At 73.3% G+C, this 57671-nt stretch carries 47 protein-coding genes; 23 read left to right on the top strand and 24 right to left on the bottom strand.

From position 1 onward, the window contains the following. Nucleotides 1–187: 187 nt before the first annotated feature. The gene (locus tag ACIGG8_RS17490) at nt 188–2143 is read right to left on the bottom strand and encodes a sigma-70 family RNA polymerase sigma factor (protein WP_396548936.1); all 1956 of its coding nucleotides are present in this window, start codon (nt 2141–2143) and stop codon (nt 188–190) included. Between the two features lie 150 nt (nt 2144–2293). Here ACIGG8_RS17490 and radA point away from each other — a divergent pair, with 150 nt between their 5' ends. Both radA and disA read left to right on the top strand, forming a co-directional pair. Beyond that, entirely contained in the window at nt 2294–3829 is a 1536-nt protein-coding gene (radA, locus tag ACIGG8_RS17495; RefSeq protein ID WP_350521653.1) for a DNA repair protein RadA, read from the top strand. A gap of 201 nt (nt 3830–4030) precedes the next feature. Beyond that, the gene (gene disA / locus ACIGG8_RS17500; RefSeq protein ID WP_350521739.1) at nt 4031–5089 is read left to right on the top strand and encodes a DNA integrity scanning diadenylate cyclase DisA; all 1059 of its coding nucleotides are present in this window, start codon (nt 4031–4033) and stop codon (nt 5087–5089) included. A 235-nt stretch (nt 5090–5324) separates the two neighbouring features. Here disA and ACIGG8_RS17505 read toward each other — a convergent pair whose 3' ends face one another. Further along, the gene (locus ACIGG8_RS17505) at nt 5325–6221 is read right to left on the bottom strand and encodes a hypothetical protein (protein ID WP_396548937.1); all 897 of its coding nucleotides are present in this window, start codon (nt 6219–6221) and stop codon (nt 5325–5327) included. A gap of 332 nt (nt 6222–6553) precedes the next feature. Between ACIGG8_RS17505 and ACIGG8_RS17510 the strand changes: the two genes are divergently transcribed. Continuing rightward, nucleotides 6554–7483: an A/G-specific adenine glycosylase gene (locus tag ACIGG8_RS17510; RefSeq protein ID WP_396548938.1), complete on the top strand. Its 930-nt coding sequence runs from the start codon at nt 6554–6556 to the stop codon at nt 7481–7483. Nucleotides 7484–7565: 82 nt separating this feature from the next. Here the strand turns inward: ACIGG8_RS17510 and ACIGG8_RS17515 are convergent, their stop codons facing one another. After that, nucleotides 7566–9158 (bottom strand): MDR family MFS transporter, encoded by a 1593-nt coding sequence (locus ACIGG8_RS17515; protein ID WP_350521651.1) that lies wholly within the window; start codon nt 9156–9158, stop codon nt 7566–7568. A 223-nt stretch (nt 9159–9381) separates the two neighbouring features. On the opposite strand from ACIGG8_RS17515, the gene ACIGG8_RS17520 reads away from it, so the two are divergent. Then, complete coding sequence (locus tag ACIGG8_RS17520) at nt 9382–10116, top strand: TetR/AcrR family transcriptional regulator (RefSeq protein ID WP_396548940.1); 735 nt, start codon at nt 9382–9384, stop codon at nt 10114–10116. Nucleotides 10117–10123: 7 nt separating this feature from the next. On the opposite strand, the gene ACIGG8_RS17525 is transcribed toward ACIGG8_RS17520, so the two are convergent. After that, nucleotides 10124–11176 (bottom strand): M23 family metallopeptidase, encoded by a 1053-nt coding sequence (locus ACIGG8_RS17525; RefSeq protein ID WP_396548941.1) that lies wholly within the window; start codon nt 11174–11176, stop codon nt 10124–10126. Nucleotides 11177–11551: 375 nt separating this feature from the next. On the opposite strand from ACIGG8_RS17525, the gene ACIGG8_RS17530 reads away from it, so the two are divergent. Next, nucleotides 11552–12739, top strand: a complete 1188-nt coding sequence (locus ACIGG8_RS17530) for a threonine aldolase family protein (protein ID WP_396548942.1) — start codon at nt 11552–11554, stop codon at nt 12737–12739. 137 nt (nt 12740–12876) lie between these two features. Here the strand turns inward: ACIGG8_RS17530 and ACIGG8_RS17535 are convergent, their stop codons facing one another. From ACIGG8_RS17535 to ACIGG8_RS17605, 15 genes are all read right to left on the bottom strand, one after another. Next, nucleotides 12877–15222 (bottom strand): immune inhibitor A domain-containing protein, encoded by a 2346-nt coding sequence (locus tag ACIGG8_RS17535; protein WP_396548943.1) that lies wholly within the window; start codon nt 15220–15222, stop codon nt 12877–12879. Between the two features lie 342 nt (nt 15223–15564). Continuing rightward, nucleotides 15565–18084: an ATP-dependent Clp protease ATP-binding subunit gene (locus tag ACIGG8_RS17540; RefSeq protein WP_350521646.1), complete on the bottom strand. Its 2520-nt coding sequence runs from the start codon at nt 18082–18084 to the stop codon at nt 15565–15567. 673 nt (nt 18085–18757) lie between these two features. Then, nucleotides 18758–19108 carry an Lsr2 family protein gene (locus ACIGG8_RS17545; protein WP_350521645.1) on the bottom strand — a complete coding sequence of 117 codons (351 nt, stop codon included), beginning with the start codon at nt 19106–19108 and terminating at the stop codon, nt 18758–18760. Nucleotides 19109–19199: 91 nt separating this feature from the next. Continuing rightward, complete coding sequence (locus ACIGG8_RS17550; protein ID WP_350627584.1) at nt 19200–19736, bottom strand: amino-acid N-acetyltransferase; 537 nt, start codon at nt 19734–19736, stop codon at nt 19200–19202. A 9-nt stretch (nt 19737–19745) separates the two neighbouring features. Beyond that, the gene (locus ACIGG8_RS17555) at nt 19746–20216 is read right to left on the bottom strand and encodes a BlaI/MecI/CopY family transcriptional regulator (protein ID WP_350521643.1); all 471 of its coding nucleotides are present in this window, start codon (nt 20214–20216) and stop codon (nt 19746–19748) included. A gap of 305 nt (nt 20217–20521) precedes the next feature. After that, nucleotides 20522–22078, bottom strand: coding sequence for a bifunctional lysylphosphatidylglycerol synthetase/lysine--tRNA ligase LysX (lysX, locus tag ACIGG8_RS17560; protein WP_396548944.1), 1557 nt, complete (start codon nt 22076–22078; stop codon nt 20522–20524). A gap of 95 nt (nt 22079–22173) precedes the next feature. Continuing rightward, nucleotides 22174–22923 carry a hypothetical protein gene (locus ACIGG8_RS17565; RefSeq protein WP_396548945.1) on the bottom strand — a complete coding sequence of 250 codons (750 nt, stop codon included), beginning with the start codon at nt 22921–22923 and terminating at the stop codon, nt 22174–22176. A gap of 155 nt (nt 22924–23078) precedes the next feature. Continuing rightward, the gene (locus ACIGG8_RS17570) at nt 23079–23864 is read right to left on the bottom strand and encodes a type III pantothenate kinase (protein ID WP_350521640.1); all 786 of its coding nucleotides are present in this window, start codon (nt 23862–23864) and stop codon (nt 23079–23081) included. 47 nt (nt 23865–23911) lie between these two features. Then, complete coding sequence (gene nadC, locus ACIGG8_RS17575; RefSeq protein ID WP_350521639.1) at nt 23912–24883, bottom strand: carboxylating nicotinate-nucleotide diphosphorylase; 972 nt, start codon at nt 24881–24883, stop codon at nt 23912–23914. Between the two features lie 4 nt (nt 24884–24887). Continuing rightward, nucleotides 24888–26561: an L-aspartate oxidase gene (locus ACIGG8_RS17580; protein WP_396548946.1), complete on the bottom strand. Its 1674-nt coding sequence runs from the start codon at nt 26559–26561 to the stop codon at nt 24888–24890. A 3-nt stretch (nt 26562–26564) separates the two neighbouring features. Next, nucleotides 26565–27026, bottom strand: coding sequence for an aspartate 1-decarboxylase (panD, locus tag ACIGG8_RS17585; protein ID WP_350521637.1), 462 nt, complete (start codon nt 27024–27026; stop codon nt 26565–26567). Nucleotides 27027–27079: 53 nt separating this feature from the next. Then, a complete protein-coding gene (panC, locus tag ACIGG8_RS17590) occupies nt 27080–27985 on the bottom strand; it encodes a pantoate--beta-alanine ligase (protein WP_396548948.1) in 906 nt (301 codons plus the stop codon). Next, a complete protein-coding gene (locus ACIGG8_RS17595) occupies nt 27985–28914 on the bottom strand; it encodes a Rossmann-like and DUF2520 domain-containing protein (protein ID WP_396549105.1) in 930 nt (309 codons plus the stop codon). Before ACIGG8_RS17595 ends, panC begins: the two co-directional genes overlap by 1 nt. Before the next feature lie 165 nt (nt 28915–29079). Next, a complete protein-coding gene (locus tag ACIGG8_RS17600; RefSeq protein ID WP_350521635.1) occupies nt 29080–29769 on the bottom strand; it encodes a response regulator transcription factor in 690 nt (229 codons plus the stop codon). Between the two features lie 28 nt (nt 29770–29797). After that, nucleotides 29798–31030: a sensor histidine kinase gene (locus tag ACIGG8_RS17605; protein ID WP_350521634.1), complete on the bottom strand. Its 1233-nt coding sequence runs from the start codon at nt 31028–31030 to the stop codon at nt 29798–29800. 129 nt (nt 31031–31159) lie between these two features. Here ACIGG8_RS17605 and ACIGG8_RS17610 point away from each other — a divergent pair, with 129 nt between their 5' ends. Then, nucleotides 31160–32152, top strand: coding sequence for an SAM-dependent methyltransferase (locus ACIGG8_RS17610; protein WP_396548950.1), 993 nt, complete (start codon nt 31160–31162; stop codon nt 32150–32152). Nucleotides 32153–32189: 37 nt separating this feature from the next. Further along, nucleotides 32190–33359: an NADH-quinone oxidoreductase subunit D gene (locus ACIGG8_RS17615; RefSeq protein WP_396548952.1), complete on the top strand. Its 1170-nt coding sequence runs from the start codon at nt 32190–32192 to the stop codon at nt 33357–33359. Nucleotides 33360–33366: 7 nt separating this feature from the next. Here ACIGG8_RS17615 and ACIGG8_RS17620 read toward each other — a convergent pair whose 3' ends face one another. Continuing rightward, entirely contained in the window at nt 33367–34347 is a 981-nt protein-coding gene (locus ACIGG8_RS17620) for a hypothetical protein (RefSeq protein WP_396548954.1), read from the bottom strand. Nucleotides 34348–34631: 284 nt separating this feature from the next. Between ACIGG8_RS17620 and ACIGG8_RS17625 the strand changes: the two genes are divergently transcribed. The 9 genes from ACIGG8_RS17625 (at nt 34632) to ACIGG8_RS17665 (ending at nt 46693) form a co-directional block, all read left to right on the top strand. Next, entirely contained in the window at nt 34632–35087 is a 456-nt protein-coding gene (locus tag ACIGG8_RS17625) for a hypothetical protein (protein ID WP_396548956.1), read from the top strand. 26 nt (nt 35088–35113) lie between these two features. Then, a complete protein-coding gene (locus ACIGG8_RS17630) occupies nt 35114–37993 on the top strand; it encodes a toxin glutamine deamidase domain-containing protein (protein ID WP_396548957.1) in 2880 nt (959 codons plus the stop codon). Nucleotides 37994–38098: 105 nt separating this feature from the next. After that, complete coding sequence (locus tag ACIGG8_RS17635; protein ID WP_396548959.1) at nt 38099–38569, top strand: DUF5959 family protein; 471 nt, start codon at nt 38099–38101, stop codon at nt 38567–38569. Between the two features lie 696 nt (nt 38570–39265). Then, nucleotides 39266–40552: an SUKH-4 family immunity protein gene (locus tag ACIGG8_RS17640; RefSeq protein ID WP_396548960.1), complete on the top strand. Its 1287-nt coding sequence runs from the start codon at nt 39266–39268 to the stop codon at nt 40550–40552. A gap of 165 nt (nt 40553–40717) precedes the next feature. Beyond that, nucleotides 40718–41680, top strand: a complete 963-nt coding sequence (locus tag ACIGG8_RS17645) for a Ppx/GppA family phosphatase (RefSeq protein ID WP_396548961.1) — start codon at nt 40718–40720, stop codon at nt 41678–41680. A gap of 667 nt (nt 41681–42347) precedes the next feature. Then, a complete protein-coding gene (locus ACIGG8_RS17650; RefSeq protein ID WP_350521735.1) occupies nt 42348–43151 on the top strand; it encodes a sugar phosphate isomerase/epimerase in 804 nt (267 codons plus the stop codon). A 49-nt stretch (nt 43152–43200) separates the two neighbouring features. Then, on the top strand, nt 43201–43971 hold the full coding sequence (locus tag ACIGG8_RS17655) for a class I SAM-dependent methyltransferase (protein ID WP_396548962.1): 771 nt from the start codon (nt 43201–43203) through the stop codon (nt 43969–43971). A 217-nt stretch (nt 43972–44188) separates the two neighbouring features. Beyond that, nucleotides 44189–46033: a dihydroxy-acid dehydratase gene (gene ilvD / locus ACIGG8_RS17660; protein ID WP_396548964.1), complete on the top strand. Its 1845-nt coding sequence runs from the start codon at nt 44189–44191 to the stop codon at nt 46031–46033. Between the two features lie 93 nt (nt 46034–46126). Further along, nucleotides 46127–46693 (top strand): hypothetical protein, encoded by a 567-nt coding sequence (locus ACIGG8_RS17665; protein ID WP_396548966.1) that lies wholly within the window; start codon nt 46127–46129, stop codon nt 46691–46693. Between the two features lie 28 nt (nt 46694–46721). Here ACIGG8_RS17665 and ACIGG8_RS17670 read toward each other — a convergent pair whose 3' ends face one another. Together ACIGG8_RS17670 and ACIGG8_RS17675 are read right to left on the bottom strand one after the other, a co-directional pair. Next, nucleotides 46722–48047 carry a hypothetical protein gene (locus ACIGG8_RS17670; protein ID WP_396548968.1) on the bottom strand — a complete coding sequence of 442 codons (1326 nt, stop codon included), beginning with the start codon at nt 48045–48047 and terminating at the stop codon, nt 46722–46724. Nucleotides 48048–48181: 134 nt separating this feature from the next. Next, nucleotides 48182–48631, bottom strand: coding sequence for a hypothetical protein (locus ACIGG8_RS17675; RefSeq protein WP_396548969.1), 450 nt, complete (start codon nt 48629–48631; stop codon nt 48182–48184). A 244-nt stretch (nt 48632–48875) separates the two neighbouring features. On the opposite strand from ACIGG8_RS17675, the gene proC reads away from it, so the two are divergent. Together proC and ACIGG8_RS17685 are read left to right on the top strand one after the other, a co-directional pair. Continuing rightward, nucleotides 48876–49703: a pyrroline-5-carboxylate reductase gene (gene proC / locus ACIGG8_RS17680; protein WP_396548970.1), complete on the top strand. Its 828-nt coding sequence runs from the start codon at nt 48876–48878 to the stop codon at nt 49701–49703. Nucleotides 49704–49818: 115 nt separating this feature from the next. After that, nucleotides 49819–51018 (top strand): MFS transporter, encoded by a 1200-nt coding sequence (locus ACIGG8_RS17685; RefSeq protein WP_396548971.1) that lies wholly within the window; start codon nt 49819–49821, stop codon nt 51016–51018. A gap of 58 nt (nt 51019–51076) precedes the next feature. Here ACIGG8_RS17685 and ACIGG8_RS17690 read toward each other — a convergent pair whose 3' ends face one another. Continuing rightward, nucleotides 51077–51607: a hypothetical protein gene (locus tag ACIGG8_RS17690; protein WP_396548972.1), complete on the bottom strand. Its 531-nt coding sequence runs from the start codon at nt 51605–51607 to the stop codon at nt 51077–51079. Between the two features lie 178 nt (nt 51608–51785). Here ACIGG8_RS17690 and ACIGG8_RS17695 point away from each other — a divergent pair, with 178 nt between their 5' ends. The 5 genes from ACIGG8_RS17695 to ACIGG8_RS17715 all read left to right on the top strand — a co-directional run bounded on the left by ACIGG8_RS17695 (nt 51786) and on the right by ACIGG8_RS17715 (nt 55993). Continuing rightward, nucleotides 51786–52982 (top strand): acetoin utilization protein AcuC, encoded by a 1197-nt coding sequence (locus tag ACIGG8_RS17695; protein ID WP_396548974.1) that lies wholly within the window; start codon nt 51786–51788, stop codon nt 52980–52982. A 236-nt stretch (nt 52983–53218) separates the two neighbouring features. Next, entirely contained in the window at nt 53219–53428 is a 210-nt protein-coding gene (locus ACIGG8_RS17700; protein WP_045699258.1) for a helix-turn-helix domain-containing protein, read from the top strand. Nucleotides 53429–53618: 190 nt separating this feature from the next. Beyond that, complete coding sequence (locus ACIGG8_RS17705) at nt 53619–53717, top strand: 30S ribosomal protein bS22 (RefSeq protein ID WP_003948845.1); 99 nt, start codon at nt 53619–53621, stop codon at nt 53715–53717. Between the two features lie 151 nt (nt 53718–53868). Next, nucleotides 53869–54978: an NAD-dependent epimerase/dehydratase family protein gene (locus tag ACIGG8_RS17710; protein WP_350521734.1), complete on the top strand. Its 1110-nt coding sequence runs from the start codon at nt 53869–53871 to the stop codon at nt 54976–54978. 7 nt (nt 54979–54985) lie between these two features. After that, nucleotides 54986–55993, top strand: a complete 1008-nt coding sequence (locus tag ACIGG8_RS17715) for a lysophospholipid acyltransferase family protein (RefSeq protein ID WP_396548976.1) — start codon at nt 54986–54988, stop codon at nt 55991–55993. A gap of 119 nt (nt 55994–56112) precedes the next feature. On the opposite strand, the gene ACIGG8_RS17720 is transcribed toward ACIGG8_RS17715, so the two are convergent. Further along, nucleotides 56113–57408 carry a DUF5667 domain-containing protein gene (locus tag ACIGG8_RS17720; RefSeq protein WP_396548978.1) on the bottom strand — a complete coding sequence of 432 codons (1296 nt, stop codon included), beginning with the start codon at nt 57406–57408 and terminating at the stop codon, nt 56113–56115. Nucleotides 57409–57671: the final 263 nt, after the last annotated feature.

The following is a 57671-nucleotide window of genomic DNA, read 5'->3' on the forward strand; positions in this document are numbered from 1 at the left end:
AGTCGGCCTGGTCGACTTTCTGTGCATTTTGACGGTTCGGCGCGGGCTGGTTTTTGCCGACCGGTCTACATATTTGCCCCGGGGCGGCATCGGGCCCGGGGCGGTGCGCGAGAAATCGGCCAGACCGACTTCTCGCGCATCCCTCACGCCTACCTCGGGTGGCACATCTGCCGGAACGACGCCGCCTCTAATGCGTCGCCGTCGATGCCGTCGGCGACGCCGTCGGTGTTCCCGCCCCGGTCGGGCGCGGCGAGGGGCTGTTCGTCGCGGGAGCCGTCGGGGTGCCGGAGGGGGACGGGGAGCCGGACGGCGTGCCGGCCGGCGGTGTCGTCGACGGCGAGCCCGACGGGGAGGGTGCGCCCGTGGCGGTCGGCGAGGGGGAGTCCGTCGGCGGGGCGGACGTCGTCGGGGATGGGGCGGGAGGGGAGGAGGCCGAGCCGCCGCGGTTCTGCGGGCCGCCCTCCAGGGTGACCACCGCCTGCGAGGGCGGCAGTGCGATCCGGGCGGTCCAGTGCGTGGTCGGTGCGAGGTCCTCGTCCACGGTGACGATCACGGTGATCCGCTGGCCGGGCGCGAGCGTGCCGGAGTCGCGGCTGAGCCGGAGCCAGCCGGCGTCCGTCACCGCGTGCCAGCGGATCTCCGTGGTGCCGGAGTTGGTGAGGGTGAGGACCGTACGGCTGCCGTACTCGCCGGCCTCGACGGTGAGCAGTCCGGCCGGGGCGGGGTCGGGCGCACCCGGTCCGGAGGTCCGTTCGAGGACGGGGGCCGGGGCGGCGACCAGGGTCGGGCTGCCGAGCGGGGTGGCGCCGTGGGCCGGGACGGGGACCACGGCGCCCTGGAAGGTCAGTCGAGGAAAACCGGGAAGCAACGTTTCTGCAGCGTTGCCCCCGCCCGTCCCGGCCAACTCCAGCCCCGGTCCGCCCTGCCCGACCTGGCCCCCGCCCCCCGGCCGCGGCTGTGGTGACCGCTGTCCGGCCGCCGGGCCTGCTTCGTTCACCTGTACCGCGGACACCGAGGCCGCCGCCCCCGACCCGCCGCCCCGGTGCCCGGCCCAGAGCGCGACCACCGGCGCAGCCAGCACGGCCGCGAGCACACCCGTGGTCACCACCCGCCGACGGACCGCCAGTCCGCGCCCCGCGTCCGGGGCCCGGTGCCGGGGAAAGCCGCTCTGGTCGAACCGCAGCCCGGGCTCGGCCACCACACGGCCGAAGCCACCCGCGGCACCCGCGACACCGGCGACGCCCGCCCCACCAACGACACCCACGCCGCCCACGCCGCCCACGCCACCCACTGCGCCCACTGCGCCCGCCGGAGCAGCCAGCAGCGGCAGCCCGGACAGCCCCGCCGCCCCCTCCGCCGCCTCGTCGGCCACCCGCTCCGCCGTCCCCCGGCAGGTCGGGCAGTCCACCACGTGCTGCACCAGCTCCCGCCGTAGCGCCGGGCCGAGCACCCAGTCCCGCCAGGACTCCGCCCCGGCGCCGCCGAGCCGGTCCAGCTCCGGGCAGCTGCCCACGCCGAGCACCAGCAGCGCCGCTCTGGTCCGGGCGACCTCGGCCTCCGCGCCGACCAGCAGCACACGGGTCCGCTCGAACGGCAGGCCCAGCACCGCGGCCACCTCCAGCGGCGTCAGCCGGTGCCGGACGGAAAGCTCCAGTGCCTCGCGCTGCTCGGGGTCGGTGCCGGCCGCCTCCGGCCAGGCGAGCGAGGCCAGCTCGCGCCGCCGCCGGGCCGTCTCGATCTCGCTCGGCTCGGCCCCCGGCGCCCGCCCGGCCGCCCGTCCGAACCCGGCCCCGTGCCCGGCCGCAGCCCCGCTCCAGGCCGCAGCCCCACCGCCGCCCGAGGCTCCGCCACCGCCCGAGCCCCCACCACCGTCCACAACCCCGGCCCCGGCCCCGTCGGCGAGTCGCCGCAGGCAGCAGTACCGGGCCAGTGAGAACAGCCAGGCCCGTACCAGCCCGGGCTCGGCCAGCCGGGCGCCGTGCCGCTGCGCCAGCTCACGGACGTCGCGCAGGGCGTCGGCGGCGGCGTCGTGCTCGCACAGCACCGAGAGGCAGTAGGTGAACAGGCCGTCCACCTGCCGGTCGTACGCCGCGAGCACGGCGGAGGCCTGCGGCCCGGCCGGCCCAACAGTTCGCGTTGTCACCTGTCCGACGGTAGGGAAGCCGGACGGCCCGGCCCCGCCATTCGCCGCGTATGTACTTCTTTCGGGTAACAACATCGCCCATCTGTGTGGACGCGCGGCGAGCCCGGTGGCGGACCGCCGCTGTCGTACCCAGGCGCTACCGTGGGCCGCATGCCTCCGCGTTCCAAGACCACCGCCAAGCCGCGCCCCGCGTACCGCTGCACCGAGTGCGGCAACCAGCTGCCCAAGTGGGTCGGCCGCTGCCCGGAGTGCAACGCCTGGGGGACGGTCGAGGAGTACGGCGCGGTGCCGATCCGGACGACGGCCGCCGGTCCGGTCAGCGCCCCGGCCCGCCCGATCGCCCAGGTGGACGGCCAGGTCGCGACGGCCCGCTCGACGGGTGTCCCGGAGCTGGACCGGGTGCTCGGCGGCGGGCTGGTGCCCGGCGCGGTGGTGCTGCTGGCCGGTGAGCCCGGCGTCGGCAAGTCCACCCTGCTGCTGGACGTCGCGGCCAAGGCGGCCACCGACCGGCACCGCACGCTCTACGTCACCGGCGAGGAGTCGGCCGGCCAGGTCCGGCTGCGCGCCGACCGGATCAACGCCCTCTCCGAGCACCTCTACCTCGCCGCCGAGCAGGACCTCGGCGCGGTGCTGGGGCACATCGAGGCGGTCAACCCCGGCCTGCTGATCCTGGACTCGGTGCAGACCATCGCCTCCGCCGAGCTGGACGGCGCCCCCGGCGGCCCGGCCCAGGTCCGCGAGGTGGCGGGCGCGCTGATCCGGGCGTCCAAGGAGCGCGGCATGGCCACCCTGCTGGTCGGCCACGTGACCAAGGACGGCCAGATCGCCGGCCCGCGCCTGCTGGAGCACCTGGTGGACGTCGTGCTCAGCTTCGAGGGCGACCGGCACGCCCGGCTCCGCCTCATCCGAGGGGTCAAGAACCGCTACGGCGCGACCGACGAGGTGGGCTGCTTCGAGCTGCACGACGAGGGCATCGTCGGCCTGGCCGACCCGTCCGGCCTCTTCCTGACCAGGCGTGACAAGCCCGTCCCGGGCACCTGCCTCACCGTCACCCTGGAGGGCAAGCGCCCGCTGGTCGCGGAGGTGCAGGCGCTGATGGTGGATTCGCAGATCCCCTCGCCGCGCCGAACCACCTCGGGCCTGGAGTCGCCCCGGATCGCGATGATCCTGGCCGTCGTCGAGCGGCACGGCGGGGTGAAGCTCGGCAAGCAGGACATCTACACCGCGACGGTGGGCGGGGTGAAGCTGAGCGAGCCGTCCGCCGACCTCGCGGTGGCGCTCGCGGTGGCCAGCTCCTCCACCGACACCCCGCTGCCCAGCAACCTGGTGGCGATCGGCGAGGTCGGCCTGGCGGGCGAGGTGCGGCGGGTGACGGGCGTGCAGCGCCGGCTCGCCGAGGCGCACCGGCTGGGCTTCACCCACGCCCTGGTCCCGCCGGACCCGGGCAAGGTGCCGCCGGGCATGAAGGTGGTCGAGGTGTCCGACATCGGCGAGGCGCTGCGGGCCATCCCGGGCCGCCGACGGGCCGCCGCCAAGCCGCGCGGCGAGGGGCGTACCGAGGGGCGTGCCGAGGGCCGTGCTGAGGCACCGTCGGCGCCGCCGGCCCCGCGCTCGGCCCGGGTCGCGGCCTACCCGGAGGAGCTGATGGACGGCTGGGAGCCGCTCGACTCCGACGAACTGCGCTGACCCAAGCCCTGCCGCAGCCACACGCAGTTAGACTTTCCCCAGTCTCATTGGCCAGAAGGCAGTACCGAGCGGTACTGAGCGACAGAGCAACAGACCGCGGACCGGCGCACGGCGCGAGGCGCGCGGCACGGGGTCGACCGGAGGAGTCACGTGGCAGCCAGCGACCGGGGGGCGGACAAGGCCTCCCGTGAGGAGGCCCTGCTGCGGGCCTCCCTCACCGCCATCGCGCCCGGCACGGCGTTGCGTGACGGCCTGGAGCGGGTCCTGCGGGCCAACACCGGCGGCCTGATCGTGCTGGGCATCGACAAGACCGTCGAGTCCCTGTGCACCGGTGGCTTCGTCCTGGACGTCGAGTTCACCGCCACCCGGCTGCGCGAGCTGTGCAAGCTGGACGGCGCGGTGGTGCTCGACAAGGACATCACCAAGATCGTCCGCGCCGGTGTGCACCTGATGCCGGACTCGACCATCCCCACCGACGAGACCGGCACCCGCCACCGCACCGCCGAGCGGGTCAACCGGCAGACCGGCTACCCGGTGGTCGCGGTGTCGCACTCGATGCGGCTGATCGCGATGTACGTCAACGGCACCCGCCGGGTGCTGGAGGACTCCACCACCGTGCTGTCCCGCGCCAACCAGGCGCTGGCCACCCTGGAGCGCTACAAGCTGCGCCTGGACGAGGTGGCCGGCACGCTCTCCGCGCTGGAGATCGAGGACCTGGTGACGGTCCGGGACGTCACGGCCGTCGCCCAGCGCCTGGAGATGGTGCGGCTGATCGCCACCGAGATCGCCGGCTACGTGCTGGAACTCGGCATCGACGGCCGTCTGCTCTCGCTGCAGTTGGACGAGCTGATCGCGGGCGTGGAGCCGGAGCGCGAACTGGTCGCCCGGGACTACTTCCCGGAGCGGGCCGCCAAGAAGGGCCGGACGGTCAACGAGGTGCTGGCCGACCTGGAGGCGCTCACCCACGCCGAGCTGCTGGACCTGCAGACCGTCGCCAAGGCGCTCGGCTACTCTGGCACGCCGGAGTCCCTGGACTCCGCCGTCTCGCCGCGCGGCTACCGCCTGCTGGCGAAGATCCCGCGCCTGCCCAACACGGTGATAGAGCGCCTGGTCGAGCACTTCGGCGGCCTGCAGAAGCTGCTCGCCGCGAGCATCGACGACCTCCAGACGGTCGAGGGCGTCGGCGAGACCCGGGCCCGCTCGGTCCGCGAGGGCCTGTCCCGCCTTGCCGAATCGTCCATCCTGGAACGCTACGTCTGATCCGACGACGTGCGGACGGCCCCCGGGGAACGCTTCCCCGGGGGCCGTCCCGCGTCCGGGCCCCGGGTCACCGTTCCGGGAGCTCCGTAACCCCGCAACCCGTAACCCGTAACCCCGCAACCCGTAACCCGTAACCCGCAACCCGTAACCCCGTAGCTCCGGAACCCCGTTGCCCCGGAACGCCGGAGCCCCCGGCCGCGGCGACCGGGGGCTCCCGAACGGAGTCGACCGACCCTCAGTTGTCCAGCCGGATCGAGGTCCGCGCCGAGACCTTGTCCCCGGAGAGTCCGGTGAGCTCGGCGAGCACCACGTAGGTGCCGTTCGACGGCGGGGTCGGGTCGGCGGTCGCGCACTGCGGCTTGCTGCGGCTGCGGTCCCAGGTGAAGGTCTCGGTCTGGCTGCCGTTCGCCGCCAGCTGCACCCAGATGCTGCCCTTGTCGGCCGGGCAGTCGCCGGAGGACCAGACCCGCTCGCCGTTGCTGGCGCTCACGGTGATCGCGGAGGCGATCCGGCCCAGGTCCACCCGGCAGTTGGCGCCGGTGGAGTTCTTGACCGTCAGGGCGAGCCGCGGCTTGTCCTTGGGCTGGAACGAGTTCTGGGTGCCGGCCAGCTCCAGGGCGACCTGCGAGGAGGCGCAGACCGGAAGCGCCATGACCTCGGGCGTGTTGAACGCCGGGACGCCACCGCCGGAGCCACCGGAGCCGCCGGTTCCGCCCGCCGCACCGCCACCGGTGCCACCGGTGCCACCGGCACCGCCGGAGCCACCCGAGCCGCCGGAGCCGCCGGCGGGAGCCGGGTTGGCGCCGCCGGTCGAGCCGCCGCTGAGGTTGACCTCGGTGCCGCCGCCGCCGGCCACCGGGCCGCCGCCGGGACCGCCCGAGCCGCCGCCCGGGCGCGCGGCGGGGCCGCTCGGTGAGGCGCCGGGCGTGATGGCCTGGGCAGGGCTCTGGCTCTGGGACGGAACGGCCTGTGCGGCCTTGCTCTGTGAGCCGCCGTCACCGCCTCCGCCCTGATCGGTCATCAGCCAGGCGATCAGGGCGATGACCGCCGCGACGGCGGCGAGCACGACGACGCGCCGACGCCAGTAGATCGAGGCCGGCAGCGGTCCCACGGGTTGACGCAGAGAGGGCACGACCAAACTCTACGAGACTGTGTGTGGCGATTGACTCACCAACACCGCACAGTCGTCCCTTCCTTCACATGATCCGCCATTTGATCCGTTCGAGGGAGCCCCGAAGGGCTGATTCTCCGGAGCTTCTCCGGGAACTTCTCCGGATCCTCTCCGGGACCCTCTCCGGGACGTTCTCCGAAACGTTCGCCGGCGTGACGTCCGCGGGGATCACCGGCGTGGTCTCCGTGATGCCGCCGGATGGTCCTCCGGTGGTCCTCCGATGGTCCTCCGGTGGTCCGGACCTCTCTGCTCCACTTCGGCCGGGTCGGAGGGCGTGGGAGGATCGAAGGGCCATGACTGCCATCACCGCCACCGCCGCCGCCGGGACCGACGACGCCCGGCTCCCGATGCCCCTGCCGCTGTTCCACTCGACCGTCCTGGACTGGTACGAGGCGACCAAGCGCGACCTGCCCTGGCGGGCCCCGGACGCGACGCCCTGGGCGGTCATGGTGAGCGAGTTCATGCTCCAGCAGACCCCGGTCAAGCGCGTGCTGCCCGCCTGGGAGGCGTGGATGACCCGCTGGCCGACCCCCGCCGACCTCGCCGCCGAGGCGGCCGGCGAGGCGGTCCGGATGTGGGGCCGGCTGGGCTACCCGCGCCGCGCGCTGCGGTTGCACGCGGCCGCGGTGGCGATCACCGAGGAGCACGGCGGCGAGGTCCCGGACGACCACGCCACGCTGCTCTCGCTGCCCGGGGTGGGGGAGTACACCGCCGCCGCGGTCGCCTCCTTCGCCTTCCGCCAGCGGCACGTGGTGCTGGACACCAACGTCCGGCGGGTCTTCGCCCGTGCGGTGACCGGCGTCGAGTACCCGGCCCAGGCCACCACCGCCGCCGAGCGCCGTACCGCCACCGCGCTGCTGCCCGCCGATGCCGGGACCGCCGCCACCTGGGCGGTCGGTGTCATGGAGCTGGGCGCCCTGGTCTGCACCGCGCGCGGCCCGGAGTGCGGGGAGTGCCCGCTGTTCGCCGGCTGCGCCTGGCAGCGGGCCGGCCGCCCGCCGTACGAGGGCCCGGCCCGGCGCGGGCAGTCCTACGAGGGGACGGACCGCCAGGTGCGCGGCAAGCTGCTCGCGGTGCTGCGGGAGGCGCACGGCGCGGTCGAGCAGGCCCGGCTGGACGCGGTCTGGCCGGACGCGGTGCAGCGGGCCCGTGCCCTGGACGGCCTGGTCGCGGACGGCCTGGTCGAGCCGGTCGAGCAGGGCGTCTACCGCCTGCCGCAGTAGGACGGAACGGCGGCGCCCCCGGAGGAGGACCTCCCGGGGGCGCCGCGGTCGTGCCGGGTCGTGCGGTGCGGAGCGGGGACCGTCAGACGGCCGCCGCCTCCAGCGAGGCCTCGGCCGGCTTCTCGCCCTTGCCGGTGCCGCGCAGCGGCACCTCGCGCAGGAACAGCGCGGCGGCGATCGCGATCACGGCCACCCCGGCGCCCCACAGGAAGACGGTGTGCATGCCGTTGGACACCGCGTGGTGGTAGGCGTCCTGGATGTTCTCGGGGAGCTTGCGCAGGGCGGCCGGGCTCATCTGGCCCGGGTCCTTCACGCCGCCGCCGGCGGCCTGCTCGCCGAGCTTCTCCTTCATGGTGTCGGTCACCCGGTTGTTGAACAGGGCGCCGAACAGCGCGACACCGAAGGAACCGCCGATGGTGCGGAACAGGGTGGCGGTGGAGCTGGCCACGCCCATGTCCTTGAGCTCGACGCTGTTCTGCGCGACCAGCATGGTGATCTGCATCAGGAAGCCCATGCCGGCGCCGAGCACGACCATCCAGCAGGCGGAGGTGAAGCTGCTGGTCCCGACGCCCATGGTGGAGAGCAGGACCATGCCGGCGGTCATCACGATCGTGCCGATGATCGGGTAGATCCGGTACTTGCCGGTCTTGGTGACGGCCTGGCCGACCACCAGCGAGACGACCAGCATGCCGAACATCATCGGCATCAACAGCAGGCCGGAGTTGGTCGCCGACGCGCCCTGGACGATCTGCTGGTAGAGGGGCAGGAAGACGGTCGAGCCGAACATCACGAAGCCGACGATGAAGCCGATGATCGAGACCAGGGTGAAGTTCAGGTTCTTGAACAGGGTCAGCGGGAGCATCGGCTCCTCGACCCGCTGCTCCACGTAGCAGAAGGCGATCAGCGAGGCGGCGGCGAGCGCGGCCAGGCCGAGGATCTGCTTGGAGCCCCAGGCGTACTGCTGGCCGCCCCAGGTGGTGATCAGCACGAGCGAGGTGATGCCGACGGTGAGCAGGATGGCGCCCAGGTAGTCGATCTTGGCGGTGCTGCGGACCTTCGGCAGCTTCAGGGTCACGATGACCACGGCCAGCGCGACCACGCCGAGCGGCAGGTTGATGTAGAAGGTCCAGTGCCAGCTCAGGTGGTCGGTGATGAAGCCGCCGACCAGCGGGCCGCCGATGGTGGCGAGGGCCATCACCGCGGCGAACATGCCCTGGTACTTGCCGCGGTCGCGCGGCGGAACCAGCGCGCCCATGATCGACATGACGCCGACCATCAGGCCGCCGGCGCCCAGGCCCTGCACGGCGCGGAAGCCGATCAGCTCGTTCATGTTCTGCGACAGGCCGGACAGCGCCGAGCCCACCAGGAAGATCACGATCGAGGTGAGGAAGGTGCCCTTGCGGCCGTACATGTCGCCGAGCTTGCCCCAGATCGGGGTCGAGGCGGCGGTGGCCAGGGTGTACGCGGTGACCACCCAGGACAGGTGCTCGGCGCCGCCGAGGTCGCCGACGATCGTCGGCATCGCGGTGCCGACGATCAGGTTGTCGAGCATGGCCAGCAGCATGGTGACGACCAGGCCGACCATGACGAGGCGGATCTCGCGGGGTGACCGCGGCTGCTCCTCCTCGGCCGTCTTGTCCTCCGGCACCGGAGCGGCGGTCTTGGACTGTGACATGAGGTGGGGTCTCCCGGAGGGTGCTTGGGACGCGCATCCGCGCCGCTCGGCGGCTACTTACTTGACGCCCGGCTAGTTTCTTGTAACGTCGGCACGGTAAGTTGTTCCCTAGCCGGTCGTCAAGCCAGTTTCCGAACCGGCCACCTGGGCAGGGAGAATGTGCCCGGGGCGGACGCCACCCCGGGGATCCGCAGAAGTCACCGACGCAGTCATGAGGCAGGCCATGGGCACTCCGCACAGCCCCCGCAGCGACACCCGGGCTCGCATCATCGAGGTGTCGCTGGAGCTCTTCTCCGAGCAGGGGTACGAGCAGACCTCACTGCGCGAGATCGCCGACCGCCTGGGTGTGACCAAGGCCGCGCTCTACTACCACTTCAAGACCAAGGACGACATCGTCCTGGGCATCGTCGAGCGGATGGCCGCGCCGATCGACGAGACCATCGAGTGGGGCCGCAAGCAGTCCTGGAGCCCGGAGATGCGCGACGAGCTGATCCGTCGCTTCGCGGACGGGATGGCCGAGCGGGCCCCGCTGCTGCGCTTCTTCCACGAGAACCAGCCCGCGCTGCGCGAGTCGCCGGCCGGGCTGGCCTTCCGTGACCGCATGATCACCATGATGCAGCTGGTGCACGGGCCGAACGCGGGCTTCCCGGACCGGCTGCGGGCGGCGATGGCGCTGTTCACCGTCCACTCGTCGCTGTTCCTGCTCAAGCAGGACACCGCGGACTGCGGCCACGCCGAGAACGTCTGGGGCGAGCCGCTGGACACGGCGGCCACGCTGGACGAGGCGATCCGGGCGGCCCGGGAGATCGCGCTGGAGATCGGCGGCCGGATCAGCCACCCCGCACCGCCCGCGCCCGCGCCCGCCCCGCCGGCACCGCCTGCCCCGGCTCCGCTGGCGCCGCCCGCACCTGCTCCGGCCCCGCCGGCACCGCCCGCGTCCGCCCCCGTCGGTCCGTGAGGGACGGTCAGAAGTTCGTGACGCCGTGCCCCGAGAGGTACGCGACCGGGTTGACCACCGCGCCGTAGCGGTTGCTGGTGCGGATCTCGAAGTGCAGGTGCGGTCCGGTCGAGTTGCCGGTGCTCCCCGAGAGCCCGATCCGCTGGCCGGCCGACACGTGCTGGCCGGCCGAGACCGCGAGCGAGGACATGTGCGCGTACTGCGCGAAGTGCCCGTCCGCGAGCCGCAGCACGACCTCCTTGCCGTACGCGCCGTCCCAACCGGCCGACACCACGGTCGCGTTGCCGACCGCCAGCAGCGGCGTTCCCGGGGAGACCGCGAAGTCCACCCCGGTGTGGTACCCGGCCGCGTACTCGCGGTTGGCCACCCCGTACGGATTGCTGGTCGGCGCGTTCGGCACCGGCGCCGACCACTCGGGGGCGGGGGCGGGCGCCGGTGCCGGGGCGGGCTCCGGTTCGGGTGCCGGCGCGGCGGCCGGCTCGGGCTGCGCGGCCGCGGCCGGGGCGGGCGGATCGGCGGGCAGCAGGTTGGCCGCCACCGCCACGGACTGCTGGGCCGAGGGACCGTCCCCGGGCAGCTTGTACGCGCTGGGCCCGGCCACCTGGACCAGTCCCGGTGCGGGCACTTCCGCCTGCGGCGCGGTGAAGGCCGAGCTGCCCGGCGTGGTGGGCCGCACGGTCTGGGCCGAGGCGCTGCCGGGCGCGGCGACCAGCAGCACGCCGGCCAGCAGCGCCGCGGCCGCTCCGACCGAGGCCAGCGCGTGGTCGTGCTCGGCCCGCTGACGGCTGCCCGGCAGGGTGGTGTGCCGGGGCGTGGCGAGCGTGCGCAGCGGTGCGACATGGGCCCGGACGGCGTTGTCGAGCCGGGGCTGCCAGGTCGTGCGCAGCGGCGTGACGCGGGTGCGGACGGCGTTGTCGATTCGGGGCTGCCAGGTCGTGCGCAGCGGCGTGACGCGGGTGCGGACGGCGTGGCCGAGCCGGGGCTGCCAGGCCGCCGCCTGGGCCGCCGTACGGGCGGCGAGCCGGCGCAGGGTCGGCCCCACGGGCGGGACGGTGGACATCGGTGGCCGTACCTCACGGGTCGAGACGGGGCAGCACGACGGGGCCCGTCCGGGGCGCGTGCTGAGCGGGGGACCACACAGGTCTAACCGGCACCGGGCGCACTCCCAAACGGTGTGACGTACTACCGCGGCTAGTCGGTGCGGCGCCGGATCCCCGGACCGGCGGGGCGACGATCACGGGGTCCGGTCGCCCACGACCGCTCCCGGACGGCTCGTCGGCCCGTCCGGCCCCGCTACTACCGCCGGTCGTACCGAGGCGAGGGCCTGTGACCAGTACCACCTGCGGCCGGGGTTTGACGGGCGCGAACCGCCTTCGTCCGAACCGCTTGCGTCCGCACCGATGACCGGTCGGGTCCGCTGCGGGACCATCGACCCATGTATGGCAACAGGAGCGAAGACCCCGACGCCGGTGGCCGCCCGAGCCCGGCGGACCGCCGCTTCGCCGCCCTGCGCGGCTGCGAGCGCATCCTGTCCGGCGTCCGGCCGCGGACCATCCGCGAACGCCTCGCGGACCTGGCCGATCCGCCTCCGGACGGGAAGGGAGCCGCCCCCGATCTGGACGACCGGCCGGACCAGTACGGCGACGGCGTGGTCCGGGCCCTGGAGCTGCGGGTCGCCGGGCTGCTCGGCACCGAGGACGCGGCCTTCTTCCCGACCGGCACGATGGCCCAGCAGGTCGCCCTGCGGATCCACGCCGAGGCCGCCGGGCTGCGCACCGTCGCCACCCACCCGCTGGCCCACACCGACCGGCACGAGCGGCACGCGCTGGGCGTCCTCACCGGCCTGCGCAGCCTCTGGCCGACCGTCGCGCCGCGCCAGCCCACCGCCGAGGAGGTGCGCGCCCTGGACGAGCCGTACGCCGCGCTGAGCCTGGAACTGCCGCTGCGCGACGCCGGGTTCGTGCTGCCCGACTGGGAGCGGCTGCGGGCGCTGGCCGCGGTGGTGCGGGAGGAGCACGGCGCGGCGCTGCACCTGGACGGTGCGCGGATCTGGGAGTCCGCGGTCGCGCTCGGCCGCCCGCTGCCGGAGGTCGCCGCCCTGGCCGACTCGGTCTACGTCTCCTTCTACAAGACCCTCGGCGGGATCAGCGGTGCTGCGCTGGCCGGTTCGGCGGGCTTCGTGCGCACCGCCGGGGCCTGGCGCCACCGCTACGGCGGGCAGCTCTTCCAGCAGTGGCCGTTCGCGCTGGCCGCGCTGGCCGGTCTGGAGCGCGAACTGCCGCTGCTGGAGGGGTACGTGGCGCACGCCCGGACGGTCGCCGAGGGGCTGGCCCGGGCCTTCGCCGCCGTCCCCGGCGCCCGGGTGCACCCGGCCCCGCCGCACACCCACCAGTTCCGGCTCTGGCTGCCGTACCCGGCCGAGGAGTTGGAGGAGGTCTCGCTGGAGCAGGCCGAGGAGACCGGGATCGGGCTGTTCGGCGCCTGGCGCGAACGCGAGCTGCCGGGCCTGGCGATGACCGAGGTCACGGTCGCCTCGCCCGCCCTCGACTGGACCGGCGCCGACGTCGAGGTGGCGGCCGCGGCCTTCCTGGACCGGCTGCGGACCCGCGTCGGCCGGCCCTGACCAGGCGCCGGCCCTGACGGGCTGCCGGCCCGGAGAGAGACCGGGCAAAGCGTCCGGCCCGCCCCCGCGGTGCGGGGACGGGCCGGACGTGGTTCCGTCAGAGCTGCCTGGTCACAGGCTGATCGCTACGGGCTCGATCAGTTGTCGACCGGGCGGACCCGGATCCAGGTCTCCAGGTAGTTCGAGGACTCGTTCTCGACCTCGATGCTGGTGCCGGTCTTCGGAACGTCAACACCGCTGTACGGGTTGTCCTTCGACCACCAGGACTTCAGGTCGGAGAACTCGTCGACGCCCTTGGCCTTCGGGATGACGGTCTCGACGCCGGCCTTGTGCAGGGTCAGCGCCGGGACGCGGCGGGAACCGAAGGTGGAGTCGGAGCCCTGCATGCGCGGACGCATCAGGGTGCCGTCCGACCACTTCATCGGCGCCGGGTGCGAGTCGACCGGCAGGACCAGGCCGTGGCCCGGGTGGGCGCTGACGTTGTTGTCGGTCTGCGACTCGTCCCAGTACCAGATCAGCAGGCCGGGCTGGTACGCGTAGTGCTCGACCCAGTTCGGCTTGTCGGCGAAGCCGAAGTTGTACGGGCCGGTCTTCAGCGTCTGGTCGAACGACACGTACTGCTTGTTCTCCGCGATGTAGTACTGCGCGTAGTCCTTGGTGTACGAGCCGCCGAAGCGGGTGAAGCCGGTGGCGGACCAGCCGTTGACACCGTTCTCCACGTCGTCGCTGAACACGGTGGCGCCGTCGGCGGTCACCGAGACGTTGTCCACCGCGAAGCCCTTGTAGTGCAGGCCGCCGTCGGTGGTGTTGTGGTAGCGGAACTGGATCTTCTGGCCGGCGTAGGCGTCCAGGTTGAAGGACAGGTCGCCCCAGGTGGCGGCGAGGCCGTTGACGGCCGGGCGGCCGTTCTCCTTCGGGAGCGCGGCGCCGTTCCAGGTGCCGTCCACGACGGTCCAGGTCTTGCCACCGTCGGTGGAGACCTCGCCGAAGGCGTAGTCGAAGTCCGGCTCCAGCTCGTACCAGGCCTTGGCGTTGATGCTGGCCTTGGTCTTGCCGGTCAGGTCGACGTCACGGGTGAGCGTGACGTTCAGGTTGTCGGCGCTGCCGCTCCACCACTCGTTGCCGCCCGCGAACGGCTTGTTGATGTCGGTGGTGATGCTCTTCTTCGGCAGGTCGACGAGGAGCGCCTGCGGCAGGTCGGTGTTGTACTCGACCGGGCCGATGTGGTGCGTCGACTCGGTGCCCGCCTTGGCGCGGTCGACCTTCAGCCAGCCGAGCTGGTACTTGCTCCAGGCGTCGAGGTCGTTCGGCATGTCGCCGATGCTGTCCTTGCCCTCGCCGAGCCAGGAACCGGAGGACATCAGCGACCAGAAGCCGACCGAGTTGTCGATGCCCTTGCCGGCGGTGTCGTAGAGGTCCGGCAGACCGAGGTCGTGGCCGTACTCGTGGGCGAAGACGCCGAGGCCGCCGTTCTCCGGCTGCATCGTGTAGTCGCCGATCCAGAGGCCGGAGTTGCCGACCTGCACGCCACCGAGCTTGTTGCCCTCGGGGCCGGCCTGGCCCGTCAGGTTGCCGTAGACGTAGGAGCGGTGCGCCCACAGGGCCTTGGTGCCCTGCTTGCCGCCGCCGGCCGACTTGTCCTCACCGGCGTGCACGATCTGGAAGTGATCGATGTACCCGTCGGGCTGGTTGAAGTTGCCGTCGTGGTGCGAGCCGTAGCGGTCCCACTGGTCGTACTGGGCCAGCGTCGCCTTGATCTGGGCGTCGGTCTGACCCTTCGCCAGCTGGTCCTTGTACCAGATGTCCACGGCGTCGCGGATCAGGTCCTGGGCGCTGGCGCAGACGTTGGAGCCGCAGTAGTCGGAGCCGTACCGGGCCTCGTTCCACGGGACGCGGACCCAGTCCGAGACCACACCGTCGACCGAGTAGCGGCCCGAGGACTGCTTCTCGTAGAAGGTCTTCAGCGAGGGCTTGTCCTTGCTGAAGTAGAGGTCCTGGTAGTGCGCCTGGTTGTAATCGGCCTGCCAGGCGGTCGAGTTGTTGGTGGCGCGGTCCGGAGCAGCGATCTCGTTGTGCTTCGGGCCGGGCTCACCGCCGTACTTGACCTTGCCGTCGGCGGTCTTGGTGGTGTTGTCGACCTGGTCGCCGAAGTCGACGAGGATCGTGAAGATCTTGTCCGTGCGCTCACGGGCGAGCTCGACGTACTTGTCCTTGCCGAGCTTCACGCTGGTGCTGCCGTTGTGCTGCTCGACCTGGGCCGTGCCGTTGAGCAGCTGCTCGGTGGCGGCCTTGTGCTCGGCCTCCTCCTTGGCGGTCAGCGGACCCGGGATGTTGTGCTCGGTGTTCTGGACGGCCTCGGCCGGGTCCTTCGGCACGGGGGCCGAGCCGGCCGCGACGGCGGTGCTCGGGAACAGGCCCGCGCCGAGCGTGACTATGACCGCTGCGGCCGTCGCGGCTGCAGCGGTTCTCCTGGTGTTCTTCAACGTTGTGACGTCCTCCCCGACCGGGGCCAGCTCATGGCCAAAGCCCGGCAAACCAAAATGAAAGACAGGTGGACGTCATTTGATACAAGCGTGCATAAAAAAGATAGACCTTGACCGTGACATGGTCACGGCGCTATGCTCCGCGACTTCCCATCAGCTGGCCATCTGTCAACCGTATGTTCGTTAAAGCTGCCTGAGAAATCGACCGCACGCGTACCAACCAGCCCGGAAGCCACCCGTCCGAGTCCGCGGCGGCAGGCGCTCCGACGGGGCGGAACGCACCGAGCCCCCGGCGTGAACGCCGGGGGCTCGGTTGCTGTGAAGTTGTCTGTTAAAAGTTGGCTACTTCGTCAGGTCCGGACCTGACGAGGCGACCGCAGCCGGGGTGTCCGCGACGGCCGACTTCTCCTCGCCGCGGAAGGTGAACTTGGCTTCCTTGCCCTCGCCGTCGACGTCGACGACGACGATGTGACCGGCCCGCAGCTCACCGAAGAGGATCTTCTCGGAGAGGTGGTCCTCGATCTCGCGCTGGATGGTGCGGCGCAGCGGACGGGCACCCAGGATCGGGTCGTAGCCGCGCTTGGCCAGCAGCTTCTTGGCCTCGACGCTGAGCTCCAGGCCCATGTCCTTGTCCTTGAGCCGCTCGTCCACCTTGGCGATCATGAGGTCGACGATCTGGATGATGTCGTCCTCGGACAGCTGGTGGAACACCACGATGTCGTCGACACGGTTCAGGAACTCGGGGCGGAAGTGCTGCTTGAGCTCCTCGCCGACCTTCGCCTTCATCCGCTCGTACCCGGTCTGGGTGTCACCCGTGGCCGCGAAGCCCAGGTTGAAGCCCTTGGAGATGTCCCGGGTGCCGAGGTTGGTCGTCATGATGATGACGGTGTTCTTGAAGTCGACCACGCGGCCCTGGGAGTCGGTCAGGCGACCGTCCTCCAGGATCTGCAGCAGCGAGTTGAAGATGTCCGGGTGGGCCTTCTCGACCTCGTCGAAGAGGACGACCGAGAACGGCTTGCGGCGGACCTTCTCCGTCAGCTGACCGCCCTCCTCGTAGCCCACGTAGCCGGGCGGGGAGCCGAACAGCCGGGAGACGGTGTGCTTCTCGGAGAACTCGGACATGTCGAGCGCGATCAGCGCGTCCTCGTCGCCGAAGAGGAACTCGGCGAGCGTCTTGGACAGCTCGGTCTTACCGACACCGGACGGGCCGGCGAAGATGAACGAACCGCCGGGGCGCTTCGGGTCCTTGAGGCCCGCACGGGTGCGCCGGATGGCCTGGGAGAGCGCCTTGATGGCGTCCTTCTGGCCGATGACGCGCTTGTGCAGCTCGTCCTCCATGCGCAGCAGGCGCGAGGTCTCCTCCTCGGTCAGCTTGAAGACCGGGATGCCGGTGGCGGTGGCCAGGACCTCGGCGATGAGCTCCTCGTTGACCTCCGCGACGACGTCCATGTCGCCGGCCTTCCACTCCTTCTCGCGCTTGGCCTTGGCCTGCAGGAGCTGCTTCTCGTCGTCGCGCAGGGACGCGGCCTTCTCGAAGTCCTGCGCGTCGATCGCGCTCTCCTTCTCGCGGCGCACGTCGGCGATCTTCTCGTCGAACTCGCGCAGGTCCGGCGGCGCGGTCATCCGGCGGATGCGCATCCGGGAGCCGGCCTCGTCGATCAGGTCGATCGCCTTGTCCGGCAGGAAGCGGTCCGAGATGTACCGGTCGGCCAGGGTGGCGGCGGCGACCAGGGCGGCGTCCGTGATGGAGACCCGGTGGTGGGCCTCGTAGCGGTCGCGCAGACCCTTCAGGATCTCGATGGTGTGCGGCAGCGACGGCTCCGCGACCTGGATCGGCTGGAAGCGGCGCTCCAGCGCGGCGTCCTTCTCCAGGTGCTTGCGGTACTCGTCCAGGGTGGTGGCACCGATGGTCTGCAGCTCGCCGCGGGCCAGCATCGGCTTGAGGATGCTGGCGGCGTCGATGGCGCCCTCGGCGGCGCCCGCGCCGACCAGGGTGTGCAGCTCGTCGATGAACAGGATGATGTCGCCGCGGGTGCGGATCTCCTTGAGCACCTTCTTCAGGCGCTCCTCGAAGTCACCGCGGTAGCGCGAGCCGGCCACCAGGGCGCCCAGGTCCAGCGTGTAGAGCTGCTTGTCCTTGAGCGTCTCCGGGACCTCGCCCTTGACGATCGCCTGCGCCAGGCCCTCGACCACGGCGGTCTTGCCGACGCCGGGCTCACCGATCAGCACAGGGTTGTTCTTGGTGCGGCGGGACAGCACCTGCATGACCCGCTCGATCTCCTTCTCGCGCCCGATGACCGGGTCGAGCTTGGCCTCGCGGGCGGCCTGGGTGAGGTTGCGGCCGAACTGGTCCAGGACCAGCGAGGTCGACGGGGTGCCCTCGGCGGGCCCGCCGGCCGTGGCCGACTCCTTGCCGCCGCTGGTCTGGTAGCCGGAGAGCAGCTGGATGACCTGCTGGCGCACCCGGTTGAGGTCGGCACCCAGCTTGACCAGGACCTGGGCGGCGACGCCCTCGCCCTCGCGGATCAGGCCGAGCAGGATGTGCTCGGTGCCGATGTAGTTGTGGCCGAGCTGCAGGGCCTCCCGCAGCGACAGCTCCAGGACCTTCTTCGCCCGGGGCGTGAAGGGAATGTGACCGGACGGGGCCTGCTGGCCCTGGCCGATGATCTCCTCGACCTGCTGGCGAACGGCCTCAAGAGAAATCCCGAGGCTCTCCAGGGCCTTGGCGGCGACGCCCTCGCCCTCGTGGATCAGACCCAGGAGGATGTGCTCGGTGCCGATGTAGTTGTGGTTGAGCATCCGGGCTTCTTCCTGAGCCAGGACGACAACCCGCCGCGCGCGGTCGGTGAACCTCTCGAACATCGTTTATCGCTCCTCAGAGCGGTCGGGCAGTTCGGGGTCCGTCCCCGCCCTGTCCTTCCGCATGCTAGTCCCGCTCAGCGGCGCGGCCCACGGATTCACTCCCCGGTAGAGGAGAGAGATGCTGCGCGACCAGCCGACACCAATCCCAACCTGATGCTGGGAAACGGTGTTCCCACTGGTGGGCCGGATGCACCGGAATCCGCTACGCCATCGGCGAACAAGCGCCGCCGGGGCGCGCCCGGACCCTCTCCGACCGGTCGCGCATACTGCCCCTGGACAGGTCCGAGAACCCGTCCACCTGCATTCATACCCGGTATCGGGGCGGTTCTCGCGCAGTTTCCGCGGTGGCGGTGTTCGCCTGGCGAGAAGTCGGGCCGCGGTGACGGTGGTTCAACGGCGGCCCGGATGGTCGGTACGCCATCCCGGTGGTGTCCGCGTTACCGCTTCGCCCCTACAGCGTTGCACAGCTCGTGATTGTTCCGCCGCCCGAGCCCGCACCCCGGACGCCTCCCGGTGCCGGTGGCGCCGTGGCCGTCCGGGCACGCGCCGCGGTCGTCCGGGCACACGCCGCGGGGCGCGGAGGAGACTCCTCCGCGCCCCGCGCGTGTGTCGTCGGTGCCGTGCGCGGCAGCCGGGGCCCCGCATCCGCTCCGGCGTGCCGGCGGCGCCGGGGTCAGGACGCGTTGGCCTTGTCGTAGGCCTCGCGGACCGTGCTCGGCACGCGGCCGCGGTCGTTGACGTCCATGCCCTGCTCCTTGGCCCACGCGCGGACCTTCGCGGTGTCCGGAGCGCTGCCGGAGGGGCGCTGGGCGGCGCCGCGGCCCGGGCGGCGGGCGCCGGCAAGCCGGCCGCTCTGCTTGCGGCCCTTCTCCACGTACGGCGCCAGCAGGCCGCGGAGCTTGTCCGCGTTGGCGCTCTTCAGGTCGATCTCGTAGGCAACGCCGTCGAGCGCGAACGTCACCGTCTCGTCCGCCGAACCACCGTCGAGATCGTCTTCAAGAATGACCTGCACCCTCTGTGCCACGGGCTTCCCTTTCCGCTAAACGACCCATTGCCTAAGGAAAGGAAAGCGCTTTTCTCCGGAAAACACAAACCCTTGACCCGGGCGGAGCCGGTCAGAGGTGCAGCAGCATGCGCGAGTTGCCCAGTGTGTTGGGCTTCACGCGCTCCAGGTCGAGGAACTCGGCGACGCCTTCATCGTACGAGCGGAGGAGTTCTTCATAGACATCCGTAGCGATCGCCGCCGGGTCTGTCGTACCATCATCGGTTTCCTGGACCTCCCCGATCTCGACGAAACCGTGTTTCGCGAAGAACGGGACCTCGAACGTCAAGCAGAAAATCCGACGGACGCCGAGCCAGCGGGCCGTCTGCACGAGCTTCTCCAGCAGCAGGTGCCCGATGCCGAAGCCCTGGCAGACCGGATCGACCGCGAGCGTCCTGACCTCGGCGAGGTCCTCCCACATCACGTGCAGGGCGCCGCAGGCCACCACCGCGCCGTTGTCGTCGCGTTCCGCGACCCAGAACTCCTGGACGGATTCGAACAGTGTGACAGTGGGCTTGTCCAGCAGAATGCCGTCGCGCGAGTAGGCGTCGATGAGCCTGCGTACTGCCCGCACGTCCGTGGTCCGTGCGCGGCGGATGGTGACCTCCATGGCGGGACGTTATCGCGTCGCCCCGGGTGCGGTCCCACCGGTATCCGGTCCGCCGGTATCCGCCTCGGCGGTATCCGGGCCGTCCGCCGGTGCGGAATCCGCCCCCGGCGGATCGGGCGGGAACAGAGCGGCGACCCGCAACGCGTCCCGCAGTGCCTCGCGTTGCTCGGGCGACATCAGGCCGAAGAAGTGCACCAGGGCGGCCGCCGGATTGTCACTGGTGGCCCAGGCGTCGTTCATCAGGGCCGCCGTGTACGCCTCACGCGAGGAGACCGGTTCATATCGATAGGCCCGGCCGGCCCGCTCGCGGCGCAGCCAGCCCTTTCTGTGGAGCTTGTCCAGGACGGTCATCACCGTGGTGTACGCGATTTCGCGTTCCGACTGCAGATCCAGGAGAACCTCGCGAACCGTCACCGGTCGGTTCCACTGCCACACCCGGGTCATGATGGCGTTCTCAAGTTCGCCGAGTTGCCGGACCATAGTGCGGCCAGGATAGGGAGTGAATGGGGCAAATCTTGTGAAGTGCGCCAAACCGGCGCGCCGCCACCCCCGGGATTCGGGAATGGCGGCGCGCCGGTCGTTCGGGGCGGCTGACGGCGTCGGTCGCGGGTCCGCCCGCAGGTCGTCGGGGGCCCGGGGACGGCCCGGACCCCCGGGGGGATCAGTCGAAGTCCTCCTTGGCCTTCCGGCTCCCGCCCTGGCTGCGGATGATGGCCCGCACCAGGAACCCGAAGCCGATCGCCATGACCAGCGGCGGCACGATCGCGCTGACGTAGTCCATCAGGTCACTCCTCCTCGGTCTTCTCCGCCGTCGCGGCGGAAGCCTTCGGCTCCGGCTTGACCAGCGGGAAGAGCACGGTCTCCCGGATGTTCTTGCCGGTCAGCAGCATGATCAGGCGGTCCACGCCGAGGCCGAGGCCACCGGTCGGGGGCATCGCGTACTCCAGCGCGCGCAGGAAGTCCTCGTCCACCTGCATCGCCTCGACGTCGCCGCCGGCCGCCAGCAGGGACTGGGCGGTGAGGCGGGCGCGCTGCTCGACCGGGTCGACCAGCTCCGAGTAGGCGGTGCCGATCTCGGTGCCGAAGATCACCAGGTCCCACTTCTCCGCCACGCCCGGGATCGAGCGGTGCTTGCGGGTCAGCGGGGAGACCTCGGTCGGGTAGTCCTTGATGAAGGTCGGCCGGACGGCGTTCTCCTCCAGCAGGCGCTCGACCATCTCCAGCACGATCTGACCGTGGCCCCAGTCCTTCTCGAACGGGATGCCGTGCTCGGCGGCCAGCTTGCGCAGCTCCTCGACGGTGGTCTGCGGGGTGACCTCGACGCCCAGGTGCGCGGAGATGCCCGGGTAGACGCTGACCTCCTCCCACGGCTCGGCCAGGTCGATCTCGTGCTCGACGCCGTGCGCGTCCACGCCCTTGATCACCGTGGTGCCCAGCGCGTCCCGGGCCGCGTTGACGATCGTCGCGCGGATCAGCTCGGCCTGGGTGTCGTAGTCGCCGTAGGCCTCGTACGACTCCAGCGAGGTGAACTCCGGGTTGTGGGTGGAGTCCGCGCCCTCGTTGCGGAAGTTGCGGTTGATCTCGAAGACCTTCTCGGCGCCGCCGACCACCAGCCGCTTGAGGTACAGCTCGGGGGCGATGCGCATGTAGAGGTCGATGTCGTACGCGTTGATGTGCGTCTTGAACGGACGCGCGTTGGCGCCGCCGTGCACCGGCTGCAGCATCGGGGTCTCGACCTCGATGTAGCCGCGGTCCTCGTAGGTGCGGCGGATCGAGCGGACCACGCGGCTGCGCAGGTGCAGGATCTCGCGGGCCTCGGGGTTGACGATCAGGTCCACGTAGCGCTGGCGGACCCGGGCCTCCGGGTCGGTCAGGCCCTTGTGCTTGTCCGGCAGCGGGCGCAGGCACTTGGCGGTGAGCTCCCAGCGGTCCACCATCACGGACAGCTCGCCGCGCTTGGAGGTGATCACCTCGCCCTCGACGCCGACCTGGTCGCCGAGGTCGATGTCGGACTTCCAGGCCGCCAGCCGCTCCGCGCCCAGCTTGTCCAGGGAGAACATCACCTGGAGGTCGCCGGTGCCGTCGCGCAGGGTGGCGAAGCACAGCTTGCCGCCGGTGCGGGAGAGGATGACCCGGCCGGTGATGCCGGCGCGCTCGCCGGTGGCGGTGTCCGGCTCCAGGTCCGGGTGCTTGGCACGGAGGTCCGCGATGGTGCTGGTGCGGGGGAATCCGACCGGGTACGGGTCGACGCCGGCCGCCCGGAGCCGGTCCAGCTTCTCGCGCCGGACGCGCATCTGCTCGGGAAGGTCGTCGGTCGCGGGAACAAGGCTCTGATCGCTCACCCCACAAGGGTAGCCAGCCGTACACCGTGCTCCGCGACCGGATTGCGCGTGAGGGGAGACCGCGGCGGCGGTCTCCCCTCACCGGCCGGGGCGGCTCAGCCGGTGCCGGTGGCGAGCTCGATCTCCTCGGGGGCCTCCTCGGCCGGCGGGGCGGGCCTGGCCGGGGGCTTGGGGCGGCGGCCGAAGAGCTCGGCCGGGGTGGGCATCCGGTGGGGGCGGGGCGGGGTCTTCGCGGCGGCGGGCTCGGCGGGCTGCTCCGGGCGGGAGTCGGTGCTGCTCATGGTGGTCCGTCCTCCTACAGGGGTGGGGTGACTGCTCGGGGGTGCGGCGGGGCTCGGTACGGCCACCAGGTGGCGCGGCTGGCCGGTGGCGAGGGCGAGGCGTTCGCGGACGGCGGCCTCGGCCAGCGCGTGGCAGCGCCCGGCCAGCCGCGAGCGGCGCGAGCGCTCGCCGTGGCCGCAGGGCTGACGGGTCAGCCCGCGCAGCGCGGTGAGGTCCTCGGGCCCGGGCAGGTAGCCGTCGGACACCGCCTCCTCCAGCCGCTCCAGGTACCCGGGCGCGCTGCCGGGCAGGGCGGAGCGGTAGCGGCCGAGGTCGGCGAGCAGGAAGGCGCGCAGCCGGCCGCCCTCCTGGACGGCCTCGTCGATCGCCTCGGTCAGGCGCAGCGCGTCCTGGACGTCCTCCGCCCAGAGTTCGGCGCCCGGCCCGGCGAGTGCCGGCCGGTCGGGCACCTGGAGGTGGACGGGAACGGCGGGGTGCAGGGCTTGGGCGAGGGCGCGGCGCAGCACGCGGACTTCGTCGGCGCTGAAGGCCATGCCGCCGCGCGATCCGTGTGGCGTAGGCATGGACTGACACTACGTGAGGAATATCCGATTTGTCGGTAACGTCGCGCCGAAGTCCGCACGATCGGCCCGCTGGGAAATGAGGCGCCGCGCGGTCGGCGGCGGGGCGAGGACCTCCGGGACTTCGCGGCTGCCCGGGACGGCCCGCTGAGCGCCGCTCAGCTCGGCCGGTTGCGCTCGTACACCAGGCGCAGGCCGATGAGGGTCAGCCAGGGCTCGTGGACGTCGATGGTGGTGGCCTCGCCGAGGACGAGGGTGGCGAGGCCGCCGGTGGCGATCACCTGGACGTCGTCCGGGTCCTTGGCGAGTTCGCGGGCCATCCGCTCGACCAGGCCGTCGACCTGCCCGGCGAAGCCGTAGAGGATGCCCGACTGCATGCCCTCGACGGTGTTCTTGCCGATCACGTTGCGCGGCCGGGCCAGCTCGATCTTGCGCAGCTGGGCGCCGCGGACGCCGAGCGCCTCGACGGAGATCTCGATGCCGGGGGCGATCGCGCCGCCGACGTAGTCGCCGCGGGCGTTGACGGCGTCGAAGGTGGTCGCGGTGCCGAAGTCGACCACGATGCACGGGCCGCCGTACAGGTGGTTGGCGGCCAGCGCGTTGACGATCCGGTCGGCGCCGACCTCCTTGGGGTTGTCCATCAGGACGTGGACGCCCGTCTTCACGCCGGGCTCCACGATCACCGCGGGGACGTCGCCGTAGTAGCGGCGGGTCACCTCGCGGAGCTCGTGGAGCACGGCGGGGACGGAGGAGCAGATCGCCAGGCCCTCCACCGAGGCCTCCCGGACCGCGGTGTGGTTGCCCATCAACCCCTGCAGCAGCACCGCCAGTTCATCGGCCGTGCGGCGCGGATCGGTGGAGATCCGCCAGTGTTCCACCACTTCCTCGCCGTCGAACAGGCCGAGCGTGGTCTGGGTGTTGCCGACGTCGATGGTGAGGAGCACGGGGACGCTTTCTGCGAGTCGGGACGGGTCTGCTCTGCTCCTGACGGTCAGGCGCGCAGGTCCAGGCCGATGTCCAGGATCGGCGAGGAGTGGGTCAGCGCGCCCACGGCCAGGTAGTCGACACCAGTCTGGGCGACCTCGCGCGCGCTGACCAGGGTCAGTCCGCCGGAGGCCTCCAGCTTCGCCCGGCCGGCCACCAGCGCGACGGCCTCCTTCAGCTGCTCGACGGTGAAGTTGTCCAGCAGGATCAGGTCCGCGCCGGCCTCCAGGACGGGCTGGATCTGCGCCAGCTCGTCCACCTCGACCTCGACCGGCAGCTCCGGGTACGCGGCCCGGACGGCCCGGAAGGCCTCGGCCACGCCGCCCGCGGCGACCACGTGGTTGTCCTTCACCAGGGCCGCGTCCGAGAGCGCCATCCGGTGGTTGGCGCCGCCGCCGCAGCGCACCGCGAACTTCTCCAGCGCGCGCAGGCCCGGGGTGGTCTTGCGGGTGTCCCGGACGACCGCGCCGGTGCCCTCCAGGGCGTCCGCCCAGGCCCGGGTCGCGGTGGCGATGCCGGACAGGTGGCAGAGCAGGTTGAGCGCGCTGCGCTCGGCGGTCAGCAGGTCGCGGGTGCGCGAGCGCACCGACAGCAGCACCTGGCCGGCCTCCACCCGGTCGCCGTCCTGGACGTGCCGCTCGACCTCGAACTCCTCCTCGCAGATCAGCGAGACGACCGCCTCGGCGATCCGCAGGCCGGCCACCACGCCCGCCTCGCGGGCGGTGAAGTCGGCGGTGGCGACCGCGTCGGCGGGCACGGTGGCCACCGAGGTGACGTCCTCGCCGCCGGCCAGGTCCTCGGCCAGCGCCAGGGTGGCGATGTCCTCCACCTCGATCGGGTCCAGTCCGGCCTCCTCCAGCAGCTCGGCCAGCTGCGGGTCCAGGCCGGTCTCGTAGCCCTCGCCGTCCCCGCAGGCGCAGCCGTCGCCGCAGCCGCCGCCCTGATCGGCCAGGGGGAGTTCCTCGTGCGCGTGGGTCATGGTTCTACTGCTCCTCGGGGGTGCTGACGGGGTCGCCGGAGGCGGCGAGGGTGGTGATCAGGTGACGTCGCCAGTGGGCGTCGTCACGCTCGGGGAAGTCCTCGCGCCAGTGGCCGCCGCGGGTCTCCTCGCGCTGCGCAGCCGCCGCGACCAGGGCGGTGGCGACCAGCAGGAGGTTGGCGGCCTCCCAGGTCTCCACCCGGGGGTCGGCCGGCTTCTCCTCGGCCATGTGGGACCGGGCCTGCTCGGCGAGCAGGGCCAGCCCGGCCGCGGCGTCGGCCAGCGAGGCGGCCGAGCGCAGCACGCCCGCGCCGCGCGACATCAGCCGCTGGATCTCGGCGCGCGACTCGGAGGCCGGCAGCGGCACGGCCACGGCGGCCTGCGCGGCGGCGACGTCCACGGTGCGCTCGGGCAGTTCGCCGGCCGCGTGGCGCTCGGCCAGGTCGGCGGCGATCCGCTCGGCGAAGACCAGGCCCTCCAGCAGGGAGTTGGAGGCCAGCCGGTTGGCGCCGTGCACGCCGGTGCAGGCGACCTCGCCGCAGGCGTACAGGCCGGGGACGGAGGTGCGGCCGTGCCGGTCGGTGCGGACGCCGCCCGCGGCGTGGTGCGAGGCCGGGGCGATCGGGATCGGCTCGGTGACCGGGTCGATGCCGTGGGAGCGGCAGGAGGCCAGGATGGTGGGGAAGCGGTGCTCCCACATCTCGGCCCCGAAGTGCCGCCCGTCCAGGTACATGTGGTCGGCGCCCTTCTCCTGCATGCGCCGGGTGATCGCCTTGGCGACGATGTCGCGCGGGGCGAGTTCGGCCAGCTCGTGCTGCCCGACCATGAAGCGCACGCCGTCGGCGTCCACCAGGTGGGCGCCCTCGCCGCGCACGGCCTCGGAGACCAGCGGCTGCTGGCCCGCGGCGTCCGCGCCGAGCCAGAGCACGGTCGGGTGGAACTGGACGAACTCCAGGTCGGCGGCGGCGGCGCCGGCCCGCAGGGCCAGGGCCACGCCGTCGCCGGTGGAGACGGCCGGGTTGGTGGTGGCGGAGAAGACCTGGCCCAGGCCTCCGGTGGCGAGCACCACCGCGCGGGCCCGGACGGCGCCGACGCCGTCGCGCTGGCCCTCGCCCATCACGTGCAGGGTCAGCCCGGCGGTGTGGCCCGCGGCGTCGGTCAGCAGGTCGAGGACGAGGGCGTGCTCGATCAGTTCGAGGTCGGGGTCGCTGCGGACGGCGGCGACCAGCGCGCGGGAGACCTCCGCGCCGGTGGCGTCCCCGCCCGCGTGCACGATCCGGTGGCGGTGGTGGCCGCCCTCGCGAGTGAGCAGGATCTCGCCGTCCTCGCCGCGGTCGAAGGCCGCACCGACCGCGATCAGCCGGCGGACGGCGTCCGGGCCCTCGGTGACCAGGGTGCGGACGGCCTCCTCGTCGCAGACGCCGGCACCGGCGACCAGGGTGTCGTCCAGGTGCTGCTCGGGGGTGTCGCCCTCGCCCAGGGCCGCGGCTATGCCGCCCTGGGCCCAGCGGGTCGAGCCCTCGTCCAGGACCGCCTTGGTGACCACCATGGCCCGCAGGCCGGCCTTGCGGACGTTGAGGGCGACGGTGAGGCCGGCGATGCCGGACCCGACCACGACCACGTCGGTGGTGGCGGTCCAGCCCGGGGCCGGGGCGGTGAGGCGGTGGGTGACGGACATGACTCAGCGGCTCCTTCGGCGCGTGGCCGCGGTGGCCGCGCCGTCCTCGTCACGGTACGCCGCGTCCCCGCGGAGCAGTCCGCTGCCCTCCGGGGCCTCCGCAGGGTCCCCGCCCAGGCCGGTGATCCGGTTCTGCTCGTCCACGAAGACGATCTTCGGCTCGTAGCCCTTGGCCTCGGCCGTGTCCATCTGCCCGTAGGCGATGAGTATGACCAGGTCGCCGGGGTGGACCAGACGGGCGGCGGCGCCGTTGATGCCGATCACGCCGGAGCCGCGCGGGCCGGCGATGGTGTACGTCTCCAGCCGGGCGCCGTTGTCGATGTCGACGATGTGGACCAGCTCGCCGGGGAGCAGGTCGGCGGCGTCGAGCAGGTCCTCGTCCACCGTGACGGAGCCGACGTAGTGCAGGTCGGCCTGGGTCACGGTGGCCCGGTGGATCTTGGACTTGAGCATGGTGCGGAGCATTGCGGGTCACGCCTCCTGTGAGTGCATGCCTGAGGGGGTCGGAACTGCCGGGTCTACCGGACGATGATGCGGACGTTGTCGATCAGGCGGGTCTCGCCCACCTTCGCGGCGACGGCCAGCACCGCCTCGCCCTGGAAGTCGTCCGCCGCCTCCGAGAAGTCGTGCGGGTCGATCAGGGCGAGGTAGTCGAGGGTGACGCCCTCGGCGCCGTCCAGGACGGCCGAGGCGGCCTCGCGCACGGCCTTGGGGCCCTGCGCGGCGACGTCCCGGCCGGCGAACAGGGCCCGGGACAGGGCCAGCGCGCGGGTGCGCTCCTCCTCCGAGAGGTAGCGGTTGCGCGAGGACAGCGCCAGGCCGTCCTCCTCGCGGACGGTCGGCACGCCGACGATCTCGACGTCGAAGTCCAGGTCGGCGACCATCCGCTGGATGAGCGCCAGCTGCTGGGCGTCCTTCTCGCCGAAGAGGGCGAAGTCCGGGTCGGTGATGTGCAGCAGCTTGGCGACCACGGTCAGCACGCCGTCGAAGTGCCCGGGGCGGGTGGCGCCCTCGAAGCGCTCGCCCATCGGGCCGGCCACCAGGCGCACCTGCGGCTCGCCGTTCGGGTAGACCTCCTCGACGGACGGCGCGAAGACGACGTCGGCGCCGTTCTCCTCGGCCAGCTTCACGTCGGCGTCGAGGGTGCGCGGGTAGCGGTCCAGGTCCTCGCCCGCGCCGAACTGCAGCGGGTTGACGAAGACCGTCACCGCGACCCGGCCGTCCCGGCCGACCTGCTTGCGGGCGGCCCGGATCAGCGCGGCGTGGCCCTCGTGCAGCGCGCCCATGGTCATCACCACGGCGTTGTCCACCGGCTGCTCGTCCGGCCAGAACGCGGCCTCGAAGTCGTCCACGGTGCGGGTGACGACGGCCCGGTGGACCTTCGGCGTCCGCTGGGGCTTGTTCGGCTGCTTGCCGCGTGCCATTAGCGCGTCTCCTCGTTCAGTACGTCCAGCAGCGCCGCCGCCGACGTTTCGTCGATCGTTCCGTTGGCGAGCGCCCGCTGTGCGGTGGCGCGGGCCATCGCGCGGTAGGCCGCCGGGATGTCGGGGGACACCGTACTGAGCTGCGCCAGGTGGCGCCGCACGGTGCCCGCGTCGCCCCGGGCGACCGGGCCGGTGAGGGCCGCGTCGCCGGAGCGCAGGCTGTTGTCCAGGGCGGCGCCCAGCAGCGGGCCGAGCATCCGGCCCGGCTCGGCGACGCCGGCCGTGCGCAGCAGCTCGATCGCCTGGGCGACCAGGGTGACCAGGTGGTTCGCGCCGTGCGCGAGGGCGGTGTGGTAGAGCGGGCGGACCTCCTCGGGCACCCACTCGGGCTCGCCGCCCATCTCCACCACCAGCGCCTCGGCGACCGGCCGCAGCTCCTCGGGGGCGGTCACGCCGAAGGGGCAGCCGGCCAGCCGGTCCAGGTCGACCGAGGTGCCGGTGAAGGTCATCGCCGGGTGCAGGGCCAGCGGCAGCGCCCCGGCCCGGGTGGCGGGCTCCAGGACGGCCACGCCGTGCGCGCCGGAGGTGTGCACGACCAGCTGACCGGGGCGCACGGCGCCGGTGGCGGCCAGTCCGGCCACCAGGTCGGCCAGCGCGTCGTCCGGGACGGTCAGCAGGACCAGGTCGGCGGCGGCCAGCACCTGCGGCGGGGTGACGATCCGCACGCCCGGCAGCAGCGCCTCGGCGCGGCGGCGCGAGGTGGCGGACACCCCCGACGCGGCGACCACGGTGTGCCCGGCGAGCTGCAGTGCGGCGCCCAGCGCGGGGCCGACCCGGCCGGTGCCGACCACGCCGACGGCGAGCCGGGCCGGGCGGTTGCCGGGATCACCGGGATTTCCGAAAGCGGGGTCGCCGAGGCCGTCGGCGATCGGGGCGAACTCGCCGGAACCGGCGAAGTCGGACGGATCCACGCATCCACCCTTGTCCTGAATGACCGTTCCGGTCCACTCGTCGGGTACCGGACGTACCGCCCCAGTCTACGGTCGGCGCCGAGGAGCCAGGGAGACTCGGTCGGTGGCGGCTCAGCCGGTGGCTCAGTCGGTGGCCCCGGCCCGGATCAGCCCGGCCTCGTACGCCAGCACCACGGCCTGGACCCGGTCGCGCAGGCCGAGCTTGGCCAGGATCCGGCCGACGTGGGTCTTCACGGTCGCCTCGGAGAGCACCAGCCGGGCCGCGATCTCACCGTTCGACAGGCCCTGGGCGACCAGCAGGAACACCTCGCGCTCGCGCTCGGTCAGCGGGCCGAGGACGTTCGAGCCGGGCGCGCTCTGCGGGGTGGGCAGCACCTCGGCGAAGCGGTCGATCATCCGGCGGGTGGTGGTCGGGGCCACCACCGCGTCCCCGCCGTGCACCGCGCGGATCGCGGCCACCAGCTCGGTCGGCGGGACGTCCTTGAGCAGGAAGCCGCTGGCGCCGGCCTTGAGCGCGGCGAAGGCGTACTCGTCCAGGTCGAAGGTGGTGAGGATGAGCACGTGCGGGGCGCCCGGCAGCGGGCTGCCGTCCTCGGCCAGGCAGATCCGGCGGGTCGCCTGCACGCCGTCCAGGCGCGGCATCCGGACGTCCATCAGGATCACGTCCACCTTGGTGTGCCGCAGCAGCTCCACGGCCTGCGCGCCGTCACCCGCCTCGGCGGCGATCTCGATGTCGCCCTGCGACTGCAGGATCATCCGGAACCCGGTGCGCAGCAGTTCCTGGTCGTCGACGAGCATCACGCGGATGGTCAAGGTGGCTCCTAGAAAGTGGGGCGGAGGATCAGTGTGCGGCCTTCAGCGGCAGGACGGCGCGGATCCGGAAACCACCGCCGGGGCGGGGGCCCACGTCGAGCCGGCCGCTGACCATGCCGACCCGCTCGCGCATGCCGATCAGGCCGTGGCCGAGGCCGTCCGTGCCGCCGGAGGCCAGCTGTTCGTCGGTGCTGCCGCGGCCGTCGTCCTCCACCAGCACGGCCAGCTCGCGCTCGCCGAAGTCGACCGCGACCCGGGCGTGCACGTCGGGGCCGCCGTGCTTGCGGACGTTGGTGAGCGCCTCCTGGACGATCCGGTAGACCGTCAGCTCGACCCCGCGCGGCAGCTCGCGCGGGTGCCCGGAGGTCGCGTAGTCCACCTGCAGCCCGGCGGTGCGGACCTGCTCCAGCAGCTCCGGCAGTTCCTCCACGCCGGGCTGCGGCACGTACTCCTCGGCGGTGGTGTCGGAGGTGCGCAGCACGCCCAGCAGGCGGCGCATCTCGACCAGCGCCTGACGGCCGGTCGAGGCGATCGTGCCGAGCGCCTCCTTCGCCTGCTGCGGGGAGTTGTCGAGGACGTACGCGGCGCCGTCGGCCTGGACGATCATGACCGAGACGTTGTGCGCGACCACGTCGTGCAGCTCGCGGGCGATCCGGGCCCGCTCGGCGGCCACCGCCACCTTGGCCTGGGCGTCCCGCTCGCGCTCCAGCCGGGCGGCGCGGTCCTCCAGCTCGGTCAGGTAGGCGCGGCGCACCCTCGTCAGCCGGCCCCACGCCCAGCACAGGATGAACGGCGTGCTCATCAGCAGCATGATCAGTGCCGCCTCGCCGAGGCCGTACGAGCGGCTGACGTAGTGGCCGGCGCTCTCGCGGACCGTCTTCACCGGGTGCATCTGCCAGAACACCAGCGGCCCGGCGGCCAGCCCGGCGGTCAGCGCCAGCCGGGACGTCCACTTCTGGCCGAAGGCGGCGCCGGTGTAGGCGAAGACCAGGTAGGCGATCGAGGACCCGCCCGGCTCGACGTCGGCGAGCACCTGGCTGACGCCCAGGCCGGCGGCCGCGGCCACCGTGACGTCCGGGTAGCGGCGCCGGAAGACCATCAGCGCGGGCAGCACCAGCGCGACCAGGACGTCCGCGCCGAAGCGCCAGCCGTCGTCGGGGATGTTGTCGTTCGGCACCAGGCCGATGAAGAGCACCATCGCCGCCCAGGCGGAGTCGACCACCATGGGGTGACGGCGGAGCCAGGCGTTGAGTCGATGCACGTGTCCAGCGTAGGCAGTCGCTCAGTGTGTCCAGGTCCGCCGGTAGGGCGATCCGTCCTACTCCGTAGGTCGGAGAAGCACCCGCTCCGATTGGGAGGGTCCACGAACCGCCGGGTAGCGTCCCGCCCCATGACTTGGATGCGGTGGGCGCCCGCCATGGAACAGGCCCTGTACGACCCCGAGCGGGGCTTCTACCGCAGGCCGGAGGGCCCCGCCGGGCACTTCCGCACCTCGGTGCACGCCTCGCCCGGGTTCGCCCGTGCGGTGGCCCGGCTGCTCCTTGAGGTTGACGCGGCCCTCGGTCGTCCGGAGGAGCTGGCCTTCGTGGACGTGGGGGCCGGGCGGGGGGAACTGCTGACCGGCGTGCTGGCCGAGCTGCCCGCCGGGGTGCTGGCGCGGCTGCGCCCGTACGGCGTGGAGATCGCGCGGCGCCCGGACGGACTTCCGTCCACAGCCCTGTGGACGGACGAGCTGCCGCAGGGCGTGACCGGGCTGCTGTTCGCCAACGAGTGGCTGGACAACGTGCCGCTGGACGCCGGCGAGGTGGACGAGGACGGGGTGCTGCGCTACGTCGAGGTGGACACCGTGACCGGCGCGGTGCGACCGGGCGCCGAGGTGTCGGAGGCGGACTCGGCCTGGGCCGAGCGCTGGTGGCCGGTCGCCGAGCCCGGGGAGGTGGTCGAGTTCGGCGGATCCCGGGACGCCGCCTGGGCGCGGGCCGTCGCCGGGCTGGAGCGCGGCCTGGCCGTCGCGGTCGACTACGGGCACACGGCGGGGCGGCGGCCGCCCTTCGGCACCTTCACCGGCTTCCGGGACGGCAGGGAGGTCGCCCCGGTGCCGGACGGCTCCTGCGACGTCACCGCGCACGTGGCCCTGGACGCCGTCGCCGCGCCCGCCCTCCACAGCCTGTGGACGACGCAGCGCGAGGCCCTGCGCGCGCTCGGCGTGAGCGGCGGCCGCCCGCCGCTTGCCCTCGCCTCCACCGACCCCGCGGGCTACCTGCGGGCGCTGAGCCGGGCGGGGGAAGCGGCCGAGCTGACCGACCCGAACGGGCTGGGCGGGTTCGGATGGCTGCTCCAGGCCGTCGGCATGTCGCCCCTTGAGATCTTCGAGGGGCACTGATCCGGGAGCCCCCGCCGGGATGGCAGACTCTGGGGACATGAGGGAGACCACGGTCGGCATCGGGGCGGGAGCCGAGAACTTCACCGGCGAGGCGGGCACCACCGACATGGTGCTCAACATCGGCCCGCAGCACCCGGCCACGCACGGCGTGCTGCGGCTGCGCCTGCTGCTGGACGGCGAGCGCATCGTCACCGCCGAGCCGGTGATCGGCTACATGCACCGGGGCGCGGAGAAGCTCTTCGAGGCCCGCGACTACCGGCAGATCATCATGCTGGCCAACCGGCACGACTGGCTCTCCGCGTTCTCCAACGAACTCGGCGTCGTCCTCGGCGTCGAGCGGATGCTCGGCATGGAGGTCCCCGAGCGGGCGGTGTGGATCCGCACCCTGCTCGCCGAGCTCAACCGGGTGCTCAACCACCTGATGTTCCTCGGCTCCTACCCGCTTGAGCTGGGCGGGATCACCCCGATCTTCCACGCCTTCACCGGCCGCGAGGACCTCCAGCACGTGCTGGAGGAGGCCTCCGGCGGCCGGATGCACTACATGTTCAACCGGGTCGGCGGCCTCAAGGAGGACCTCCCGGCCGGCTGGCTCGGCCGGGTCCGCACCGCCGTCGCGACCGTCCGCTCGCAGATGCCCGTCTTCGAGGAGCTCGTCCTCGGCAACGAGATCTTCCGCGCCCGCACCGTCGGCGTCGGCGTCCTCACCCGGGCGCAGGCCCAGGCGTACGGCGTCAGCGGCCCGATCGCCCGCGCCAGCGGCCTCGACCTCGACCTGCGCCGTGACGAGCCCTACCTCGCGTACGGCTCCGAGGAACTGCGGCAGGTGCTCACCGTGGTCACCCGCGAGGAGGGCGACTGCCTGGCCCGCTTCGAGTGCCTGCTGGAGCAGACCCTCAACTCGCTCGACCTCGCCGACGCCTGCCTCGACAAGCTCGCCACCCTGCCCGCCGGGCCGGTCAACCAGCGGCTGCCCAAGGTGCTCAAGGCACCCGAGGGCAGCACCTACGCGTGGACCGAGAACCCGCTCGGGATCAACGGCTACTACCTGGTCTCGCGCGGCGACAAGACGCCGTGGCGGCTCAAGCTGCGCTCGGCGTCCTTCAACAACATCCAGGCGCTGGGCGAGCTGCTGCCGGGGACGCTGGTCGCGGACATGGTGGCGATCCTGGGGTCGATGTTCTTCGTGGTCGGCGACATCGACAAGTAGGTCGGTCCTACTTCCCGGCCTTTCCGGTCTTCCCGGCCTTCCCTGCCTTGTTGCCGGTGGCCTTTGTGGTCGCGGCCTCGGTGGTGGCGGCCTTCGTGGCAGCGGCCTTCGTGGTGGGGTCGGCCGGGTGCGGGGCGACCTTGCGGTCCCCCTTGGTGGCGATCCGCTCCTCGCACAGGCGGGCCAGCACCTCGTACCCGGCCCGGCCCATCAGCTCGGTGAGCTCCGGGCGGTAGCTGACGTACACCGGCTCCGCGCCCTGGTGGGCCGCCGGCGCACCGGTGCACCACCAGTGCAGGTCGTGGCCGCCCGGACCCCAGCCGCGGCGGTCGTACTCGCCGATCGAGACCTGCAGGTAGCGGGTGTCGTCCGGGCGGTCGATCCAGTCGTAGGTACGGCGGATCGGCAGCTGCCAGCAGACGTCCGGCTTGGTCTCCAGCGGCTCGCGGCCCTCCTTGAGGGCGAGCGCGTGCAGGGCGCAGCCGGCGCCGCCCGCGAAGTCCGGGCTGTTCACGAAGATGCAGGCGCCGTTGACCCGGCGGGTCTGGCGGTCGCCGTCCTCGTCCAGCATCGTGATGCCGCCGTCGGAGACGAGCCGGCCCTTGGCGTCCGTGCCCTCGGCGAAGTTCTCCCACAGCTCGGGGGTCAGCCGCGCCGCGTGGCCCAGGACGCGCTGCTCGTCGTCCTCGTCCGAGTAGTGCGCGCCCAGCGTGCAGCAGCCGTCCGACTCGCCGCGGCCCTCGCGGATTCCGTGGCAGCCCTGGCCGAAGACGCAGGACCAGCGGGAGGTCAGCCAGGTGAGGTCGCAGCGGAAGACCTGCTCCTCGTCGGCGGGGTCGGCGAACTCGACCCAGGCGCGCGGGAAGTCGAGCGGGACCTCGTCGCGCGGGATCTCGCGGCGCAGGGTCGGCATCGCGAGGTCGACGGGGGCGGGGGAGGCCTCGGGCTTCGCCTTGGCCTTCTTCTTGGACGTTTCTGCTGGTGCCACCCGGCAAGGGTAGAGCTTCCGCGGGGGTGGTGGCGGGGCTGAGGGCGTGGCGGCGGTTACGGGCGGGGTGGGTCGCGGTGGGTGCGGGCCGTCGCGGGGGTGGGTGGGGGGCTCGTGGCGGTGGGCGGTGGGCGGTGGGCGGTGGGCGGTGGGCGGCGGGCTCGTTGCGGTGGGCGGCGGGCTCGGTGCGGGTGAAGGCGGGGTGAAGAGGTCCGGCGGGCGCTGCGGGCGGAGGCCCGGGCGTGCCTAGGATGGCGGCCGGTCCGCTACGGGGAGGTACGGGGATGGCAGGCGGCAGCACCGGGGCGTCCGACCGTACGGGTGGCGGGTTCGTCCTCAAGCCGTGGGAACTGCACGGCGAGGGGCGGGAGTTCGAGAAGCTCGGGGGTGAGTTGACGAAGGCCGTGGCCGCCCTGGAACGGGACCTCGCCGCGCTCGGCACCCCCTGGGGAACGGACGCGCCCGGCAGCGGCTTCGCCGCCGTGTACGGCCCGGCGCACGGCGAACTCGTCGGCGGGCTGCGAGGGTTGGCCGGGCAGGTGGGCAAGGTCGGGACCGGGCTGCACACGATGGCCGAGCGGACGACGGACACGGACACCTCGGCGGCCGGCGGGTTCGGCGCCGCGGTCGAGGGCGGGACGGGGGTCGGGCCCGGAGCGTCGGTGGTCTCCGCGGTCTACTCGACGACGGGGGCAACCCCGGGGGCGGCCCCCGCCGTCCCCAAGGACATGTCGGTCTGACGGACCCGGCTCGGAGGGGGAAGCGCGTGTCCCGGAAACTGCCCGAAGAACTGGTGCCGGTGCTGGCCAGGACCGGCCACCCGTGGCCGCAGGCCGATGAGGAGGTCCTGCGCAAGGCGGCCGGGGTCTGGCGGGAGTTCGGCAAGGAGGCCGACCGCCTCACCCGCCGCTGCGGCGAGTCCGTCCGGCGCGTCACCGCCGACAACTCCGGCCACGCGGTCGAGTCCTTCGGGGCGTACTGGCAGACCTTCAGCGGCGGCGGCAAGGGACACCTGGACGACGCGCACGCCGCGGTCGCGCTGGTCGCCGCCGCCTTCGACACGGCCGCCCGGGCCGTGGACACCTGCAAGGCCGAGATCATCGCAACCCTGCAGCAGCTCGCCGCCGACCTCGCGCAGGCCGAGCAGCGGGCCGCCGCGGCCAAGGAGGCGGCGGGCAAGGCCGCCGCGGCGGCCGACGCCGGTCCGCGGACGGGGACCGCGGCGGGCACGGGGACAGGCGCAGGGGCGGACGGGGTGGTCGGCGGGCTGAGGAAGGCCGTCGGCGGTCTCGCGGCCGACGTGAAGAACACCGCCACCGAACAGGTCGCGGCGGGTGTGGCGGCGGTCGCCGTCGAGGTTGCCGCGCTGAAGATCGGCGGGCTGCTCGGCGAACTCGGCCGTGCCATGAAGGACGCCCTCTCCGCAGCCCTCAAAGAGCCGGCCGCCGTCGCCCTGCTCCGGCTCGGCACCGCGCGGGGCACCGGGGTCACCGCCGCCTCGTACCGCACCGGCGCCTTCGACCCGCGTGCCGCCGGACTGCCCGTGGCCCTCGGCGAACCGGGCGTGCTCGGCGCGGACGGCTCCGGGCTGGTCCTGCTCGCGGGGAGGGACGGCAAGCCGCTGGTCGGCGTGCCCGGGCTCACCGTCAGGCTCGACGAGCACGGGCAGCCGGTCCTCGGCCAGGACGGTCGGCCGGTCATCCTCCGCGCCGACGGCACGCCGGTGGACGACGCCTCCGGGCTGCTGGTCGTCCCCGGGCCGGACGGCAAGCCGGTCGTCGGGGTGGCCGACCTGGCCGTCCGGCTTGACGAGCACGGGCAGCCGGTGCTCACCGACGAGCAGGGCAAGGAGATCCACGGGGTGCCGCTCGCCGGGCCGGCGGCGCCGGACACCCCGGCCGGCCGGGACGGGAAGCCGCTCGACGGCCCGGGCGTGGACGGGACGGCCGATCCGAAGGTGCCCGGCGCGGTGACCGTGGCCTCGACCGTGGCCTCGACCGTCGTGGCGGACCCGGCGGGGTCGGTCGCGGGGCCGGTCGCGGGGCCGCCGGGCGGGGCGAGCGCGGGTGGGGCGGACACCGCCGTCGCCGCGGGCGCGCCTGCCGGTGCGGTGGCGTCGGGGGCCTCGTACGCGACCGGGGGGTGGCAGGGGCAGCACCGGGCGGCGGCCGGAGGCGGCGACTGGACGCCGCCCACGCGGGACGACGGGGCGTCCGGGCGGTCCGTCGCCGCGCCGGTCCGCCAGGGCGGTGGCCCGGCGGGCGGGTCGGACGGGGACTACCCGCTCCAGGCCCCCGCGGTCGGCGGCTCCGCTCCGACGCACGGCGGTGGGCCGGTGACCGTACGGACCGACTCGGTGAGCGCACCGCCCGCGCCCGGTTCGTCGCCCGGTGTCGTGCCCGGTGTTGTGTCGAGTGCCGCGCCCGGTGCCGCGCCCGGACCGGCGGTGGACGTTCCGTCCGCGATCCGGCCGGTCGGGGTCGCCGGGCACTTCGGGACACCGGCGTACGGTGCCGGGTACCCCCTGGCAGGTACCGCCGGTACGGCCGGCATGACCGGAACCATCGGCGCCGTCGGTGCCATCGGGCCCGGACCGCTCGCGGGCGGGGGTGGGCCCGCGAACGCGGCGGCGCCGTTCGGCAGCGGTGTCGGGGCAGGCGGCAGCGGGTCGGGAGCCGGTGGGGCTGGGGCTGGTGGGGAAGGGGCGGCCGGGGCAGTCTCCGCCGAACCCAGGCCGGGCGCTCCCGCACCGCGGCCTCCGGTCGGCGCCGCGCCGCCCGTCCTCGGTCCCCCGCCGGCCCACGCCGAACCGCCGGCCCCGACCGCGCCGCCGCTCGTCGGCACCACCCCGGTACCCGGCCGACCCGAGCCGCACCACGGGGACGCCCGACGCCGGGACACCGCCGCCACCGTCGCCGACCCCACCCTCGCCTGGGGCGCGGTCCCGGTTGCGACCGCCCACGCGATGGCCCTCCAACTCGCCCTGCGCGCACGGCACGGAGCCCACCCCGAGGACCCGGCCGCGCGGCTGCGCAGCATCGCCGACAGCCGCCCGTACGGGCTGCCCGGCGGGCTCGGCCCCGTCGACCCGGAACACCAGGCCGAGCTCGAACGCCGTGCGCCCCGAGACGGGGACGGACTGCCCGTCCGCCACCCCGATCCGGCCGTCGACGGCTGGGCGGAGGCCGTCAACGACGGCGGCCACCGCGAACCCGGCCGGGCCAACAACAGCCTGGAGATCGCCCTCTCCGCGGTCGAGTGCTACACCGGCCGGCCCACCTGCGCCGCCCCGCGCATCCCGACCGAGGGCGACGCCGGCGAACGCGGCGGCCGGGACCGCGCCGAACGCGAACTCGGCGCCCCCTTCCGGGACCTGGGCGACAGTGGCCAGGCCTTCGACCGCCTCGCCGACGACCTCCGTCGCGCCGGCCACGGCTCCCAGGCCGTCCTCCTCACCCTCGACGCCTACGGCCGCCCGCACGCCTGGAACGCCGTCAACCACCGGGACACGGTCACCTACCTGGACCACCAACTCGCCCGCCAGGCCCCCACGCCCCTCCACCCCGCCACCCAAGGCCTCTGGGCGATCGCCCTCGGCCCGGAAGGCCGCCCCCTCGACCTCACACCCGCCGGCTGCCGGACGTGATCCGGGCGATGTCGTGGGGCGGGCGATGTCATGGGGCGGTCTGACCGTGAGAGCGGCGATGCGGGAGGATGCGCGCCGGACCAGCACGAGAGAGCGAGGCCGACGGTGACCGAACAGGACACGGTGGACCTGATCCACCTGGCGGACGCGGACGGCGACCACTGCATCGTGCGCGTCACCGGCCGCCCGCAGCCGGGCGTGCCGACCGGCCACGACCTGCTCCGGGCCGATGTCCTGGCGCACACCGACTTCGTCGACGCCCGCCTGGAGCTCTACCTCTCGCAGCGAGACCTCGACTCCTGGCAGCAGGACCTCTGCCGCCTCGCCCCGGGAACGGACGCGACCATCGGCGGAGACCGCGGGCTCAGCCTGGCCCTCCACATGCAGGAGGACCGCTCCCTGGCCGTGACGATCGACGATCCCGACCGGCTCAGCGCGATGCTCTGGATCCGTCCGCCGGAGAACTGGACGGACGAGCACCACGACCGACTGGAGCGGGTCCGGCAGACCTGGCCCAGCGACGTCGTGGAGACGGCCCCCATGACGTACGAATGGCGCCCACCCCGCCAGAGCTGAACAGCGCCGCCCGCCCCCGCCGCGCCGACACCACAGTGCACGTCCCCGCGGCCGCATTCCATCCGGCGGCCAGGCCCGCTGTCGGGTTCGCCGAGCAGGTTTCGCGCAGGAAGTCGGCCAGACCGACTTCCTGCGCTCGACAACCCTGGGCAGGCCGGGGCGGTTATGTAGACCGGTCTTCATATTCCCTGCGTCCGAGATCGGGAGCGGCTTGCGCCAGAAGTCGGTCCGGCCGACTTTTGGTGCGCTGCGGTGTCGGACCCTGCCCGGATATGTAGACCGGTCGTCATAGTTTTGAGCGAGCGGTGGGTGGTTGCGTGAGAAGTCGGTCGGGCCGACTTTCTGTGCGTGTGAGGCGGGGGTCCGCAGCAAATCCGTAGACCGGTCTTCATATTCGCGCCCCGAGAGCGGCGGATTGCGTAGGAAGTCGGGTGGGTCGACTTTCTGCGCGGGCTGTTGGGGCGCCCGGGTTGCTGGATTTGGGTGGATATGTAGACCGGTCGTCATATTCGTGCCCCGGGATGGACGGGGGAGTAGGGGCTGGGTGGGGGCGTAGGGTCGGGGCGCGGTCGGGGCGCGGTCGGGTTGGGTGTCGGGGACGGGGGTGGCCGGGTGGTTTCGCGGGCGCAGGCGGTGGAGGCGGGGCACCGGTGGATCAACGGGGATCTGCCGCAGGGGTCCGGGGCGCTCAGGCGGGTGTGCGCGCACGAGTTCGAGCTCGGCTGGGTGGTGTGGGCGGAGCCCGCACGGGTGGCGGTGGATCCGCGGACCGGTGAGCGGCGGGCGCCCGAGGAGGTCGGGGCAGCCTGTGCCGTGGTGGACCGGGAGAGCGGTCGGTTCACGGTGTGGCCCTCGGTGCCGGTGGACGAAGTGGTCGGGCTGTACCGGGATTACGTCGGCGCGGGCGGGTACGACCCGACCCGGCCGCCGGTGACCGGCAGGGGCGCCCGCGTCGAGCTGACGTACCGGGACGGCGCGGGCGAGGAACGGTCGCTGGCGCTGCGCTCGGCGGCGGGCCTGCCGCATCCGGCGCTGCGCGGCTGGTGGTGGCTGCGCGAGCAGGGGGTGGCGGCCGAGGACGTGCTCGCCGTCCGGGGCGACCTGCGGCCGAGCGCCCTGCCCGGTGGCTACTGCGCCCACGCTCTGGCCGCCGAACTCCCGCACGTCCGCATGGACTTCGCGTTGCCGTACGGCCCGCGGTTCGACCACCGCGCCGCCGCCGTACGGGCGCTGCCCGCGCCCCCGGACGGGCCGGCCCGCAACCGGGTGCCCTTCCCCCGCCCGGTGCGGAACAACAGTCCGGTGCGGAACGGTCCGGCGTGCAGCGGTCCGACTGAGCCGGTCGAGCCGGTCGCGCCGGTCGAACTGACCGAGCCGGCCGGGCCCGACGCGGCGCTCGCCGCGCGGCTCGCGCACCGGTTCGGCCCGGCGGGCGTGCAGCGCTTCGGTGCGGCGGACGTGATGCGGGCCGAACTCCCCGGCGAGGCGGCCGCGTTGCTGCAGGCCGTGGGTGTGCCGACGGCCGTGCCGGGGTTCTTCGCGCTGCACCACCCCGGCACGGAGGCGATCGCGGACGGTACCCGCCCCGGCACCGTCCTGCCGCCGCTGGCCGCGTACCTCGCCGCGCTCGGCCGGGGCGCCCGGGTGGCCGGGCGCGAGCGGTCGGCGCTCGCCGGTCAGCTGGTGCTGGGGACGGACGGCTGGGCCGTGGTGGCGCTCGACACGGTGGACGGCGCCGTCCGGGCGGTGGACCCGGACTACGCGACCGTCCGCCACTGCAACGCGGACCTGCGCGCCTTCGTCCGCTGCCTGGAGGTGTTCGCCGGCTGGTGGCCCGCCCTGCGCGGGCTGGACCCGGTGGCCGCGGGCGAGGCGGTGGACCGCCTGCAGCGAGCCCTGGTGGAGGTGGACGGCACGGTCTTCGCCGATCCCGAGAACTGGTGGGCCGTCATCGTGGAGCAGCTGTGGGACGGCTTGCTGTGACGGGGTGCCCGGGCACCTGACGTCGCCACAGGGCCCTCGGGTCCCTCGGGTCCATCGGATAACCGGGTACGGCCGCCCCGCCCGAGGCCCCCGTGCCCGCCGGACCAGCGCGAACACCACCGCAACCCCCCTCGCCCCGGCACGGATCGCGTAGCGTGGAGACTTATGCGACTCGGTGTTCTCGACGTAGGTTCCAACACGGTCCACTTCCTCGTGGTGGACGCCCATCCGGGTGCTGCCCCGGTGCCCGCGTACTCCCACAAGGCCGAACTGCGCCTGGCCGAGCTGCTGGACGCGGACGGCGCGATAAGCGAGGCCGGCGTCGAGCGGCTGGTGGGCCACGTCGCGTCCTCGTTGCGGGTCGCCGAGGACAAGGGTGTCGTCGACATCCTGCCGTTCGCCACCTCCGCCGTGCGCGAGGCCGCCAACGGCGAAGAGGTGCTGCGCCGGGTGACCGCCGAGACCGGCGTCGAGCTGCGGGTGCTGTCCGGGCAGGACGAGGCCCGGCTCACGTTCCTGGCGGTCCGCCGCTGGTTCGGCTGGTCCTCGGGCCGACTGCTCAACCTGGACATCGGCGGCGGCTCGCTGGAGATCGCCTGCGGTCTGGACGAGCAGCCGGACGTCGCCTGCTCGCTGCCGCTGGGGGCCGGGCGGCTGACCGGACGCTGGCTGCCCGGGGACGTCGCCGACCCGGACGGGCTGCGCGAGCTGAGACGCCACATCCGGGCCGAGATGGCCACCGTCGTCGGCGAGATCTCCCGGCTCGGGCCGCCGCAGCACGCGGTCGCCACCTCCAAGACCTTCAAGCAGCTGGCCCGGATGACCGGCGCGGCCCCCGCCGACGCCGGACCGTACGCCGACCGCCGGCTCACCCGCAGCGGGCTGGCCGCCTGGCTGCCGAGGCTGGCCACGATGACCGTCGCCGAGCGCGCGCAGATCCCCGGTGTCTCCGAGGGCCGCGCCAAGCAGCTGCTGGCCGGTGCGCTGGTCGCCGACGCCGCGATGGACCTGTTCGGCCTCGAAGAGCTGGACGTCTGTCCGTGGGCGCTGCGCGAGGGCATCATCCTGCGCCGTCTGGACACCATGGACAGCCCCACCGACCGGCGTCGACCGGAGCTCACTCCCTAGGACGGCGTCCCGTTCGGGGCGCGCTCCGCTTACGCTGTCTCCCGTGGTGCAACCAGCGGGCGAGGACGGAACGCGGGAGGATCGCGCTCCCGGGGACGGGCAGTCGCGGCCGGACGGCCCGCGCCGCCGGCTCGGCAAGGCGGTCAAGGGCGCCACCGCTGCGCAGGCCGCCAAGGCCGCCAAGGCGGCCCAGCGCACCGCGAAGAAGGCCACCGCGAAGGCCACCGCGAAGAAGGCCACCGCGAAGACGTCCGCCGCGAAGACGTCCGCCGCGAAGAAGGACGACACCGCCGAGGGGACCGCGTCCGGCAGGACCACGCCGAAGAACTCCACGCCGAACAGGACCGCGCAGAGGAAAGCCGAGCCGAGGAAGGCCGCGTCGAAGCAGGCCGAGCCGAACCAGGCCGAGCCGAAGCCGACGGAGCGGCCGACGGGGAAGCCGAGCCGGTCCGCGACCGCAAGCCCGACCGCGACCCCGTCCGCGGCGCCCGCCCCCCGCAGGGCCGCCGCCAAGGCCGCACCGAAGGAGACCCGCACCGCCCGGGCCGCCGGCGCCGCCAAGGCGGCCGTCCAGTCGGTGCGCTCGGTCAAGGCCGCCCGCCGGGAGGCCGCCCGCCCGCCGCTGCTGCGCACCACCGACCGGCTGGTGCTGCCCAGGCATCCGGCCCTGCACATCCCCGACACCAAGGTGGTCCTGTCCACCGCCTCGGTGTACCCGGCGAGCACCGCCGTGGCGTTCGAGCTGGCCGCCAAGCTCGGCTACGACGGGGTCGAGGTGATGGTCTGGAACGACCCGGTCAGCCAGGACATCGAGGCCCTGCGCCGGCTCTCCGACGCCCACCGGATGCCGATCCTGGCCGTGCACGCGCCCTGCCTGCTGATCACCCAGCGGGTGTGGACCACCGACCCGTGGACCAAGCTGGTCCGGGCCCGGGCGGCGGCCGAGAAGCTCGGCGCGAGTGCCGTCGTCGTCCACCCGCCGTTCCGTTGGCAGCGGCAGTACGCCCGGGACTTCGTCCAGGGCATCAACCGGATGGCGGGCGAGACCGACGTCCGCTTCGCCGTCGAGAACATGTACCCATGGCGCTACCGCGACCGCGAGGTGCTGGCGTACGCGCCCGGCTGGGACGTCACCGACGAGGAGTACCGGCACTTCACGATCGACCTGTCGCACGTCGCGACCTCCCGGATCGACACCTTCGCCATGGTCGAGCGGATGGGCGACCGACTCGCCCACGTGCACCTGGCCGACGGCAGCGGATCCGGCAAGGACGAGCACCTGATCCCCGGCCGCGGCAAGCAGCCCTGCGCCGAGCTGCTGGAGCACCTCGCCCGCACCGGTTTCGACGGCCACGTGGTGCTGGAGGTCAACACCCGCCGCTCCGCGTCGCCCGCCGAACGGGAGGCCGATCTGGCCGAGGCACTGGCCTTCACCCGCTTGCACCTGGCCACCCCGTCGCACGTACGCTGAGCCCCGTGCGCCCCGCTGCGGGTGCGAACTTCCGCAAGGAAGGGGAGAGATGACGGAGCAGCAGGACTACCGTGAGGCCGCCAGGAGCTTCGGGGCGGTGGCCGCCGAGTACGACCGGGCCCGTCCCGGCTACCCCGCGGAGCTGTTCGACGCGCTGGAGAGGCTGTGGGGCTGGGGCCTCAAGGGAGCGCGGGTCCTGGACGTCGGCGCGGGCACCGGCATCGCCACCCGACTGCTGGCCGCCCGCGGCGCGGAGGTCGTCGCCGTCGAGCCCAGCTCCGGCATGGCGGCGCAGTTCCTGGCCTCCTCGCCCACGCTGCCGCTGGTCCGCGGCGGCGGTGACGACCTGTCCTTCCACGACGGCTCGGCCGACCTGATCACCTACGCGCAGGCCTTCCACTGGACGCACCCGGAGCGGGCGGTCCCGGAGGCGGTCCGGGTCCTGCGGCCGGGCGGCGCCATCGCCGTCTGGTGGAACGTCCACGACGAGACCGTGCCGTGGGTGCGCGCCCGGGACCGGCGGATGGCCGCCGCACTGCCCGCCCGCTACCGCGGCTACGGCGGGATCAGCAGCTTCACCGGCCACTTCGAGCCGGCCGGCCTCGCGGTGGAGCGGGCGGTGCTGCACTGGGAGCGGCGGGTCACCGTCGACCACGTGCTGACCGACCTCACCTCCCGCTCGTACCTGGCGTCGCTGACGCCCGAGGAACGCGCGCCGGTGCTGGCGGCCGAGCGGGAGGCCATGTTCACCGAGTTCCCGGACGGCGTCGTGGTCGAGCCGTTCGCCCTCGACCTCACTGTGGCCGTCACCCCGAGCTGACCGCACCCGAGCCGGCCACACCCGTACACCGAGCGCCCCGCCCGTACACCCACCCCCACCCGCCCGCACCCGTGCACCCGCCCGCGACTCGCCGTCTGACCGCATCGCGGACGGCCCGTCGGCCGCCCGGACGGCGGGCGTAGGCTCGGTAGCCACAGCGGCCCCCGCACCCTCCCACCGGCGGGGCGCCGGCGAGAGCCCGAAGGAGTGGAGCACAGTGCCCGAGCTGAGGTCCCGTACGGTCACCCACGGTCGCAACATGGCAGGCGCCCGGGCGCTTCTCCGGGCGGCCGGCGTAGCCCGCGAGGACTTCGGCAAGCCGATCATCGCGGTCGCCAACTCCTTCACCGAGTTCGTCCCCGGTCACACCCACCTCCAGCCGGTCGGCCGGATCGTCTCCGAGGCGATCAAGCAGGCGGGCGGCATCCCGCGCGAGTTCAACACCATCGCCGTGGACGACGGCATCGCGATGGGCCACGGCGGCATGCTCTACTCGCTGCCCTCACGCGACCTGATCGCCGACTCGGTCGAGTACATGGTCAACGCGCACTGCGCGGACGCCCTGATCTGCATCTCCAACTGCGACAAGATCACCCCGGGCATGCTGATGGCCGCGCTGCGCCTGAACATCCCGACCGTCTTCGTCTCCGGCGGCCCGATGGAGGCCGGCAAGGCCACCCTGGTCGACGGCACCGTGCGCAAGCTCGACCTGGTCGACGCGATCTCGCAGGCCGTCAACGAGAACGTCTCCGACGAGGACATCGCGATCATCGAGGAGAACGCCTGCCCGACGTGCGGCTCGTGCTCCGGCATGTTCACCGCCAACTCGATGAACTGCCTCACCGAGGCCATCGGCCTCTCGCTGCCCGGCAACGGCTCGGTGCTCGCCACCCACACCGCCCGCCGGGCGCTGTACGAGCGGGCCGGGCACAACGTCGTCGAGATCGCGAACCGCTACTACGGTGGCGACGACGCCTCCGTCCTGCCCCGCGCGATCGCCACCCGCGCCGCCTTCGAGAACGCCATGGCCCTGGACATCGCCATGGGCGGCTCGACCAACACGATCCTGCACCTGCTCGCCGCCGCCCAGGAGGCCGAGCTGGACTTCGACCAGCGGGCCATCGACGCGATCTCCCGCAAGGTGCCCTGCCTGTCCAAGGTCGCGCCGAACGGCTCGTACTACATGGAGGACGTCCACCGGGCCGGCGGCATCCCCGCGATCCTCGGCGAGCTGTACCGCGGCGGGCTGCTCAACGAGGACGTCCACACCGTCCACGCCGACTCGCTCGCCGAGTGGCTGAAGACCTGGGACGTGCGCGGCGGCTCGTCCTCCGCCGAGGCCGTCGAGCTGTGGCACGCCGCGCCCGGCTGCGTCCGCTCCGCCGAGGCCTTCTCCCAGTCCGAGCGCTGGGAGTCGCTGGACACCGACGCCGCCAAGGGCTGCATCCGCAGCGTCGAGCACGCCTACTCCGTCGAGGGCGGCCTGGCCGTGCTGTACGGCAACCTCGCCGAGGACGGCTGCATCGTGAAGACCGCCGGCGTGGACGAGTCGATCTGGACGTTCAGCGGTCCGGCCGTCGTGGTCGAGTCCCAGGACGACGCGGTCGAGGCGATCCTGGCCAAGCGGGTCAAGGAGGGCGACGTCGTCGTCATCCGCTACGAGGGCCCCAAGGGCGGCCCGGGCATGCAGGAGATGCTCTACCCGACCTCCTTCCTCAAGGGCCGCGGCCTCGGCAAGGCCTGCGCGCTGGTCACCGACGGCCGCTTCTCCGGCGGCACCTCGGGCCTGTCCATCGGCCACGCCTCCCCGGAGGCGGCCTCCGGCGGCACCATCGCCCTGGTCGAGGACGGCGACACCATCGCCATCGACATCCCCGGCCGGACGATCTCCCTGGAGGTCCCGGAGGAGGTCCTGGCCGAGCGCCGCCGCGCCCTGGAGGCCGCGGGCGGCTACCGTCCGAAGAACCGCGACCGCCAGGTCAGCCAGGCCCTGCGCGCCTACGCCGCGATGGCCACCTCGGCCGACAAGGGCGCCGTCCGCGACGTGACCAAGCTCGGCTGAGACCGGGCAGGACCCGCCGGTACGAGGAGGAGCCGTCCCGCAGGCCGGGACGGCTCCTCCGTCGTTCGCGGCGGTCGGGTGATAATCGACGGCGTGAGCGAGCAGCCCCCCACCCCCGCCCCCGAGGCCGCCGGAGCCCCCGTGGCGGCCGCGGCCCCCAGGGCCGTCGGCGGCCCCGAGCCGGAACCGATCCGCTGGTTCGGTACCAGCTGGCTGAACCGGGACGGCGGCTACTGGCTGCGCCGGGTCGCCGTGTCCTTCGGTGCGCTGGTCGCGACGGCCGCGGTGGTGCTGCTGCTGCGCTTCGGCGTCGAGGGCATCGCCCTCTCCGACAACGGGACCTTCGTCAACGGGCTGCTGACCGTCGCCATCGCGGTCTGCTCGATGATGTCCGTCCGGCGCACCTGGAAGCTGCTCACCGAGGGCAAGGACCAGCTGACCGGCTGGATGGCCGAGGACAAGTCGCTCGGCGCGGTCTGGCTCATCGGCAGCGCCGGCGCCCTGGCCGCCTACTTCGCCCGCAGCCTGGTCGAGGCGCCCGGCGAGGCGGTCCAGCGCGCCTCCTACCAGCGGGCCGTGGCCCGGTACGAGAAGCGCCGGGCCGGCCGCAGCGGCCGGCCCTCCGACGCGCCGCCGAGCCGGGCCAAGCGCAAGCGCTGACGCGGCCCGGCGGCTCCCCGGCCGGGGTTCAGCTGCGGCTCGCCGTCCCGCACTGCTCGTTCGGGGCGATGTCCTTGCTCCGGTCGTACGGGTCGCTGGTCGGTCCGGTCGGTGCCGGGTCGTGATCGGCGAACTGCTGGAACTGCGGGTGCAGGAAGCCGTCGTAGATGTCGCAGGAGCTGTTGCCCACGTCGGATTGCGTCTTGGCGAAGACCAGCTTCTTCGCGTCGACCTTGTAGCGCTTCGGGTCGTAGAAGCGGAAGTCGTCGACCTTGCGGACGATCGTGCGGGCCGTCCAGGTGCTGCCCGTGTTGTCGGCGGCCGGGACGACCAGGCCGACGGGCTTGGCGGTGCCGCCCGGGGCGGTGCCGGGCGGCGTGGCGCCCTGCGTGCGGCGGGCCGAGGCCAGCTTCTCCGCGTCGGGGCCCGGCTGCAGCGGGTAGACGAAGGTGAAGTCGGTGTGCACCAGCACGCCCCCGTCACCGTCCCCCTCGATGCTCATCCGGCCCTGGACCTTGACGGTGCCGCCGACCAGGGCCGCCTCGCGCGGGTCGAAGCGGGTGAACCAGTCCGTCGGGTCGGTGTCCTTGCCGGGGTGGTCGAGGGCGGCGACGGCGGAGGCCCGCTCCTCGTGGTCGAGCATCGCCAGGGCGGCCTCCGGGCGGGCGCCGGCGATCACCTGGGGGTCGAGGTCGGCGGCCGTCAGGTAGGCATTGACCGACTGGAGCTGGGCGGCGACCTCGTCGGCGGAGAAGACGCCGATGGCCTTGGCGTCGGGCAGCACGAAGGCCTCCGCGCCGTTCGGCCAGCCCTCGGCGGGGGAGCCCTTCCACGGGTGGTCGACGGTCGGCGTGTCGTCGGGGGCGGTCGGCGGCGCCGAGGTCGGCCTGGCCGTCTCCGGGGCGACGGTCGGCACCGGTCCGGCCGAGGACGAGTTGCCGCCGTAGTGGTCGGAGTACCAGCGGCGCAGCCCGTCGATGTTCAGTGCCGCGAGCAGGACGGCGACGGTCAGCACGACGTAGAGCGGCGTGCGCCACTGCGGTCGGCGGCGCGGGCGCGGGTTGCCCCAGGGGTCGAGCGCCGGCTGCTTCGGCTTGCGGCCGAAACGGCGCGCGGGCGCCGGGCCGTCGTTGACCGAGCGGCGGCCGCCCGGGTCGACCGGCGGGGTGTGCTTCCACCGAGCGGCCAGCATGCGGGTGCGCCCGCTCTGCTCGGCGACGGTGGCGTTGCGGACGAACTCCTCGTCCAGGACGAGGTCGGCGAACGGGTCCTTCGCACCCGTTCCGGACGGGTCGGACCCGCCCGGCTCGTCGCCCCTGGTGGGGCGCGGTTCCGGATCTTCGGCTATCGGCATCGCGCCAGTATGACGACGGGGGGTGACGATGCGTCGATCGGGGGCACACCGGGTGGTGAACGCGTGCGCACCGGGTGGTGGTTCAGCCCGTTTCGCCCGGGTTCACCCCGGCCCGCCCGGAACCGCGCCGGGCGTCAGTCCTTGCCCCGGGCCTGCTTGACCGAGCCCACCACCCCGGCGATCGCCAGCAGGATGCCGGCCGGTAGCAGCGAGAGGAAGAAGGCGCCGAACAGGCCGGCGTCGCCGAGGAACAGCTGCGCCAGGGTGTTCAGGACGAGCAGCCCGCCGGCCGCCGGGAGCGCCGACTGCCACGGGTGGTCGTTCGCCCAGCGGCGCAGTCGTCGGTCGGCGGTGTCGCGGCGCAGTTGCCCGCCGACGGTGCCGACCAGGAAGAAGAAGAACAGGGCCCAGCCGGCCGGTCCGGCCAGCATGCTCAGCGACCAGTTCCCGGAGATCGCCTCGATCCCCAGGGATGTCGCCCCCACCACCGCACCGACCCCCGCGGCCGTCCGCCACGGGCCCACGGTCGCCGAGGCGACGGCGAGTTGCCGGTTCTCACGTCGGGACATTTCGTCGTGTGCCATGGTTCAACGGTGCGCCCGCCCGGCCCCGGAGGCCATAGGGGAACCCCCTGGTTTTCTCCCTAGGGGCGCACGGGCGGCGGGCCCCCGCCGCCCTTCCCCTCCCTCCGGCCCGGCCCGGCCGCGCACCCCGCCGGGGCCCCGCCGCCCACCCTGCCCCGAACCGGGCGACCACGGACCGGACGGTCCCGCCGGGCCCCGCCGCGCGGTGCGAGGATGTCCGCAGTACCGAGGCAAGGAGCGGACCATGGGCAGCAGCGCAGCACACGGACAGAAGATCGCCTTCCTGGGCACCGGCAAGATCGGCGAGGCCCTGCTCTCCGGTCTGCTGCGGGCCGGCAAGAGCCCCGCGGACGTCCTGGTGACCGCCCGCCGCCCCGAGCGCGCGGCCGAACTCGCCGCCCGGTACGGGGTGGTGGCCGTCTCCAACACCGAGGCCGCCAAGCTCGCCGACACCCTGATCCTCGCGGTCAAGCCGCAGGACATGGGCACCCTGCTGGAGGAGCTGGCCCCGCACGTCGGCGCGGACCGGCTGGTGATCTCGGCCGCGGCCGGCGTCCCGACCGCCTGGTTCGAGGAGCGGCTCGCCGCCGGGACCCCGGTGGTCCGGGTGATGCCCAACACGCCGGTCCTGGTGGACGAGGGGATGAGCGTCATCTCCGGCGGCTCGCACGCCACCGAGGAGCACCTGGCGCGCACCGAGGAGATCTTCTGCTCGGTCGGCAAGGCGCTGCGGCTGCCCGAGTCCCAGCAGGACGCGGCCACCGCGCTCTCCGGCTCGGGCCCGGCCTACTTCTACTTCCTGGTCGAGGCGATGACCGACGCCGGCATCCTGCTCGGCCTGCCCCGCCAGGTGGCGCACGACCTGATCGTGCAGTCCGCGATCGGCGCCTCGGTGATGCTGCGGGACTCCGGCGAGCACCCGGTGAAGCTGCGCGAGGCGGTCACCTCCCCGGCCGGCACCACGATCTCGGCCATCCGCGAGCTGGAGAACCACGGTGTGCGGGCCGCGCTGCTGGCCGCCCTGGAGGCGGCCCGGGACCGCTCCCGGGAGCTGGCCTCCGGCGGGAAGTAGTACGCCCGGACCCTGCGCGACCCCTCCCGCAATCGCGGCGCACCGCCTACGCTCTCGCCAACATCGTCCTACCGGCCGGTAGCGAGGACGCCAGGAGGCCCGTGTGGAGGTCCGTATGAGTGCCGCGCCGTCCGACGTCCCGCCCGGCCTGAGGGTCGGGCGGGCCGCGCTCGCCGTCAGCTTCCTCCTGCAGGGCACCACCTTCGCGCTGCTGGTCACCTGCATCCCGGAGATCCAGCACCGGTACGGGCTGAGCGACGGGCTGCTGCCGGTCTTCCTGGCGGCCGTGCCGATCCTGGCCGGGGTCGGCTCGATCGCCTCCGAGCAGCTGGTGAAGCGCACCGGCGCGCGGGCGGTGCTGAGAGCGGTCCAGCCGGCCGTCTGCCTGAGTCTGGCGGCCGTCGGGCTCGGCGACGCACTGTGGCAACTCGCCTTCGCCCTGGGGGCGTTCGGGCTGCTGGTGGGGGCGCTGGACGCCAGTATGAACATGCTCGGGGTGGGCCTGCAGCACCGCTACGGCCGCTCGATCATGATCGGCTTCCATGCCGCGTTCAGCCTGGGCGGCATCGTCGGTGCCGTCCTGGCGGGCCTCGGTTCGCACTACGACCTGGGGCTGCCGGTGCTGTTCGGCTCGGCCGCCGCGGTGATCGCCCCGCTCGCGGTGGTCACCGGCACGCGCTTCGCCGGCCCGGCCGAACTCGGTGACGCCGTCCGGGAGGCCGCCGAGGCCGCCGCCCGGTCCGTCCCCTGGCGGCCGCTGCTGCCGCTCTGCCTGGCGATGGCCTTCGCGTACATCGCCGACGCCTCGGTCTCCAACTACAGCGTCAAGTACCTCACCGACGGCCTGGGCAGCCGGGAGGACCTCGCCAAGCTCTCCTACCTCGGCTACATGGTCGCGATGCTGCTCGGCCGCGCGGCGGGCGACCGTGCGGTGCAGCGCTTCGGCGCCGTCCCGGTGGTCCGGGGCGGTGCGGCGCTGGCCGCGCTCGGGTTCGGGCTGGCGGCGGTCGCGCCCGCCCCCTGGGCGGGGATCGCCGCCTTCACCCTGCTCGGGTTCGGCATCTGCGCGATCATCCCGCAGGTCTTCGCGGCGGGCGGCCGGCTCTTCCCGGCCGACTCGGACGCCGCGGTGGCCCGGCTCAACCTCTTCAACTACGTGGGGTTCCTGCTCGGTTCGCCGCTGGTCGGGGCGATCGCCGACGCGAGTTCGTACCGCTGGGCCCTGCTCGCCCCGATGCTGCTGGTGCTCGCCGTGCTGCCGCTGGCCGACCGTTTCGCCCCGGCGCCGGTGTTGGCCCCCGCCGCCGCCGGGTGAGGGCGGGAGCGGGGGCGGCGGGGCGGCGGTCGCACCCGCCGGACGAGGCCGGCCGGGATCAGCCGAGGATCGTGGTGTCCATCCCGGTCACGCCGTAGGGCCAGCCCTGGTCCTTGGCCGAGGTGGTGCCGCCGACCTGGCCGAACTCGTAGTAGACGTACGGCGCCCAGTTCACCGTGTACGGCGTGGTGGCGCTCCACGGCGGGGTGTCGGAGATCTTCACGGTGAGCGTGACGGTCTTGGTGGCGCCCGGTGCGATCGGCGCGTCGAAGTGGAAGTTGGCGCTGTTCCCGTTGATCACGCAGTCGACGGTGTCGCCGGTGCAGCCGGTGACGGTGAAGGCGCCGGCCTGTGAGTTGGCCGGCCAGGTCGGCTGGACGGCCTCGTAGGCGAAGTAGATGTCGCTGGTCTCGGTATTGGTGAGTGACAGCGTCAGGGTCAGCTGGTCGCCGGCCTTCGCGGTCGACTTGTCGACGGCGAAGGCGGTCCCGCTGACCGCGGCGGAGGCCGGCTGGGCGGCGAAGAGCAGGCCAAGTCCCAGTATTGCAGCGAGAATTACCCCAAGGCGTTGCACGCTGAATGGCTTCATGGCGGAGAGGATATGGAGGCGCGGAGCGTTTGTCTGTACCGCCTCAACAAAGCACCTCCACGACTGCCGCACAGCTGCACCACGACTGCCGTACCCCGGCCGCGCAACCGGAGCCCCGCCGCCGCCCCGGCGCGCCCTGACGGCGGCCCGCCCGCCGCCACCCGCTACGGTGGAGGCCATGCCCGAAGCCGAGCGTGACACCCCCTGCGGCCTGCACCTCTTCTGGGACGAGGCCGTCACCGCCTACGACTTCGGCCCCGGCCACCCGATGGACCCGACCCGGCTGGCCCTCACCATGCGCCTGGTCGAGGCGCTCGGGCTGAACGGCGGCCCCGGGGTGAGCGTCCGGTCCGCACCGCCCGCCGGCGAGTCCACCCTGCAGCTGGTGCACACCCGGGAGTACGTCGAGGCGGTCAAGCACGCCGCCGCCCACCCCGAGCTGACCGACACCCGGCACGGCCTCGGCACCGACGACAACTGGGCCTTCCCCGCGGTCCACACGGCCTCCGCGCTGATCGCCGGCCAGTCGGTGGCCGCCGCCGAGGCGGTCTGGCGCGGCGAGACCCCGCACGCCGTCAACTTCGCCGGCGGGCTGCACCACGCGATGCCCGGCAAGGCCTCCGGCTTCTGCGTCTACAACGACCCCGCGCTGGCCATCGCCCGGCTGCTCGAACTCGGTGCCGAGCGGGTCGCCTACGTCGACGTGGACGTCCACCACGGCGACGGCGTCCAGGAGGCCTTCTGGAACGACCCCCGGGTGCTCACCGTCTCCCTGCACGAGCACCCCGCCACGCTCTTCCCGCAGACCGGCTGGCCGATGGAGACCGGCGGCCCGGACGCCCCCGGCTCCGCCGCCAACCTGCCGCTGCCGGCCGGCACCGGCGACACCGGCTGGCTGCGCGCCTTCCACGCCCTGGTGCCCGAGCTGCTCGACGCCTTCCGGCCGCAGGTCCTGGTCACCCAGCACGGCGCGGACACCCATCTGGAGGACCCGCTCGCCCACCTCGCCGTCACCGTGGACGCCCAGCGGCTGATCGCGGAGGAACTGCACGAGCTCGCCCACCGGCACGCCGACGGCCGCTGGGTGGCCACCGGAGGGGGCGGCTACGCGGTGGTCGACGTCGTCCCGCGCACCTGGACCCACCTGGTCGCCACCGCCGCCGGACGGCCCCTCGACCCGGCCACCGAGACCCCCGAGTCCTGGCGCGCCGAGGTCTACCGCCGCACCCGCCGCCCGGCCCCGCTGCGGATGACCGACGGCGCCCGCCCGGCCTGGCGCGACTTCGACGCGGGTTACGATCCGGCCGACCGGCTCGATCAGGCCATTCTTGCCAGCCGCCGTGCGGTGTTCCCCCACCACGGCCTCCTGGCCTGAACCCGGCGCGCCGGCCGGGCGCCGGCGGGGCACCGGCCGGGCCGTGCGTACGCGGGGCGGTCCGATCCGCCGATCGGCTACGTACTGCAACAGTCCTATCTCTCACCGTACGAGGACTGCACCTCCCCTCTTCCCACTGGTACCACGCATAACTACTCTGGGGATACACGTGTGCCGGTGGAGTCACCGGAGGGGAAGCCGGTGCCTTGCACACGGGTAAGGGTCGGGTGATGGTCATGAGTTCCGTGGAGCGTCCCCTGCAGGAAGTCGTCTTCCTGACCGTGGCGGAGGTCGCCGCGGTCATGCGGGTGTCCAAGATGACGGTGTACCGCCTGGTGCACAGCGGCGAGCTGCCGGCCATCCGGGTCGGACGGTCCTTCCGGGTGCCGCAGCAGGCGGTGCACGAGTACCTCAAGGAGTCGTACGTGCGGCTTGAGAGCGCGTAGCACCGGGCCGGCGGGGCCGGATCCGCAGCCGCGGATCCGGCTCCGTTCGCCCCGGATTTCCCGCGAGTTTCCCGGTTGCCGGGAGTGCGATTTACAGCCCCGGCCACGCGGACGGTAGGCTAGGCCCTCACGTCAGTCGTATGGACTCCGTCTCTCACGGACGAGAGTCTCAGTGAGCGAGGGTTGTTCCGTGGGCTCTGTCATCAAGAAGCGTCGCAAGCGTATGGCCAAGAAGAAGCACCGCAAGCTTCTGAAGCGGACCCGCGTTCAGCGTCGCAACAAGAAGTAAGCGCCCCCGGCCGCGCCCAGCGCGCCCAGCGCTTCCACCGCCCGCCCAGGCCCTCGCGGCCCGGGCGGGCGGTGTCGTTTCACGGCCCGGCGGGGCGGCGCGGTACGGTGCACGCAGGCCGCTCGGGTCGAGGGAAATGGGGTGCAGCACCGTGGGCGTGGTCGTGCTCGTCACCGGCGTGGCACGCCATCTCGGTGCCCGCTTCGTCGCCGAGGTCCGCCGCCGTCCGGGTGTGGACCTGGTCGTCGGCGTGGACGTGCAGCCGCCCGGGACGCCGGCCGAGGAGCCGCCCGGCCCGGCCGCCCCGTACCGCTTCCACCAGCTCGACCTGCGCCGACCGGCGCTGTCCCGGGTGCTCGCCGAGCACCAGGTGGACACCGTGGTGCACCTCAGCGTCAGCGCCACCGGCCTGGGCTCCACCAACCGCTCCGCGGTGAAGGAGTCCAACGTCATCGGCACCATGCAGCTGCTCGGTGCCTGCCAGAAGGCGCCCGGGGTGCGCCGGCTGGTGGTGAAGTCCACCACCGGCGTGTACGGCTCCGCCCCCCGCGACCCGGCGGTGTTCAGCGAACGGATCCAGCCGAAGACCCCGCCCGGCGGCGGCTTCGCCAAGGACGCCTCGGAGGTCGAGGGCTACGTCCGCGGCTTCTCCCGGCGCCGCCCGGACGTCGCGGTGACGGTGCTGCGCTTCGCCAACATCGTCGGCCCGAACCCGGACACCCCGCTCAGCGAGTACTTCGCGCTGCCGGTGCTGCCGACCGTCCTCGGCTACGACCCCAGGCTGCAGTTCGTCCACGAGGACGACGCCGTCGCCGTGCTCTGCCGGGCCGTCGGCGAGCCCGAGCCGGGCACCGTCAACACCGGTACCTTCAACGTGGCGGGGGAGGGCGTCCTGCTGCTCTCCCAGTGCGCCCGCAGGCTGGGCCGGCCCACCCTGCCGCTGCTGCTGCCCGCGGTCAGCTGGATGGCCGTCCTGGCCCGCCAGACCCGGCTGGTGGACGTCTCACCGGAGCAGCTGCGGCTGCTCACCCACGGCCGGGTGGTGGACACCACGCGGCTGCGCGAGACCTTCGGCTACCGCCCGGCGTTCACCACGCCCGAGGCCTTCGCCGACTTCGCCGCCGCCGTGGGCCCGGGCCTGCTGCCGCCCGAGCGGCTGGCCGCCGTCGCCGACCGGCTGGCCGCGCTGCTCGGCCCGGAGGGGGCCGACCCCGCCGCGCCGGGCGCCGTACCGAACCGCCCCCGCCGACCGAGGAGCTGAACCCGCGATGAGTGCCGCAGCCGAGAACGCGTCGGGCGAGGCCAAGGTGATCCCGATCGAATCCGCCCCCAGCTGGACCGGACCCGAGGGCCCCGGCCTGGCCGACCGGCTCGCCGGGGCCGTCGGCGGGGCGCTGTCGGGGCCGCTCGGCCCGGCGGCCGCCCGGCTGTTGGGCAAGGGGTGGGAAGGCCGCGCCGCGGAGGGGCTGGCCTTCCTGCGCCGCCGGGTCACCGGGGACTACGAGGTGGACGAGTTCGGCTTCGACCGCGAGCTCACCGAGGAGGTGCTGCTCTCCCTGCTGCGCCCGCTCGCCGAGAAGTACTTCCGGATCGACGTCCAGGGCGTGGAGAACATCCCGGCCGAGGGCGGCGCGCTGATCGTCGCCAACCACTCGGGGACGATCCCGCTGGACGCGCTGATGACCCAGGTGGTCATCCACGACCACCACCCGAACCGGCGGCACCTGCGGATGCTCGCCGCCGACCTGGTCTTCGTGCTGCCCGGCGTCAACGAGCTGGCCCGCAAGGCCGGCCACACCCTGGCCTGCAACGAGGACGCGCAGGCGCTGCTGGAGCGCGGCGAGGTGGTCGGGGTCTGGCCGGAGGGCTTCAAGGGCATCGGCAAGCCCTTCTCCGAGCGCTACAAGCTGCAGCGGTTCGGCCGCGGCGGCTTCGTGGCCTCGGCGCTGCGGGCGCGGGTGCCGATCGTGCCGTGCTCGATCGTCGGGGCGGAGGAGACCTACCCGATGATCGGCAACGTGAAGACGCTGGCCCGGTTGCTGGGCCTGCCGTACGTGCCGATCACGCCGACCTTCCCCTGGCTGGGCCCGCTCGGGGTGCTGCCGCTGCCGACCAAGTGGACGATCCGCTTCGGCGAGCCGATCGCCACCGACGGGTACCCGGCGGAGGCGGCGGACGACCCGATGCTGGTCTTCGACCTGGCCGACGAGGTGCGCGAGACCATCCAGCACACGCTCTACCAGCTGCTGGTGCAGCGGCGCTCGGTGTTCTTCTGACCCCTTCCCCTGGCCCCCTTCCCCGTACGGGAGGCCGGAAGGACCGCCGTACGGGAGCACGGAACGAGCCCGGCGGATATCGCACTCCGCAGGGCCCGCTCCGTGCCGTCGGTGTGCCGTCAGCCGCCGAGGATCCGCAGCCCGGGCAGCAGGCCCGGGACCAGCGGGGGCACCTCGACGCCCTGCTGCCGGGCCCCGTCCGGGACACCGGGGGTGCCGGACGGCTGCGGCACCTGCGGCGGGGCCGCGTCGGCGCTCGGCGAGGGCTTGGCGCCGGTGAGCCCGTTGGTGAGGTCGCCGACCAGCCCGTTGACGGCGTCCGGGGCGCTGGTGGGCAGGGTGCTCGGCAGGCCGGCGCCCTTGCCGCCGCTGCCGGTCGCGCCGACACCGGGGCCGACCGGGGCGGTGGTGCCGGGACGGTTGCCGCCGGTGGCGCCGCTGTCCGGGGCCTGGCCGCCGCCCTGCGTGGCGCCGGAGCCGTCGGCCGGGGCACCGGCGGGGGAGCCGCCCGTCGAGTCGGCGGAGCCGCCGCCCGCTCCGGAGCCCGGCGACCCACCGTTCTTGCCGGAGGGCTGGACCAGGCGCAGGGGCGCGACGTCCTCGCTTATGTCGTCGAAGAGCTGGCTCACCAGGGAGGCCTGCTGGGTGAGCTGGGAGGGCAGCTTGCCCTGCAGCTCGGTCCAGCGGCCGTCCTCGTCGTGGGCGAAGCCGGCCAGCGCGCGCATCGGGTCGAGCGACCCGTTGCTGCGGTAGACCGAGCGCAGCAGCTCGCGGCCCTTGAGGGCGTCCGCGTGCATGTCGTCCAGGGCGCGGCGGACCTGCTCGACGGTGGCCGGGCTCAGTGCGCCGGCCGGGCCGGTGCGGCCGACCAGGACCTTGGCCTCGCCGAGCCGGGTGGCGGCGTTGTCGAGCAGCAGCTCACCGCGCTCGGCGTCGGAGCCGGCGAAGTCGAGCCGCAGCCCTTCGAGGCCGCGCTTCAGCCCGTACAGCGTGTCCCCGGGAACCGCTCCGGTGCTCGCGGCGGCGGCACCGGCCAGGCTGCCGACGGCGAGCCCGGCGACGAGTCCGCCGATCGCGAACCGGCGGCTCCACCGGCCGCGCGGCGCCGACCGGATCGCCCGGTGGCGGCGCTGGCGGGGCACCGCGGCGCCCGGTCCGCCGGCGAAGGCCTGCTCGAACGCGGCCATCAGCTGGGCGCGTTGGACCGTCCGGACCTCCCGGTCCAGCACCGGTCCGGGCAGCGCTCCCAGCACGCCGGTCAGGCCGACCAGTTCGGCCATCGCGGCCGAACCGGGGCCGGTGCCTGCGGTGTTGGCCGATTCCGCGTCGGTTGCAGCGCGTTGCTCCGTCCGGTGGGCCTCCAGCGCCTCGGCGAAGGCCTTCGCCCGCCGGTGCTCCAGCACGTTTGCCGTCACGGGCCACACCTCCCTTCGTCGTTGTCGACACCCTGGCCCGCCGGACGGTTGCCCCGGCTGGCCAAAGCCACTCCATCGGGTGACGGGTCGCAATTCGGCTTGACCGTACGCCTGGTGGAGGCTTGCACGCTGGCCAACGATCGGTGCGGGCGGTCGGTTACGCACGGCTGATCATCGGACCGACCGTTCACTCTGACGTGTCGGTCGGGCGTGGACGGTGACGGCCGGCCGGGCGGCCCTCCGGCTGTGTCCCCCGCGGTCAC

This window comes from Kitasatospora sp. NPDC085464, assembly GCF_044541955.1.
Taxonomy (GTDB): Bacteria; Actinomycetota; Actinomycetes; order Streptomycetales; family Streptomycetaceae; genus Kitasatospora.

What these genes read in the sequence shown, in the direction of transcription:
- ACIGG8_RS17715 (WP_396548976.1), top strand. Translation starts at nt 54,986, where the DNA reads ATGAGTGCCGCAGCCGAGAACGCGTCGGGCGAGGCCAAGGTGATCCCG.
- ACIGG8_RS17510 (WP_396548938.1), top strand. Translation starts at nt 6,554, where the DNA reads ATGACTGCCATCACCGCCACCGCCGCCGCCGGGACCGACGACGCCCGG.
- proC (WP_396548970.1), top strand. Translation starts at nt 48,876, where the DNA reads ATGGGCAGCAGCGCAGCACACGGACAGAAGATCGCCTTCCTGGGCACC.
- ACIGG8_RS17540 (WP_350521646.1), bottom strand. Translation starts at nt 18,084, where the DNA reads ATGTTCGAGAGGTTCACCGACCGCGCGCGGCGGGTTGTCGTCCTGGCT.
- ACIGG8_RS17690 (WP_396548972.1), bottom strand. Translation starts at nt 51,607, where the DNA reads ATGAAGCCATTCAGCGTGCAACGCCTTGGGGTAATTCTCGCTGCAATA.
- ACIGG8_RS17695 (WP_396548974.1), top strand. Translation starts at nt 51,786, where the DNA reads ATGCCCGAAGCCGAGCGTGACACCCCCTGCGGCCTGCACCTCTTCTGG.
- ACIGG8_RS17645 (WP_396548961.1), top strand. Translation starts at nt 40,718, where the DNA reads ATGCGACTCGGTGTTCTCGACGTAGGTTCCAACACGGTCCACTTCCTC.
- ACIGG8_RS17700 (WP_045699258.1), top strand. Translation starts at nt 53,219, where the DNA reads ATGAGTTCCGTGGAGCGTCCCCTGCAGGAAGTCGTCTTCCTGACCGTG.
- ACIGG8_RS17625 (WP_396548956.1), top strand. Translation starts at nt 34,632, where the DNA reads ATGGCAGGCGGCAGCACCGGGGCGTCCGACCGTACGGGTGGCGGGTTC.
- ACIGG8_RS17655 (WP_396548962.1), top strand. Translation starts at nt 43,201, where the DNA reads ATGACGGAGCAGCAGGACTACCGTGAGGCCGCCAGGAGCTTCGGGGCG.
- nadC (WP_350521639.1), bottom strand. Translation starts at nt 24,883, where the DNA reads ATGACCCACGCGCACGAGGAACTCCCCCTGGCCGATCAGGGCGGCGGC.
- ACIGG8_RS17530 (WP_396548942.1), top strand. Translation starts at nt 11,552, where the DNA reads ATGTATGGCAACAGGAGCGAAGACCCCGACGCCGGTGGCCGCCCGAGC.
- ACIGG8_RS17565 (WP_396548945.1), bottom strand. Translation starts at nt 22,923, where the DNA reads ATGCCTACGCCACACGGATCGCGCGGCGGCATGGCCTTCAGCGCCGAC.
- ACIGG8_RS17555 (WP_350521643.1), bottom strand. Translation starts at nt 20,216, where the DNA reads ATGGTCCGGCAACTCGGCGAACTTGAGAACGCCATCATGACCCGGGTG.
- ACIGG8_RS17525 (WP_396548941.1), bottom strand. Translation starts at nt 11,176, where the DNA reads ATGTCCACCGTCCCGCCCGTGGGGCCGACCCTGCGCCGGCTCGCCGCC.
- ACIGG8_RS17580 (WP_396548946.1), bottom strand. Translation starts at nt 26,561, where the DNA reads ATGTCCGTCACCCACCGCCTCACCGCCCCGGCCCCGGGCTGGACCGCC.
- ACIGG8_RS17615 (WP_396548952.1), top strand. Translation starts at nt 32,190, where the DNA reads ATGAGGGAGACCACGGTCGGCATCGGGGCGGGAGCCGAGAACTTCACC.
- ACIGG8_RS17685 (WP_396548971.1), top strand. Translation starts at nt 49,819, where the DNA reads ATGAGTGCCGCGCCGTCCGACGTCCCGCCCGGCCTGAGGGTCGGGCGG.
- ACIGG8_RS17550 (WP_350627584.1), bottom strand. Translation starts at nt 19,736, where the DNA reads ATGGAGGTCACCATCCGCCGCGCACGGACCACGGACGTGCGGGCAGTA.
- ACIGG8_RS17675 (WP_396548969.1), bottom strand. Translation starts at nt 48,631, where the DNA reads ATGGCACACGACGAAATGTCCCGACGTGAGAACCGGCAACTCGCCGTC.
- ACIGG8_RS17670 (WP_396548968.1), bottom strand. Translation starts at nt 48,047, where the DNA reads ATGCCGATAGCCGAAGATCCGGAACCGCGCCCCACCAGGGGCGACGAG.
- ACIGG8_RS17520 (WP_396548940.1), top strand. Translation starts at nt 9,382, where the DNA reads ATGGGCACTCCGCACAGCCCCCGCAGCGACACCCGGGCTCGCATCATC.
- ACIGG8_RS17515 (WP_350521651.1), bottom strand. Translation starts at nt 9,158, where the DNA reads ATGTCACAGTCCAAGACCGCCGCTCCGGTGCCGGAGGACAAGACGGCC.
- panD (WP_350521637.1), bottom strand. Translation starts at nt 27,026, where the DNA reads ATGCTCCGCACCATGCTCAAGTCCAAGATCCACCGGGCCACCGTGACC.
- panC (WP_396548948.1), bottom strand. Translation starts at nt 27,985, where the DNA reads ATGGCACGCGGCAAGCAGCCGAACAAGCCCCAGCGGACGCCGAAGGTC.
- radA (WP_350521653.1), top strand. Translation starts at nt 2,294, where the DNA reads ATGCCTCCGCGTTCCAAGACCACCGCCAAGCCGCGCCCCGCGTACCGC.
- ACIGG8_RS17610 (WP_396548950.1), top strand. Translation starts at nt 31,160, where the DNA reads ATGACTTGGATGCGGTGGGCGCCCGCCATGGAACAGGCCCTGTACGAC.